The sequence below is a fragment of the Bacillus sp. JJ1122 genome, from assembly GCF_036964885.1.
Taxonomy (GTDB): domain Bacteria; phylum Bacillota; class Bacilli; order Bacillales; family Cytobacillaceae; genus Mesobacillus.
Window position 1 is genome coordinate 10,605 of sequence record NZ_JBALQL010000036.1, and the last position, 52,973, is coordinate 63,577.

57 protein-coding genes are annotated in these 52,973 nt (G+C 37.6%); 37 read left to right on the forward strand and 20 right to left on the reverse strand.

Annotated features, from left to right (window positions below; translation table 11 throughout):
• Positions 1–177 precede the first annotated feature (177 nt).
• From V7201_RS19385 to V7201_RS19400, 4 genes are all read left to right on the forward strand, one after another.
• Entirely contained in the window at positions 178–1,131 is a 954-nt protein-coding gene (locus tag V7201_RS19385; protein WP_335378409.1) for an ATP-grasp domain-containing protein, read from the forward strand.
• A gap of 224 nt (positions 1,132–1,355) precedes the next feature.
• Positions 1,356–2,180, forward strand: coding sequence for a pentapeptide repeat-containing protein (locus V7201_RS19390; protein WP_335378410.1), 825 nt, complete (start codon positions 1,356–1,358; stop codon positions 2,178–2,180).
• A gap of 111 nt (positions 2,181–2,291) precedes the next feature.
• Positions 2,292–2,795, forward strand: a complete 504-nt coding sequence (locus V7201_RS19395; protein ID WP_335378411.1) for a DinB family protein — start codon at positions 2,292–2,294, stop codon at positions 2,793–2,795.
• A gap of 28 nt (positions 2,796–2,823) precedes the next feature.
• The gene (locus V7201_RS19400) at positions 2,824–3,330 is read left to right on the forward strand and encodes a GNAT family N-acetyltransferase (RefSeq protein ID WP_335378412.1); all 507 of its coding nucleotides are present in this window, start codon (positions 2,824–2,826) and stop codon (positions 3,328–3,330) included.
• Positions 3,331–3,380: 50 nt separating this feature from the next.
• On the opposite strand, the gene V7201_RS19405 is transcribed toward V7201_RS19400, so the two are convergent.
• Positions 3,381–4,223 (reverse strand): DUF2785 domain-containing protein, encoded by an 843-nt coding sequence (locus V7201_RS19405; RefSeq protein WP_335378413.1) that lies wholly within the window; start codon positions 4,221–4,223, stop codon positions 3,381–3,383.
• Between the two features lie 144 nt (positions 4,224–4,367).
• Between V7201_RS19405 and V7201_RS19410 the strand changes: the two genes are divergently transcribed.
• The gene (locus V7201_RS19410) at positions 4,368–4,610 is read left to right on the forward strand and encodes a hypothetical protein (RefSeq protein WP_335378414.1); all 243 of its coding nucleotides are present in this window, start codon (positions 4,368–4,370) and stop codon (positions 4,608–4,610) included.
• 14 nt (positions 4,611–4,624) lie between these two features.
• Complete coding sequence (locus V7201_RS19415; protein ID WP_335378415.1) at positions 4,625–4,924, forward strand: hypothetical protein; 300 nt, start codon at positions 4,625–4,627, stop codon at positions 4,922–4,924.
• A gap of 1,251 nt (positions 4,925–6,175) precedes the next feature.
• Here V7201_RS19415 and V7201_RS19420 read toward each other — a convergent pair.
• Entirely contained in the window at positions 6,176–6,691 is a 516-nt protein-coding gene (locus V7201_RS19420; protein ID WP_335378416.1) for an acyl-CoA thioesterase, read from the reverse strand.
• Between the two features lie 513 nt (positions 6,692–7,204).
• Between V7201_RS19420 and V7201_RS19425 the strand changes: the two genes are divergently transcribed.
• Positions 7,205–7,594 carry a thiol-disulfide oxidoreductase DCC family protein gene (locus V7201_RS19425; RefSeq protein WP_335378417.1) on the forward strand — a complete coding sequence of 130 codons (390 nt, stop codon included), beginning with the start codon at positions 7,205–7,207 and terminating at the stop codon, positions 7,592–7,594.
• 90 nt (positions 7,595–7,684) lie between these two features.
• On the opposite strand, the gene V7201_RS19430 is transcribed toward V7201_RS19425, so the two are convergent.
• A complete protein-coding gene (locus V7201_RS19430) occupies positions 7,685–9,010 on the reverse strand; it encodes a DUF3238 domain-containing protein (protein WP_335378418.1) in 1,326 nt (441 codons plus the stop codon).
• A 258-nt stretch (positions 9,011–9,268) separates the two neighbouring features.
• On the opposite strand from V7201_RS19430, the gene V7201_RS19435 reads away from it, so the two are divergent.
• The gene (locus V7201_RS19435; protein WP_335378419.1) at positions 9,269–9,763 is read left to right on the forward strand and encodes a hypothetical protein; all 495 of its coding nucleotides are present in this window, start codon (positions 9,269–9,271) and stop codon (positions 9,761–9,763) included.
• 98 nt (positions 9,764–9,861) lie between these two features.
• Here V7201_RS19435 and V7201_RS19440 read toward each other — a convergent pair whose 3' ends face one another.
• Positions 9,862–10,830 (reverse strand): NAD(P)-dependent alcohol dehydrogenase, encoded by a 969-nt coding sequence (locus tag V7201_RS19440; RefSeq protein ID WP_335378420.1) that lies wholly within the window; start codon positions 10,828–10,830, stop codon positions 9,862–9,864.
• 306 nt (positions 10,831–11,136) lie between these two features.
• Between V7201_RS19440 and V7201_RS19445 the strand changes: the two genes are divergently transcribed.
• The 9 genes from V7201_RS19445 to V7201_RS19485 all read left to right on the forward strand — a co-directional run bounded on the left by V7201_RS19445 (position 11,137) and on the right by V7201_RS19485 (position 18,669).
• Entirely contained in the window at positions 11,137–12,066 is a 930-nt protein-coding gene (locus V7201_RS19445; RefSeq protein ID WP_335378421.1) for a DMT family transporter, read from the forward strand.
• 616 nt (positions 12,067–12,682) lie between these two features.
• Positions 12,683–13,636, forward strand: coding sequence for an NAD(P)-dependent alcohol dehydrogenase (locus tag V7201_RS19450; protein WP_335378422.1), 954 nt, complete (start codon positions 12,683–12,685; stop codon positions 13,634–13,636).
• A gap of 226 nt (positions 13,637–13,862) precedes the next feature.
• The gene (locus V7201_RS19455; RefSeq protein WP_335378466.1) at positions 13,863–14,684 is read left to right on the forward strand and encodes a putative protein N(5)-glutamine methyltransferase; all 822 of its coding nucleotides are present in this window, start codon (positions 13,863–13,865) and stop codon (positions 14,682–14,684) included.
• A gap of 102 nt (positions 14,685–14,786) precedes the next feature.
• Entirely contained in the window at positions 14,787–15,365 is a 579-nt protein-coding gene (locus V7201_RS19460) for a GNAT family N-acetyltransferase (RefSeq protein WP_335378423.1), read from the forward strand.
• A gap of 333 nt (positions 15,366–15,698) precedes the next feature.
• On the forward strand, positions 15,699–16,136 hold the full coding sequence (locus V7201_RS19465; protein WP_335378424.1) for a GNAT family N-acetyltransferase: 438 nt from the start codon (positions 15,699–15,701) through the stop codon (positions 16,134–16,136).
• Positions 16,137–16,448: 312 nt separating this feature from the next.
• The gene (locus tag V7201_RS19470; RefSeq protein ID WP_335378425.1) at positions 16,449–17,093 is read left to right on the forward strand and encodes a pentapeptide repeat-containing protein; all 645 of its coding nucleotides are present in this window, start codon (positions 16,449–16,451) and stop codon (positions 17,091–17,093) included.
• A gap of 156 nt (positions 17,094–17,249) precedes the next feature.
• Positions 17,250–17,726 carry a GNAT family N-acetyltransferase gene (locus tag V7201_RS19475; RefSeq protein ID WP_335378426.1) on the forward strand — a complete coding sequence of 159 codons (477 nt, stop codon included), beginning with the start codon at positions 17,250–17,252 and terminating at the stop codon, positions 17,724–17,726.
• An 87-nt stretch (positions 17,727–17,813) separates the two neighbouring features.
• On the forward strand, positions 17,814–18,059 hold the full coding sequence (locus V7201_RS19480) for a F0F1 ATP synthase subunit C (RefSeq protein ID WP_335378427.1): 246 nt from the start codon (positions 17,814–17,816) through the stop codon (positions 18,057–18,059).
• Positions 18,060–18,273: 214 nt separating this feature from the next.
• A complete protein-coding gene (locus V7201_RS19485; protein WP_335378428.1) occupies positions 18,274–18,669 on the forward strand; it encodes a DUF3224 domain-containing protein in 396 nt (131 codons plus the stop codon).
• A gap of 156 nt (positions 18,670–18,825) precedes the next feature.
• Here the strand turns inward: V7201_RS19485 and V7201_RS19490 are convergent, their stop codons facing one another.
• Complete coding sequence (locus tag V7201_RS19490; protein ID WP_335378429.1) at positions 18,826–19,416, reverse strand: CPBP family intramembrane glutamic endopeptidase; 591 nt, start codon at positions 19,414–19,416, stop codon at positions 18,826–18,828.
• Positions 19,417–19,728: 312 nt separating this feature from the next.
• Positions 19,729–20,535, reverse strand: a complete 807-nt coding sequence (locus V7201_RS19495; RefSeq protein WP_335378430.1) for an extradiol ring-cleavage dioxygenase — start codon at positions 20,533–20,535, stop codon at positions 19,729–19,731.
• Positions 20,536–20,785: 250 nt separating this feature from the next.
• On the opposite strand from V7201_RS19495, the gene V7201_RS19500 reads away from it, so the two are divergent.
• On the forward strand, positions 20,786–24,901 hold the full coding sequence (locus V7201_RS19500) for a phosphodiester glycosidase family protein (RefSeq protein WP_335378431.1): 4,116 nt from the start codon (positions 20,786–20,788) through the stop codon (positions 24,899–24,901).
• Between the two features lie 174 nt (positions 24,902–25,075).
• Here the strand turns inward: V7201_RS19500 and V7201_RS19505 are convergent, their stop codons facing one another.
• On the reverse strand, positions 25,076–25,966 hold the full coding sequence (locus V7201_RS19505; RefSeq protein WP_335378432.1) for a DMT family transporter: 891 nt from the start codon (positions 25,964–25,966) through the stop codon (positions 25,076–25,078).
• A gap of 311 nt (positions 25,967–26,277) precedes the next feature.
• On the opposite strand from V7201_RS19505, the gene V7201_RS19510 reads away from it, so the two are divergent.
• The 3 genes from V7201_RS19510 (at position 26,278) to V7201_RS19520 (ending at position 28,637) form a co-directional block, all read left to right on the forward strand.
• Positions 26,278–26,823 (forward strand): GNAT family N-acetyltransferase, encoded by a 546-nt coding sequence (locus tag V7201_RS19510; RefSeq protein ID WP_335378433.1) that lies wholly within the window; start codon positions 26,278–26,280, stop codon positions 26,821–26,823.
• Between the two features lie 131 nt (positions 26,824–26,954).
• Positions 26,955–28,028 (forward strand): sensor domain-containing diguanylate cyclase, encoded by a 1,074-nt coding sequence (locus V7201_RS19515; protein WP_335378434.1) that lies wholly within the window; start codon positions 26,955–26,957, stop codon positions 28,026–28,028.
• Positions 28,029–28,430: 402 nt separating this feature from the next.
• Complete coding sequence (locus V7201_RS19520; protein ID WP_335378435.1) at positions 28,431–28,637, forward strand: hypothetical protein; 207 nt, start codon at positions 28,431–28,433, stop codon at positions 28,635–28,637.
• Between the two features lie 41 nt (positions 28,638–28,678).
• Here the strand turns inward: V7201_RS19520 and V7201_RS19525 are convergent, their stop codons facing one another.
• From V7201_RS19525 to V7201_RS19535, 3 genes are all read right to left on the reverse strand, one after another.
• The gene (locus V7201_RS19525) at positions 28,679–29,197 is read right to left on the reverse strand and encodes a CBO0543 family protein (protein WP_335378436.1); all 519 of its coding nucleotides are present in this window, start codon (positions 29,195–29,197) and stop codon (positions 28,679–28,681) included.
• A 178-nt stretch (positions 29,198–29,375) separates the two neighbouring features.
• Positions 29,376–30,146, reverse strand: coding sequence for a MerR family transcriptional regulator (locus tag V7201_RS19530; protein WP_335378437.1), 771 nt, complete (start codon positions 30,144–30,146; stop codon positions 29,376–29,378).
• 185 nt (positions 30,147–30,331) lie between these two features.
• The gene (locus V7201_RS19535) at positions 30,332–30,856 is read right to left on the reverse strand and encodes a DUF2202 domain-containing protein (RefSeq protein WP_335378438.1); all 525 of its coding nucleotides are present in this window, start codon (positions 30,854–30,856) and stop codon (positions 30,332–30,334) included.
• Positions 30,857–31,000: 144 nt separating this feature from the next.
• On the opposite strand from V7201_RS19535, the gene tatA reads away from it, so the two are divergent.
• Entirely contained in the window at positions 31,001–31,198 is a 198-nt protein-coding gene (gene tatA / locus V7201_RS19540; protein WP_335378439.1) for a twin-arginine translocase TatA/TatE family subunit, read from the forward strand.
• 310 nt (positions 31,199–31,508) lie between these two features.
• Here tatA and V7201_RS19545 read toward each other — a convergent pair whose 3' ends face one another.
• From V7201_RS19545 to V7201_RS19555, 3 genes are all read right to left on the reverse strand, one after another.
• Complete coding sequence (locus V7201_RS19545; RefSeq protein WP_335378440.1) at positions 31,509–31,772, reverse strand: DUF3949 domain-containing protein; 264 nt, start codon at positions 31,770–31,772, stop codon at positions 31,509–31,511.
• A gap of 66 nt (positions 31,773–31,838) precedes the next feature.
• Positions 31,839–32,138 carry a hypothetical protein gene (locus V7201_RS19550; protein WP_335378441.1) on the reverse strand — a complete coding sequence of 100 codons (300 nt, stop codon included), beginning with the start codon at positions 32,136–32,138 and terminating at the stop codon, positions 31,839–31,841.
• Positions 32,139–32,156: 18 nt separating this feature from the next.
• Positions 32,157–33,446 (reverse strand): TolB family protein, encoded by a 1,290-nt coding sequence (locus V7201_RS19555; RefSeq protein ID WP_335378442.1) that lies wholly within the window; start codon positions 33,444–33,446, stop codon positions 32,157–32,159.
• Positions 33,447–33,648: 202 nt separating this feature from the next.
• On the opposite strand from V7201_RS19555, the gene V7201_RS19560 reads away from it, so the two are divergent.
• Together V7201_RS19560 and V7201_RS19565 are read left to right on the forward strand one after the other, a co-directional pair.
• Entirely contained in the window at positions 33,649–33,831 is a 183-nt protein-coding gene (locus V7201_RS19560) for a hypothetical protein (protein ID WP_335378443.1), read from the forward strand.
• 48 nt (positions 33,832–33,879) lie between these two features.
• Positions 33,880–34,410 carry a dihydrofolate reductase family protein gene (locus V7201_RS19565; protein WP_335378444.1) on the forward strand — a complete coding sequence of 177 codons (531 nt, stop codon included), beginning with the start codon at positions 33,880–33,882 and terminating at the stop codon, positions 34,408–34,410.
• A gap of 286 nt (positions 34,411–34,696) precedes the next feature.
• Here V7201_RS19565 and V7201_RS19570 read toward each other — a convergent pair whose 3' ends face one another.
• Entirely contained in the window at positions 34,697–35,467 is a 771-nt protein-coding gene (locus V7201_RS19570; protein WP_335378445.1) for a FixH family protein, read from the reverse strand.
• 171 nt (positions 35,468–35,638) lie between these two features.
• Between V7201_RS19570 and V7201_RS19575 the strand changes: the two genes are divergently transcribed.
• Positions 35,639–36,034 (forward strand): hypothetical protein, encoded by a 396-nt coding sequence (locus V7201_RS19575; RefSeq protein WP_335378446.1) that lies wholly within the window; start codon positions 35,639–35,641, stop codon positions 36,032–36,034.
• Positions 36,035–36,157: 123 nt separating this feature from the next.
• Here the strand turns inward: V7201_RS19575 and V7201_RS19580 are convergent, their stop codons facing one another.
• A complete protein-coding gene (locus tag V7201_RS19580; RefSeq protein ID WP_335378447.1) occupies positions 36,158–36,664 on the reverse strand; it encodes a ferritin in 507 nt (168 codons plus the stop codon).
• Positions 36,665–36,837: 173 nt separating this feature from the next.
• Here V7201_RS19580 and V7201_RS19585 point away from each other — a divergent pair, with 173 nt between their 5' ends.
• The 7 genes from V7201_RS19585 (at position 36,838) to V7201_RS19615 (ending at position 43,234) form a co-directional block, all read left to right on the forward strand.
• Positions 36,838–37,371: a sigma-70 family RNA polymerase sigma factor gene (locus V7201_RS19585; protein ID WP_335378448.1), complete on the forward strand. Its 534-nt coding sequence runs from the start codon at positions 36,838–36,840 to the stop codon at positions 37,369–37,371.
• Between the two features lie 3 nt (positions 37,372–37,374).
• Positions 37,375–37,782 (forward strand): PadR family transcriptional regulator, encoded by a 408-nt coding sequence (locus tag V7201_RS19590; protein WP_335378449.1) that lies wholly within the window; start codon positions 37,375–37,377, stop codon positions 37,780–37,782.
• A gap of 7 nt (positions 37,783–37,789) precedes the next feature.
• Positions 37,790–39,064, forward strand: coding sequence for an FtsW/RodA/SpoVE family cell cycle protein (locus V7201_RS19595; RefSeq protein WP_335378450.1), 1,275 nt, complete (start codon positions 37,790–37,792; stop codon positions 39,062–39,064).
• Between the two features lie 319 nt (positions 39,065–39,383).
• A complete protein-coding gene (locus V7201_RS19600; RefSeq protein WP_335378451.1) occupies positions 39,384–39,911 on the forward strand; it encodes a YceI family protein in 528 nt (175 codons plus the stop codon).
• 851 nt (positions 39,912–40,762) lie between these two features.
• Complete coding sequence (locus V7201_RS19605) at positions 40,763–41,314, forward strand: RNA polymerase sigma factor (protein ID WP_335378452.1); 552 nt, start codon at positions 40,763–40,765, stop codon at positions 41,312–41,314.
• The gene (locus tag V7201_RS19610) at positions 41,301–42,473 is read left to right on the forward strand and encodes a BsuPI-related putative proteinase inhibitor (RefSeq protein WP_335378453.1); all 1,173 of its coding nucleotides are present in this window, start codon (positions 41,301–41,303) and stop codon (positions 42,471–42,473) included. The genes V7201_RS19605 and V7201_RS19610 overlap by 14 nt, the downstream gene beginning before the upstream one ends.
• A gap of 209 nt (positions 42,474–42,682) precedes the next feature.
• On the forward strand, positions 42,683–43,234 hold the full coding sequence (locus V7201_RS19615) for a DUF3231 family protein (protein ID WP_335378454.1): 552 nt from the start codon (positions 42,683–42,685) through the stop codon (positions 43,232–43,234).
• Positions 43,235–43,281: 47 nt separating this feature from the next.
• Here the strand turns inward: V7201_RS19615 and V7201_RS19620 are convergent, their stop codons facing one another.
• Positions 43,282–43,638, reverse strand: coding sequence for a GIY-YIG nuclease family protein (locus V7201_RS19620; RefSeq protein ID WP_335378455.1), 357 nt, complete (start codon positions 43,636–43,638; stop codon positions 43,282–43,284).
• 22 nt (positions 43,639–43,660) lie between these two features.
• Entirely contained in the window at positions 43,661–44,416 is a 756-nt protein-coding gene (locus V7201_RS19625) for a DUF2087 domain-containing protein (RefSeq protein ID WP_335378456.1), read from the reverse strand.
• 262 nt (positions 44,417–44,678) lie between these two features.
• Between V7201_RS19625 and V7201_RS19630 the strand changes: the two genes are divergently transcribed.
• Positions 44,679–45,215, forward strand: a complete 537-nt coding sequence (locus V7201_RS19630) for a GNAT family N-acetyltransferase (protein WP_335378457.1) — start codon at positions 44,679–44,681, stop codon at positions 45,213–45,215.
• Positions 45,216–45,305: 90 nt separating this feature from the next.
• Here V7201_RS19630 and V7201_RS19635 read toward each other — a convergent pair whose 3' ends face one another.
• Complete coding sequence (locus V7201_RS19635; protein ID WP_335378458.1) at positions 45,306–46,250, reverse strand: aldo/keto reductase family protein; 945 nt, start codon at positions 46,248–46,250, stop codon at positions 45,306–45,308.
• A gap of 260 nt (positions 46,251–46,510) precedes the next feature.
• A complete protein-coding gene (locus tag V7201_RS19640) occupies positions 46,511–47,326 on the reverse strand; it encodes a ZIP family metal transporter (RefSeq protein ID WP_335378459.1) in 816 nt (271 codons plus the stop codon).
• A 569-nt stretch (positions 47,327–47,895) separates the two neighbouring features.
• Here V7201_RS19640 and V7201_RS19645 point away from each other — a divergent pair.
• The 4 genes from V7201_RS19645 (at position 47,896) to V7201_RS19660 (ending at position 51,756) form a co-directional block, all read left to right on the forward strand.
• The gene (locus V7201_RS19645; protein ID WP_335378460.1) at positions 47,896–48,618 is read left to right on the forward strand and encodes a phosphatase PAP2 family protein; all 723 of its coding nucleotides are present in this window, start codon (positions 47,896–47,898) and stop codon (positions 48,616–48,618) included.
• A 359-nt stretch (positions 48,619–48,977) separates the two neighbouring features.
• Positions 48,978–50,942, forward strand: a complete 1,965-nt coding sequence (locus V7201_RS19650; RefSeq protein ID WP_335378461.1) for an LTA synthase family protein — start codon at positions 48,978–48,980, stop codon at positions 50,940–50,942.
• A 256-nt stretch (positions 50,943–51,198) separates the two neighbouring features.
• A complete protein-coding gene (locus V7201_RS19655) occupies positions 51,199–51,351 on the forward strand; it encodes a hypothetical protein (protein ID WP_335378462.1) in 153 nt (50 codons plus the stop codon).
• A gap of 96 nt (positions 51,352–51,447) precedes the next feature.
• Positions 51,448–51,756 (forward strand): hypothetical protein, encoded by a 309-nt coding sequence (locus V7201_RS19660; RefSeq protein WP_335378463.1) that lies wholly within the window; start codon positions 51,448–51,450, stop codon positions 51,754–51,756.
• Between the two features lie 63 nt (positions 51,757–51,819).
• Here the strand turns inward: V7201_RS19660 and V7201_RS19665 are convergent.
• On the reverse strand, positions 51,820–52,973 hold a 1,154-nt coding region (locus V7201_RS19665), incomplete at its 5' end, for an alpha/beta hydrolase (protein ID WP_335378464.1).

The following is a 52,973-nucleotide window of genomic DNA, read 5'->3' on the forward strand; positions in this document are numbered from 1 at the left end:
AATCAACAGCCTTGTTTAATAGAGCCTTTAGTAAAAAAATGGCTTGAATCGAAGAAACACAAGAAATGGATAAATGAACTATCCTTCATTATTTTAGTGGTGGGATTTTACCAAGAAAAACGAGGGGAATTGCTATTTATCTTTAAAAATAAATTGTGTATAAAGGAGAGAAAGAATTTGAGCAAAGTTTATGTCATACACGAAAATAGCGAATGGACCGTCCATTTAACGAAGAGGCTTGAGGAGCTGGGAGTGCCATATGAAGAATGGCATCTTGATCAGGGCTTGCTGGATTTATCAACGGAGCCGCCCGAGGGAATATTTTATAGCAGAATGAGCGCGTCCTCCCATACAAGAGGCCATCGCTTTGCACCTGAATATGCTTCGCAAGTTTTAGCATGGCTGGAAGCCCACGGTCGAAAGGTGCATAACGGAACACAGGCACTTGATTTAGAGGTTAGCAAGGTGAAGCAATACCTGGAGCTTAACAAATTTGGTGTCAGGACGCCTAAGACTATAGCGGCAGTTTGCAAAGGTCATATTCTTGAGGCAGCAAGCAATTTTGAAGGAAAAACGTTTATCACCAAGCATAATCGTGCGGGGAAAGGCCTCGGTGTCCAGCTGTTCCAATCTCTTGAAGCGTTGAAGACATATGTTGAAGGACCTGCTTTTGAAGAACCGGTTGATGGCGTCACACTCATCCAAGAATACATCCTTTCACCCGAAAGCTATATCACTAGATGCGAGTTTGTTGGCGGTGAGTTTGTATATGCTGTTAGGGTCGATACATCAGAAGGATTTGAATTATGCCCCGCGGACGCTTGCCAGATTGGTGATTTATTCTGCCCTGTCGGGGAGGAAGTTGAAGAGAAACCGAAATTCCAGATTATCGAAGGATTCAATGACCCTATCATTGATAAATTTAAAAGGGTTCTCGAAGCAAATAATATCAGTGTGGCAGGAATCGAATTTATCCGAAATGAAAAAGGAGACATTTTCACATACGACATTAATACAAATACCAACTATAATGGCGATGCAGAAGCTAAGTCAGGAAAATATGGCATGCTTGAGCTGGCAAAATTTTTAAAAGCTGAGCTTACTTCAGAATATAATCTAAGCATTAAGTGAGAGTGTTGTGGGATGCTCAATATGAGAGTATTTTTACACTAATTATACATCGTTCTGTGATCAGCTAATAAACGGCTAAGTTGCATCAAGTATGACCCCGGTATTGTACCGGGGTCTTTTATTGGATTCTTCCAGGGGTATTCCTGATAAGTGAAGGAAGTGATAAGCTATTGCTTAAATACATAATTTGGATTTCTGTAATGTGTTTTATGAGGAGTGGAAGGATGTCTATCCAATTAGAGAATAATAATCTAAAATATTTGCACGCAGATTGTACAAATTGTTTTGGTTTATGTTGTGTAGCACTGCCTTATGCGAAATCAGCAGATTTTGCTTTTAATAAAGAAGGGGGTTCTCCTTGTCAAAATCTGCAATCAGATTATCGTTGCAGCATCCATAAAAACCTTCGCAGCAAAGGTTTCAAAGGTTGCACGGTTTATGAATGCTTTGGAGCTGGCCAAAAGGTTTCCCAGTTCACATATAAGGGGATTGATTGGCGTGAACATCCAGCATCAGCAAAAGAAATGTTCGATGTATTTCCAATCATGCAGCAGCTTCATGAAATGCTTTGTTATCTGTTTGAGGCGCTTTTCTTTGAGGAAGCCAAGCCGCTACATGCTGATATAGAGTCCGCCTTAGAAAAAACAGAAAACCTTACCAATCAGGACGCTTCTGCCATTCTAAACCTTGATATTCAGGCCCACAGGGCAATGGTGAATGATTTGCTTTTACAGACCAGCGAATTGGTCCGTTCAAAAGTTAAAAATAAGGACAAAAGGGTAAAACGGGGAAGCAGTTTTATCGGTGCAAAAATGCGACGGGAGAACTTTAGAGGAGCTAATTTGCGTGGAGCACTGCTGATTGCAGCTGATTTAAGAGAAGCAGATTTAAGAGATTGTGATTTTATCGGAGCCGATTTGAGAGACGCCGATTTAAGCGGTGCAAACCTTGCGGGAAGTTTCTTTCTGACCCAAGCACAAATTAATTCAGCTAAAGGCGATCAACGTACAAAGTTGCCGGAAGGTCTGAAAAAACCTGATCACTGGTAATGGATTCCTAATGAAACGTGGTTATATAATGATTTTTAAAGATAAAGGAATGAAGAAGCTAACGCAGAATACTAATGATGTTGGAACATTATTCACTTAGGGGGAATGGACATGTTTAAAACCTTGAATCGGTTTATGGAATCATGGGAATTTGAAGCAGCTTCTACTCAAAAAGCCCTTAATCAATTAACGGATGAATCGTTAGCCCAGGAAATAACTTCAGAGAATTGGAACTTGGGTCGAATCGCATGGCATATCGTAACAGCGATAAAAGTAATGTCCTCCCAGTCCGGACTTTCGTTTGAAGCACCTGCGAAGGACTACCCTGTGCCTGATTCTGCAAGATTTATTGCTGAGTCCTATGGGCAGGCAAGTTATGCTTTTGCTGATGCCTTAAAAACGCAGTGGACAGACGAAAATCTTGATGAAGTGATCGATTTCTTTGGAAATAAGATGACAAAAGGAACGCTTCTATCTTTCTTAATTCAGCATCAGATTCACCATCGAGGACAAATGACTGTACTAATGCGCCAGGCAGGATTACGGGTACCAGGAATTTATGGGCCATCCAAAGAGGAATGGACTCAGATTGGGATGGAAGCTCCCCAGATGTGATTCAATTTTTTATGGAGTGAGGAAGAATATGGCCCCTTTTATCATAAGCACAGATCGGTTAATACTTAGAAAAATGGATAAGGACGATGCAGGCAAGCTTCTCGAGATATTTTCAGATCCTGTGGCGATGGCGTACTATCCTTCTACTAAAAGTGAAAAAGAAACAAATGGATGGATTGAATGGACATTAAACAATTATGAAAATCATGGGGTAGGTCTCTGGATCGCAGAAGACAAGGAAACGGGAGAGTTTTTAGGGCAATGCGGGATTGTTCCTCAGGTAGTGGATGAAGAGTCCAGAATGGAGATCGGATATCTGTTTGCTAGACGAGTGTGGGGAAATGGCTATGCTACGGAAGCGGCAACAGCTTGTAAAAAATATGGCTTCGAGCATTTGAATTTAAGTGAAATGATCTCATTGGTGGATGTTAACAATCATCCCTCTGCAAAGGTTGCTGAACGAATCGGCATGACGATAAAAAAGAAGATTTTTAAATGGGGTAAAGAGATACTTGTTTACTCTGTGTCAAAATAAGCTCGAAATTAAAGTGTTAGTTCATGCAGCCGCAGTGAATATCACTGCGGCTAATTCTGATGCCACATTTCTAAAATCTCCACAATTCTTTTCCTCGTGCTGACTCCCTCGTTTTTAAACATCAAGCGAAAATATAAGGCTTTCAAGAAATTGCTTGAGTTGGTCTTTTTTCTAAAAATGGATAAAGAAAATCCATTTGGATTTTGCATTTCACCGAGATGATCAGATAGGCTTGTAATCCATTTTTCTAGTACACTCTCATCCATTCCCTTGTCTAAAAGAGCTTCGACTGCATAAATAAGTCGTTCATCCTCTCGATCAGTGTAGGCTGCTTCCTTAAGTATGCAGCCACTAATCGTTTTAAGGCAGTCGTCTGCCAAATCCATTTCAAATAGGGGGTGCTTGATCGCCTCATCCAATAGATCCGCACCATGGGCAATGCTATGCGCCCAGCCTTTTCCTTCCACAAATCCCCGAGTATCCTTTTCTTTATTTAAATAAAGCAGACTGCTTTCAATTGCGTGGATGACTAACGCATCGGAAAGAAAACGTTCACTGCTGTCTTTTCCTAAAATAAGCGCAACAATGAGGGAAGAAAACGCTCTTGTGAAAACGGAATCATCATTCGTGCTGCCAATGCTTAATAACAAGTGATTTTCGTCAAGACAGGTTTCCAATAAATGAGTCAGCTGTCGTTCATTAAGATAATCTTGTTTAATTAAATAGTAAAAAGAAGTATAGATCAGCTTGTCTCTTAACTCAGAGTCAGTGGAACCGATATGGTTTGCCATTTGCTGAATAAGTTGATTGAGATCCTTATTTTTAATGGTTTCAGGCTGCTTAAAATTAAGATCTTTCAGTTCTTCTTTTAATAAAAGAGCTGTATTTTCCATAATCACCAATCCTAGTTTTTGTTTAAATATACTTTAACATAATTTTCCTGAATCGACTCTCTAAAGCATTTCATTTTTAATAGTTTATATATCCGCAATTAAGGAGGAGATTTTGTAACGGCTGAAGCAAGAACGGTTACAAGTGTGTTCAGGGATTTTAAACCAGCTGCATTTGCAGATGTACACGATCATGGTTTTAATACGATCACGGAGGATGATCATCGCTTCGTACCAATCCAGGTGGCTGCAGTAGTAGCGGATCCTTTTCCAGATCCATTCAGTGGTAAGCAATATAAAGTGATAAAGATGTTTTTAACCTTGGAAAGCAGGGGGAGACCGGCAGTAAAGTTGTTAATGATTAAAATGCAGTTCTTTTCCATAAGCTAAGCCCGGGTGATAAAATGGAAAAAATACTTTCCATCCTTCTATGGATTGGCTGTATTGCAATGTTATCTTTTGCGTATGAGGATTACCTTGTCACTGAATTTTCATTTCATGAAGAAGAGGGAATCATAGCGGGCAAAGGTGTGGGTAAGAATGTGAAAAATATCTATGGCAATTACAATGTTGAAAACGAATATTGGCTGCAGATTAATGGTAAAAAAATAGTTGTACGAAAAGAACTTTACGATTCTGTGGAAGCCGATGAAGCAGTAAGGGTGAACAGAACGAAATACGGAACAATGATCGAAAGCCAATAAAGCCAGGAAAAAGAAACGCATTTATTGCGTAACGGTTTTTTTTATTGTCGCAAAAATCCAATATGTATAGTGAAATGACCATCAATTTATATGTTAATTTGTTGGTCATTTTTTATTGATATAACGCGAATAATGATAAAAGTAGACTAAGAAATGTGGTCCAATTTGTATTTCGAAATGGAAGGTTGCAAAGGTTTTCTGTTACCTCGTTAATTGGACTGCAAAATTCTGTTTTTATTTACACTTTGGCTCTGTAATTATTCATTCGTATAGGTATGAGAATGAATAGGCGGAGAATTTCCGGCTAATGTATATAGAGGAGGCTTAAGAATCAAAAATAAGCGGATTAATTCCGGTTAACTGCTCTAAATTAAGTCAAAATTCAAAGGTTTGAATCATATAAGCGGAAAATCTCCGCTTATTCTTAAGGAAATATGGGTGTTTCCCAATTTAAACGGAATTTTTCCGGTTATTTTTCTAACACAGTTCAGGTTTATACCAGTACTTTGACCATAAAACGCATTATACATAAGGTGCCCCTAAATAATATGCTTACATAACAAAAAGCCCTGCTTTTTGCAGGACAAAAGGTATAACAAATATAAGAAGATTTTTAATGTATTTTTATAAAACGTGACAGGTATTTGAACCCATTATTTATCACGGGAGTTTCTTTATATAACTTATGATTGTGACTTAACATCCTTTCCTGCGCTAAGCAAAAATAGAAAAGTCCATTCGATACACAAGAGGGTCAACCCTAGCAGAAAATCAATCATTTTATCTCTCATTGCTGCCAACTCCTTGTTGTTAGTACAAGAGTAATTATAATTCCATTTAGGATGCCATTATCCTTTCGAAATTGAACATTTGATGAACGCAAAGGGGACAAAATGTGAACAAAATGAAATGGTTCCAAAATTCTAAGAACTATCTACGGTCCTATATACACCTTTTTGCAAAGTGCCATATTTCAGCAATTGGTTATGGAGTGGAGACCTGAAGGAAAAAGAAGGGAGATATCACGACCGTTTGTAGCTGCATTACTTATGTTTTATTTATCTGAATACTGCACTGTATTATAAACTTATCTCTTCGCATTCGAAAAAGAAATGGAAGAAAGCATCTATTGATTTACTAGGATATCGAAGGACGGTTTAACATGAATTACAAGCCTATTGAATTAGTCGTCTGGCTAAATAAGAAGGAACCCGCTCATTTGGCTGGGTTCCTTCAGTACGTTTTTACCTACTACCATGGAAGATCTATATCCATTTTCTTAGCAAGTTCTCGGCTTTTTTTCCTTCTCTTCTTCCTGTTTTCGGCTCTCTCAGCTGCACTTTCATGAAGCATGATTTCCTCTTGTGTACTAGGGACGACTTTTGGGATAGATACAGGCTTGCCTTCTTTTGAAAGGGCAACAAATGTGAGGAATGAAGTAGCTGCGAGTTTTCTTTCACCTGTCATCAGATCTTCAGATATGATTTTTACAAATACTTCCATTGATGAAGTTCCCACCCATGTCACAAATGATTCGAGGCAAACAGAATGATCCTTTTGTATGGGGATCAGGAAGTCGACTGAATCAGTCGATGCCGTAACAATATCGCACCTTGCATGACGGGATGCAGATATTGAAGCAACATCATCAATCATACTCATCAATTTTCCTCCATAAAGCGTTCCATGGTTGTTTGTATCGAGTGGAAACACCCTACTTGTCTTTATCACTTTTGATGCAGAACACATCTTGGTTTCTTCATCCATTCCTTTTCCTCTTTTCTTTCTTTTTTTCTATTATATGTTTTTTCGTCTGACGTAGCCATTTAATGCGGTTATAGAATTCATAACCAGAAAATAGAAGTTGCGTGAACATAAAATGTTATCGAAGAAGTGAAAAATTTATAAGGAAAGTAGATATATCCGTTCTGACATAACCATATAGGATAGAGAATGGTTTTATAAAAATTAGATCAGTGGATTTTTAAACTCTTAAAGAAGAAGATTCATCAATATTTATTTTTTAGGGAAACAAGATATGCTCACCAACTTGACCTTACACACGACTTCTTCAAAAAATTAGAGGTGCAGGGAGGTAAAGAGTTTGTTAGACTGGGGAACTCTGCTCATTATCCTTATGAGGCAGTATGTACCGCAGTGATTTTTGGGTGTATAATAACTAAAAAAATTTGAAATCGTTTTTTTTGTTTTATTATCATTTTAAAGGATAAAAGATATAGTAAAGGATTTAACCAAGTCTGATACTAGGAGGGATGTTCGATGCATCCTGTTATTCTGTTTGACGGAGTATGCAACTTCTGTGATGCGAGTGTCCAGTTTATTTTAAACCGCGATCCAAAAGGGATTTTCCAATTTGCTTCGCTGCAGAGTGAAGCTGGGCAGAATCTGGTGAAGAAGCACAATGTGCCTGCTGATGTCGACAGCATGATTTTAATTGAAGATGATAAGGTATATTATAAATCGACTGCGGCGCTGAGAATTAGCCGCCATTTGCAAGGGACGTGGAAATGGCTGTACGGTTTTACCATCATTCCAAGTCCGATAAGGAACATCGTTTACGACTTGATTGCCAAGAATCGATACAAATGGTTTGGGCAAAAGGAAAGCTGCATGCTGCCACCGCCAAATATTAGGAAACGGTTCTTATAGGAGCCGTTTCTCCTTTCGGTGAACACTGGCCGTATTGATGAATAAGAAAAAGAACGGAAAGCAACTGGATGCTTTTCCGTTCTTTTTTGATTATGAGGTAAAAGTGGAGTAACGCCAATATTGGTTTGCAAGTGTACTAGCCATCATCTCCAGTCCCTTGCTCTCTGCTTGATGGATGGGCTGCCAGTCTTCCGTACCTGCTGCTTTTAAATAGATTTCATGATGGGGTGCCTGGTCGTGGAGGCCAACAAGATCGAATTGCCCATCCTTGTAAAACGTACCGCATACTATATAATCGATTGCCGGTGACATAACTAAAGGGTTACTGATGGAATGATGCAATTGAAACATAATTTTATCATCATCAGAAAACACCTTTTTGAGTTTGATCCCCTCATCTGAAGCGTCCGCTTCTTCTATGAATTCTTCTTTTTTGTTAAACGCCTCTGTCTTGCCGACCTCCTTGCTTAACAAAGCAGAAGGGTTTTCTGAATCGATAAAGACGTCGGCCCTGGTGCGAAATTTGGAGGACTCAGGGTCAAAGCTGCGGTTGTCGCCTTTGAAATAGTGATCAGCAGAAGCAGGATTCGGATTTTGCAGCCACTCTTCATTTAAAAAAGTGGTATAGCGCAGCTGCCACAGACGTTCCTTATTACCTTCCGATATTGCACCGACTGGTTTTAATAGCTGGTTGAGTGGACCAATCTTCTTTGTTATTGAAAATTCTTCTTTTGCTGCCATTTCAGTGGACGAATCCTTCTTTATAGCGCCTACAGCATGAGCGACTACCGATTTGATTTCCCACTTGATTTGATCTGAACGCTGCAGCGGCCTTTTTGCTTTTATCGTATAAATGATTTCCTCATCAGATTCCAAATCATCATCTATATAAGAGCAGCAGTCAATTGTTTTCATTTTCACGCCATTTTTAAATATAGTGTACTCGGATACACCCTCAATCGGTTCCCACTCAAGACTGACCTGATTATTAGCAACAACTGAAGTCATGATGAGATCCTGAAGGGCATTTTCTCTTTCTTTATAATCTACCTCCGTTCTTGTTTGGATTTTCAGTATTTCCTCTACATGATCATTTCCGTCCATTTTTTCAATTGAGTAAGTATAAAGCGTGCCTGGAATAAGGTTTCGGTCCATCAATTTTGTGGCAGGTCCATTATAAATGAGTTTATGATCGCGATACACACGATACCGGCCATGACTCTCTGGCCAGGCAATTGTAATACATGTAGGCTGTTGTTCTATGAGATCCATAATTCGCGAATGAGAGATGGAAGCCGTTTTCCTCCGTCGATTAACAGAGGCAGCATAGAGTGCCCCGGCGATCCCAATAGCGGCAAGAGGCAAAATCCTTTTCGACATTTTTGAAGTATTTAAAATCGGGTTATCGGACTTCATAAATTAATCACCTCTTTATTGAAATTTGAACTTGCTTTTTGTTTACCCACTATAAGGGTATAGAACGCATTTAAATGTGCTGTGAAGCAGAAAGGCAATAAAGAAAGGGGATAAAGTTTATTTTTTTAAGGCTAGCAAGCTATTTCTGCTTTTGCTAAAGTTATAGGGTCTTACCATTAGAAAATGAATGTGGAAACATAAAAGCTTAAGACTTTTAATTACCGTTTTAAAATTTTTTTACATAAAGGTGAAAGTTATATGGAACTAAATATTCGTGCAGAACAAATGATAGAGGCAAACAATGTTTTAGCTAGACCAATTGAATTTTATGTTTTATATGTATATGAATGCGTTTTGGATGCGGTTAAGTCAGAAAAACAGCCTGGTCTAGCTCAGCAATTGATAGATAGAAGTCACAAGTTGATTGAACACAATGCCTCTGAAGACATAGAAAAGATAGAAAATAACTTTAATCATATTTTTATTAAAGAAGATGAGGAACAAGACTTCGCCTATGATTTAGAGATTTATTTTTACAAAGCGTATTGCCTTGGAGGAAAAGTGTTATGTGGAAGGACACTGAAATCAGGAGAGATAGCAGAATTACAGAATAATTTCTTTATTAAACATCCCATCTATTCTTTCTTGTTAGAATATCAAGAACTGTATAAAGTTATCTTTGAACAACTGCAGGTAGTAGATCATTTCAAGTTAAGCGTATTGTTTTATTATCAGAATCAGACAGGTTTATAATTCTAGGTAAATTTTTAAGGGTTTTGAAATGTAATAAGCGGAGAACACACATTATAGATAGTGTGCGTTCTCCGCATTCATTTCTTCTATATCAAATTTTATATTGTAATAACAACTTTTCCTCGAGCGTGACCTTCACCAAAATACTTGAAAGCTTCTCTAATTTCACCTAAGCTATAGCTTCGGTCTATAACTGGTTTTACCTTTCTGGCTTCTATTAATTCTTTTATATCTTTTAAATCTTTTTGGTTCGGTCGTTGTAAGAAAGTCCTTATTTTCTTATTTCCTGTCGTTGAAATCCAAGGTCCCTTAAGCATGGCTTGAAACATTTGAGTTTCGGATCCTCCGACGTGGACAAATGTTCCATTTGGACTTAATGAACGCTTATATGCTGAAATTGGCTGATTTCCATTCACGCCAAGTATCAAATCATAACACTGCCCGTTTTGGGTGAAATCTTCCTTTTTATAGTCGATGAGATGGTCTGCTCCTAATGATTGCAATATGTCTAAATTTCTCGTGCTGCATACACCGGTTACCTCAGCACCAAGTGCTTTGGCAATTTGAACAGCGAAAGTGCCGACGCCTCCAGAGGCTCCATGAATCAATACCTTTTGCCCAGGCTTAATCTTGCCTTTACCCCTCAAGGCTTGTAAGGCCGTCACTCCTGCCATAGGGACAGAAGCCGCTTCCTCAAAGGAAATATTGGGGGGCTTTAATGCTAAAGCACTTTCAGGCACCGATACATATTCTGCAAAGCCACCCCAGCCACAGCTGGCAAGGTCTCCAAACACCTCATCACCTGGTTGAAACTGCTTAACCTCTTTACCAACTGCTTCAACCGTGCCTGCTATGTCACCGCCAGGTATCGAGTATTTTGGTTTAAAAAGGCCGAAAGCAAAGCGCGTTAAAAATGGTTCACCTTTCATCAGAACCAGGTTTCCATAGTTCACTGAAGATGAGTGGATTTTCACCAGAACTTGATGATCATTAGGAATAGGTTTTTCCACCTCAGTTAATTCAAGAACTGCAGGAGAACCATATTTTTTACATACGATAGCCTTCACAAGCATTCCTCCCTATATTCTGTAAGCATGTATCCGACTAACTTACTAAATAATTAATAATATCGCGGAATAAACGATATAAGACCAACAATAGAAAAAAGAAGTTCACAGGACACGTTAATTCGGTGAAGCATTTTTATAACTAGATCCTATGTATCACCACTTGCAATTTCATATAGGATTTTATGGTAATATAATATTTAATGTGATTAATAGATTATGTGGACTAGTTAAAGACTTTAGCACACTAACGCACTGGGGGTCTGACCCCCAGTGGTTTAATGCGGTGAAGGGGAGCTGAGCATATTGCTGCGTCTTAAAGGGATTTTGATGATTGTGATTGGGTCGATGTTATGGGGGACGACTGGTTCACTGACGGAATGGGTGTTGAGCAATACGGATTTGACGGTGCCATTTCTGCTGACGGTTCGTTTGATAGTTGCGGGATCTGTCATATTGCTGTTTCTGGCCATAAAAAAGGAAGATATATTTGGGGTAGTAAAGGCTAATTACTGGCGCAATCAGCTGATTCTTTTTAGTATTTTTGGGATGGTTGGTTTGCAATTTACCTTTTCTTATGCAATCGAAACGAGCAATGCAGTCGTTGCAACGTTATTGCAGTTTTCTGCGCCAATTTTTGTCGTGCTTTATGTTTCATTATCACATAAGAAATTCCCTCCGCGGTATCAAATCCTAGGAATAGCAGGAACATTGGCCGGTCTTTTCTTACTCCTTACAAACGGCTCGCTCGGAAAACTGCTCGTCAGTAACGAAGCCTTGCTCTGGGGGGCAGCTGTAGGATTAACATTCGCTTTCTATACATTATATCCAGCTCGTCTGATGAAGGAATGGAGCGTACTAGCCATCGTTGGGTGGAGTATGCTGCTTGGCGGGATTGTTCTCGGTCTGATCAACCGTGTATGGCAATCTGACCATTGGCCATTCCTCGTTCAGCCACAAGGACTTCTCATCATGAGTATACTGATTATATTTGGCACGATGGCATTTCTATTGTTCTTAGCCAGCATGAAGTATATAAGTGCCGTTGAGACAAGTATTTTATCAAGCGTGGAACCATTAACCGTCATGGTCATTTCAGTCATCTGGTTTGATACAATGCTGCATAGCATCCAACTGCTTGGCGTTGGTCTCATGCTCGTGTTCGTTACGTGGCTGTCGATAGGCGGAAATAAAGCAGCAGTGGAGAGTAAAAATGTTAAGCGGAAGAGTGCTTAAATCATGGAAATTACATAACGGTAAATTAAAGTAGCCTCGCATGGTAACAGGTTCGGGTACTTATCATCAAAAGTGATTGTACATTATTAAAAGTACTGTGTTTTAAGTATAAAAAAATATTATTTGTTTTGTGGACCAAATTGCTATGGTAGAGCTTTGGTCCTTTTATTTTTTTACATTTAACAAATCATTTTTACTTTGAAAGGATATATGTCTCTTTTATTGGGTTTCCATATTTAACTATCGGAGTAGGTTAACTGAAGAAGGATTTAGAAAGAATTAAAGCAATGTGACTGATTTTGTTGAGGGAGAAATTTTGATTTCTAAATTTAATGGATTATATCTTGAGTTAGCGGTCAATTCGATTCTGCGTATGCTGGTCAATTCTGTCTTCAGTTTTAAACTTTGAAAAGAAAGACCAAAGGTGAAAATATAGGGGGTTATATGATATTTACTTTTCTGATGGTTGTTATTTGGATGGCCATCCTGAACTAACGGGTTAGTGTTTTAAAAAAAGTACGTTAAAAAGTCTGAATATTTAGGAAACAATCATATAATAAGAATAAGTTTTTATTAAATAAATGCCTTAAATTAGAATTATTTTGGAGGTATGCAGGTGAGAGCAGCAATTTATAGTACCTATGGTTCCCCTGAAGTTATGAGTATAAAGGATATCGAACAGCCTTCCATCAAGGAACAAGACAGGGTGTTGATTCGTGTACACAGTGCATCTGTCAATACTTTAGACTATTTGTACCGAAAGGGTTATTTACCAACAAGGTTGGATAATGGATTAACGAAACCCAAAAATCCCATACTGGGCATAGATGTGGCGGGGACTATTGAGGCTGTAGGTGAAGATGTTCGCAAATTTAAGGTGGGTGATCACGTATTTGGTAGTTGCTTCGGGTCTCATTCTGAATATGTCTCTCCACGTGAGAATTTCCTATGTCATATGCCGAAAAACATTACTTTTGAAGAAGCTGCTGCTATTCCGTGTGCTGCTCAAACTGCGTTGCAGGCATTAAGAGACGTAGCACAGGTAAAACCAGGGCAAAGAGTTCTCATCTATGGAGCTTCGGGAGGTGTAGGACACTTTGCTGTTCAACTTGCAAATTACTATGGGGCGGAAGTAACTGCTGTTTGTAGTACCTCCAATTTAGACTGGGTAAAGAATCTTGGAGCCCATTATGTACTGGACTATACTAAGGAAGATTTCACTGTTCATAGGAATAAATACGATGTTATTCTGGATGCTGTTGGTAAGCGAACCTTTTTCAGTTGCTTACGATCTTTAACCGAGAAAGGTGTTTATATTACTGAGCACCTTTTTTTCCCTAAATATCATCCATTTCAAGTAATGATAGGTTCATTTTTAGGCAGCAAAAAAGCAAAGATTCATTTTACAAAACCCAATGATGAAGACTTGGCTTTTTTAAGTAGTATTGTGGAACAAGAAAAATTAAGACCTGTTATTGAAAAATGTTATCCTTTGGAACAGATTGTAGAGGCTCATCATCATATTGAAAGTGGGCGTACAAAGGGGAAGATTATTCTCAAAGTCAAATAGTGTATATACATATTAGATGGTAAATTGATGGTGTGAACTCCATTTAAACAAACAGTGCATTTTTATTTTTTACGAAAAAATGCACTTAAATTAATGGGTGCGTTGATCCAAGAAGGATTAACCGCCTTTTTTATTAAATTCCTTACTGAAAAATGTGACAGCCTAGTTGAAGAAGGATATTATTTTTACTTATACTTATAGAATACAGAGTGAAATTACATATGTTATGGAAGCGGTGAGATTAATCGGACAAAAACTTAACCAATTCTTAGATTATAAAACTGAACAAAGCATAATCAACAAACTTCGGACCGAGGGTTGTGTCTTTGCTGAAGAAGAAACACAGTTACTAATTTCTGAGGCCAGTAATATAGAAGAACTAATGAGTATGGTTGAAAAACGATTAAGTGGTTTACCGCTTGAATACGTGCTTGGATTCACGATGTTTTGTGGTATACGAATAGAAATTGAACAGGGTATTTTTATACCTCGCAGGCGAACAGAGTTTCTGGTAGAACAAGCAAAAGTTTTAACTTGCCCAAATGATATTGTTTTGGATTTATGTTGCGGGTCTGGTGCTGTTGGCGCTGCAATAGCAACCGGCCTTAAAAAGATTTTATTACACTCCGTTGATATTGACCCCGTTGCTGTACGATGTGCTTCACATAACATAACTAAGATTGGTGGTCACGTTTATCAAGGTGACTTATATAATGTATTACCCCATTCCTTGAGAGGTAAAGTGAACATCATAGTGGCTAATGCACCTTACGTTCCTACTGACTCAGTAAAACTCCTGCCACGAGAAGCACGTATATATGAACCAAAAGTGTCACTTGACGGAGGAAAGGATGGGCTAGACATTCATCGTATGGTAGCGAAAAAGGCAACCCAATGGCTTGTATCTGGGGGACATCTATTGATAGAGACGAGCGAAAAGCAGGGCGCAAAAACTTTTGAAATCTTTGTTAAAGCTGGACTAATTACCAAAGTAGTGAGAGATAAAAAATTGGATGCAACAGTTGTTATTGGAACAAAATCTGGTTAAGAGTATGATCAACTAACGGGGCATTGATCCATTAAAGGATTAAGGCTCTTTTTAGTTGAATAATTACGAAAGGTACAGATTAGTTAAAGAAGAATTTAAAAAATGAAGGGAACTTTCTTACGAAATGGAGTTGCAATTAAAATGATAATTAGGGCTGTAAAACAAAAAGAATATAGTTTTATAGAAGATTTTGTTTATGAAATATTCAAGAATACCAACTTTTCAGATTGTGTAGTTGAAAAATCTCTTGTAAGAGAGATTCGGGAAAAACAATATTACATGCCAGAACTTGATTTAGTTGCTGAGGAGAAGGGGGGAATTATAGGACACTTTATACTTTCAAAACTTCCATTAAGTAATAAATTTGAAAATGAAATATTAATGTTATCCCCCGTTTCTGTGGCGATTAATAAGCAACGGCAAGGTGTTGGTAAGTTTATGTTGCAGGAAGGTATTAAATTAGCTTCTGATAGAGGGTATAAGGGAATTATTGTTGAAGGAGATTTTAGGTATTATCGACGCTTTGGATTTAAAACATCAACTGAGTTCGGTATATATGCTTCCAAGAAAAACTTACCACCATCCAAGGAGAACTTAATGGCAATGGAGTTGTGTGAAGATGGGTTGAAAAACATCTCAGGTGAAGTGGACTATACAATTTATCATTCATTGACACATTGAAACATATTTTACACCACAATAATAGGCAAAAAAAATTCTAGAAAGTATGACGTTGGTCTTTGTTAATTCAATAAAAATTGATGTTATATAACTACGTGTTTCTTAAATTACTTATAACAAAAAAATTAATGCTAGTTTCAGATTGTGTATTATGTACACTAACATACGGGCGCGTTGATCCAGGAAGGATTAACCGTTTTTTTGTTGAATTCCTTATTGAACATATGGAGCAGGTTAGCACAGGAATAATCCTAATAATAAAGACTTCGGAGGAGAATTATTGGGATATTATGCTAAACTGAATAAAAGGAAATTAAAGGACTGATTCAATTAATGGATATTAGAAAACCTAATGATTTTGAACTGAAAGAGGTATTATCTCTATCGCCACAAGCTGTTTTTGATGGCACATTAGGTGAAGTAGAACCTACGAAAGAAAAAATTGACCAACTTGTTAAACCACTTTTGGAAAAGGGAAGCTATTATTTAATAGCATCAGAAAATGATAAGTTAATGGGCTGGATTCTTATAGGGACTAGCAAAGACAAACTTACTGATATGATGAATGGATTTATTTACGAACTATTTGTTCTTGAAGAATTTAGAGGAAACGGGATTTCCAAACTATTAATGAGAGCAGGCATTGACCAGCTAAAACAAGATGGATATTCTGAAATCCGTCTAAGTGCATATGCCGGGAATCAAGCAATTAAACTGTATGAAAAATTGGGATTTAGCATAAGGACAATAACTATGAGTTTGCAGTTATAAGAAACTAACTTATTTCACTAAAAGGTACCGTATTCTAATATGCCGATATTAAATAAGCAAAACTCGCTTAACGATTACGTTAAGCGAGTTTTTATTTCCTTATTAATTTTGTTAGCTAAATGGGCGGTTAAAATGTACCGTAATTTGCAAGCTTCAAGAAGACCCGTTACTCTCACGGTCCCTTTTTTCATTTCGAAACTAAGTTTTTTGACACAACCTAATAAAAAAATAAAGACTTATAAGCAAAAGAATTTGTGTGTAAAGTTACAGGTACATACTATTTTTCAAGAAAACGATAAGAGGTGTACCGAGTTGAAAAAAATAAAAGTAGATCAACCGAAAATTCCAGCATATTTAGAGAAAGCAAATTTTCAAGATATTTACTATGAGGAAGATCCTGAGTTAGTGAATTGTGAAGTGGATGGTGCGGTGGTTGATCATGAGGTAATGGATAGGGTATTTTTCTCAAAAGTCCATTTCAAAAATACTACATTTATTCATTCTTCATTTAATAAAATTGATGTTACGGATGTCATTTTTGAGGATTGTAATTTGTCGAATGCCAATTTTTCTGGAGGGATCGTTCATAGAGTTGTTTTTAAGGATTGCAAATTATTAGGGATAAATCTTTCAGAAGCGAACCTTGGTAACGTTTCTTTTGAAAATTGTGATGTGAATTTAAGCGACTTTTCTGAAGCGAAATTAAAGCAGGTAAGATTTGATCAATCGTCACTGGCAAGTGCTAACTTTTATGAGTGTAAACTGAACAAGGTAGAATTCAACCTTTGCGATCTTAACCAGATTGATTTTACGGAAACTGAGCTAAAGGGAATTGATATCAGCACTTGTACATATGAGCAGCTTAATGTTTCATTAGAAAGCTTGAAAGGCTGTGAGGTCTCTGCAAATCAGGCAATAGGTTTTTCAAAATTGCTTGGATTAATTGTTAAAGATTAAGGTTTTTAAATGTATCCTTGCCTTAAAATTGTAGAGAAGCAAGGAATGATTATTAAGTTGGAAAATGAAGATACTGTGGATTATATAGTTTACAAGGAACATATATTGTAAGAGGAAAACGGTTTATTAGAATCCAATTAAAAAGAGGGATGTTACTTGTTTTCTTTCCGCAATATTGACCTTTTAACTGACTCTGAAACCATAATAAAATTCAGAAGAGATGCGTTTGTCATCAGTTTTGGTGACGAGAGTTTATTTGGTGATAATGACGTTTACCTAATGAGGGTTAATGAACTTCTTCAAAAGTTTCCAGGTGGGTTGGTGATTGTTGAAGACAGTGCTAAACCAGTTGGTCAGGTAGAGCTGCAAATCATACGTTATAAAAAGAAAGAGATCGGCTATGTTAACCTCTTTTATTTAATTCCTGAATATCGAGGAAAAGGATATGGAACGGCCTTGATGGAATACGCTGAGAATTACTTCCGCAAAAATAAAATGAAAAAATATCAGCTGCGAGTATCTAAGACAAATAGAGGGGCGATCTCCTTTTACGAAAAAAACGGGTTTGAAATGGTCAGGATGGAAGAGGAAGAAGCTGTTCTCTTGTATAGGATGCAAAAGAACTTAGTATAAATGACGTTTCTCTTGAAGCAAACGTCCATTCAGGCTCCCATTCTCTTGCATATAGTGATAATGACACTAATATAGGAGAGGATTGGAATGATGAAAAGTTTCATTCAATGTTGTGTAGGCGTGGGGTTGGCCTTGTTAGGATTTTTAGGGATTGGTTTAGGGATTGGGATATCAGGAGCGGCAACTGTAGAGAGCATTGCTAGACAACCGGAGGCAGCAGAAACAATAATTAGAGCGCATTTTCTATTCGTTGTCATCCCTGAGCTGATTTTGGCCTTATTATTAGTAGGCGTTGCGTGGCATCTTATGAAAAACAATAGTAGCCAAGTTTGAGTTTAAGTAATGGATGAACGCCACTACTTTTATAATTTGGCCTGACACACGACAATCATAGTAATGTGATAATTATGGATGGTTTAATCTAAGTTGCTTTAATTTTCTCATTGTTATCTTTTTTTAAGTGATGCTCCATAAAGTTGTAATGAGATGGTACTTTTTAGGTGTATACTGAAGTAGATTATCACCGAATAAAAGGAGGATTACACGTATGGAGGTTACATTTACAGTTAGCAAATGGGATGAAAAGCCAGTCGATGACACTAGAAAAGATTTCCCTATTAATATTGCACATGTCGAATACGATCTTGACGGTGAATTAAAAGGAAAAGCTTTTGTTGAGTACTTATTCTATTATATAGAATCAAATATAGAAGATGGCCACTTGGCTACTGCGAAAATTTCTGGTTTTCTTCATTTTGAAGGGACTTATAAGGGGAAAAAAGGGACATTTACTGCTGTAGAACAAGGATTATTTGATAAAGGGAATCTAGATTCTCCAGGAACCATTATTAAAACAACTGGTGACTTAGAAGGCTTGAAAGGGTCCTATTATTACAAGTTTTCAAATCAAAGCAGTAAAATGATTCTTGACTTTGAATTTTAAGTAAATACCCTTATACAAAAAGGATACTGTAACAAATAGCGGGATATCGGAATTGGCAAACCATGTAACATCAACTCCACAATACGGATAACCATCTATAACATACAAAAAGCTCAGAGTCTCTGAGCTTTTCTTCTTTTAAGCACATTACTAATTTCAAATGATCCAGCCATTAAAAACCATTCCCAAGTTGATCACCATGTGAAAAACGATCGCTGGGTATATACTATTCGTCTTTAAAACGACGATTGCGTAGAAAAGCCCTCCGAAAGAAAAAAGTAAACAGACTATAAAAGGCATTCCAATTGATAAATGCAATAGACCAAATCCGATACTGGTTATGACGACAGCAAAATAAGTGGAAATGTTTTCTTTTAAGTTTGATAACAGAATACCTCTCCAAAGGATCTCTTCAAGTGTAGCATTTATGACGGCGAACAATATGCCGAATAGTAATATTGATTTTACATAGCTCATTTCTTGATGAAAAAATATTGGTATTAGTATTGCGCTCGAACCTATTAAACCAATAAGTAAAAAATAGGGTAACTTAATTGAATGAAACGGCATCTTGATACTACTTTGCCAATCAGGCAAAAGGGCAAAGATAGAAATTTTCTGTTTAAATAACAATAGTGAAATTGCAGTACCAAAAATGATTAATAGAAGGAAACTTCTATTAATTAGGATTTTTATTTCTGCAGATATACTCCATCCATTGATGTAAATGCTTCCTAATTGAAACATCAAAGTACCTAATAAGAAAAACAGAAACAAGGAAACGGATGAACGGTATTTATTAGTGGAGATGCAGATAAAGAGCAAGAATAATACCAGTATAAATCCCCATACAAACAACCTATAAGAAAAAAGAATAATACCTGCGAAAAATAAAATTGCCAAAAATAACAGAAATATATTTGAACGTAAATGATTTATACCAATCTCCCCTTAAATATCATTACCATTTAAAATGCTTTAACTCTTTCTGAATCGATGCAACATAAATATATCTTTGTAAAAGTGGCAAAGGTTCGCGAATTGGTGATACTGTCCTCATTAAAAATAACCCGCGCAAATCAATCCAAAATAGGTAGGTACTTCATAAGATAAAAATTCAACATTTCGTTGTTCAATAGGAATGGCTCCTGCAAGAATCAATGTTTGCCAGATTCCATCAGGTTTCGCATCATCAATACAGGCAGCTTCAAATTCAGCAATTTTTTCTATCTGGTTCGATTTGATTAGATCAACGGCTTGTTCATCAAATTGTTTGGCGGCAGGGTGATGACCATATGGACCAGTTTCAGCATGAGCATGTGCCCAGTCGCAGCTGGCTATTAAACCAACTCGCTTATTAGATTTTGCGACCGCTTTCTGAAGCGTCCTTCCAAATTCAATATGCTGCTGGAAGCTCAGATCTCTCGATGGCGTAATGACAACAATCGGAACGTCTGGCATAAAACGAAGCGGTACAATCGCACCCCAATCCAATGGCAGGCATGAAATCGGTCCTTCGGAAGTTCCGAAATTGATTGTTGAAGCTGGTACATTGTTTCTCAATGCTTCCTTGTTTATTGCACGCGCTAAATCACGGGCAACTTGTTTTTCCATTCTGAAGATCTCGTTGTTTTCCTCCCAAAAACCCTCCATCCGTTCAGAATCCACAATAGAAAATCTCCCATTAATCCTAGTCCCATGCGGCGTAAGAACAATCATGTAATCCGGATTAGCGTCCTTCATGTTCTTCCCAAGCTTTATCATACTCTCACGCGTTAAAGCCATTCGCGCAGGGTCAGAGCCTTGCAATTCAGGAATAAGCTCACCGCCATGAGGAGCAATACAAGCAAATACAAATGGATTCATAACTTTCAACCACCTTTTTTTCCTCGTTAATCTATTAATTTGATTGTTTGTTGCGGTATTCCTTCTTACAAGTAACTTTTCTTTTAAAAGATGAGCTTAAGTCCCATTTATTTCCCAACTCCAATTAGGTCCTTCCACACTTACCCATTTTTAGAAAAATCTTAATAATGGATTAATACTAGATTAATAGTCTTTTAATAAGATGGAAGATGTATTACATAACATTGAAAACATACATAGGAGGAGAACGATGAAGAAGCATTGGAAGAAGAGAATTGTCCCGATTGCCGTATCTGTTACCTTAGCCGCTAGTATGATTTTTCCAATTTTGACATCAGCACTTGGCAGTTTCGATTTAAAGTCTCCCATTGTCAAACTCCCAATTAACCAGTATCAGGCTGATTTAGCACCTGGTGTGAAGGAGAAGCATTATAGCTTCGAGGGAAAAGAAGGGAAGAAGATTGAGAGTTTTGTAGTGGAAGTGGATATGCAAAATCCAAGTGTAACCATTGAAGCTGGCACACCCAATGACGGAACAGCTTTTGGGTTGCAGCCTGTCAGGCAGCAGGCAAGTGCCGCTAATAAAGAAAACCATCACGTAGTGGCTGCTGTAAATGCGGATTTCTACAATATGGCCACTGGTGAGCCTTTAGGCTACGTATACAAGGATGGACAAGCAGTAAAAGATAAGTCCTCGTCTGGGCAGGAGTTCTTTGCGATCAAAAAATCCGGGGAAGCAGTCATCGGCACTCCAGCAGAATTTGAAGGGATGAAGGACCAAGTTGAAGAAGCTCTAGGCGGAAATGCGATTCTTGTAAAAAGCGGCCAAGTCTATCAAACTCCACAAACGGGTGCAGAAAAAGAACCGAGAACTGCAGTGGGAATCAAGGCAGACGGTGATGTGTTTTTCGTTGTGATTGATGGACGGCAAGAGCCATATTCTGCGGGAATCTCTATGCCTGATTTAGCCCAGCTTATGATCGACATGGGTGCAGTTAGTGCATTGAACCTGGATGGTGGCGGATCGTCGACCTTCACGACTCGTCAACTGGGCGGCGATCAGCTCGAAGTAGACAATGTACCATCAGACCGTACAGAAAGAAGTGTGGCGAATTCCTGGCTGATCGTCTCAGAGGAGCCATCAGACCATGTGTTTGCATCCGCGCATATTGGACCTTACGACAAATCCTTTACACCTGGTTCTACCATCACTTTCAGCGCAAAGGGAATGGACAAATCAATGGCCCCAGCACCGTTGCCAGAGTCTGGGTTAACGTGGGAATTATCCGATCCAACTTTCGGTGAAATCGCTGAGAACGGAACATTTGTATCGAATGGGAAAACAGGTCAATTTAATGTTCTGCTTAAGTTAGATGGCAATGAGGTTGGCAAAAGCATAATTGAAATCGCACAGCCTGATCAGATGTCATTTTCAGCAGCAGAATTAACGGCGGCCAGGAACAGTGCAATCAATCTAGGTTTAATCACCAAATTTGAAAAGCGAGAAGTTGCTTGGAAATTAGAAGATATCGAGTTTGAAATTCCAGAAGGAATGGGAACGATTGATGAAGCTGGCGTTCTTCATACTGGAGATCAAAATGTTACTGGCATCGTTACAGCTCGACTAAAGGGGACTAGCCTTTCCTCACAAATAAAGGTATCTGTAGGTAAGCTTCCTGAAGTGATGTTCGATTTTGAAGGAAACCTTGGTTCATGGAAAACCTCTACAGCAAACCGCGGTGAAAAAGGTGCTCTTAGTATATCGAAATATCCTGCTCCAGTCCGTTTCGGAAACCAGTCGTTAAAAATGGATTTCGACTTCACGAATTCGCCGATTGGAACGACTCTTGGTGTATACGCAGGTCCAGGTGTAAATACACCAATCGATGATAACCCTACGGGAATAGGGATGTGGGTGTATGGCACCCCAGAAGCCCAAGGGTACTGGGTGAGAATGATGATTATAGATGGAAATAATAAAGCACAAACGATCAATCTGACACAAGAGGTTCCGGGGATCGATTGGACTGGCTGGAAATATATCGAGGCAGAAATCCCGGTAACTTTTAAAGGACCATTTAAGATTTCTGGCACCCAAGCGGTTCGCATGATGTCCACGAAATCTGGAATTACGGGGCCAATGACAAAAGGATCAATTTATATTGATAATATCAGGGCCGTTTATGGTGAGAAAATGGATGATTTATATCCACCGGAAATCAAATCCGTAAATGTTGAAGGTAAAAACTTTACATCAAGTGCTGTTAACCTGAAGGCGGAAGTGAATGAATTTGAAGACGACCCTTTTAAAACGGGGATTGATTGGGAAAAAATCAATATCTATGTTGATGGGAAAAATTATTCCAATGCAGAAGGCCATTTTTCCTATGACATGGACGGATCTATTTCACTGAGCGGTTTGAAATGGGCAGATGGTACTCATAAGGTCACATTGATGGTTCCAGATCAATTTGGAAACCAGGCGATCAAGACGGTTTATTTTACCGTGAATTCGGGTTCGGGGAAAATTGATCTATCAGGTGAGGAACAGTCATTTCTGGGTGATGTGTACAGTCTTGGCGTTAAGGCAACGAATCCTGCTGAGATTTCAGGTTCCAAAATGAACATCCAGATTGATGAGAACTTCCCGGTGGAGGCTGTTCAGTTTACTGAAGAATTCAAGAATAGTACATCCAGCTATGATGCAGAAACAGGAATCCTATCGTTAAATTTGGTGGTGAATAGCACTGCAACTGGAGCTTCAGCCGAGGCAGCAGAGATTAAAATCAGAGTTCCTGCTTCTACAAAGGAAGGCAGCAAGCTAACCTATGAAATGATCGATGCAGAGCTTAAGCTTAATTCTCCTAAAGAAGAAAACTTCGTGTCCACCTATTCAATGGTGCCTGCAAGTGTCGAAGTAAAGGGAGCCTTCAATGTCGAAGGGGATGCGATCCTAATTGGCAAGCCGTCCATTTTCACCGTTAAAAATAATGAAAATGAAGTTGCTAAAGACGTGGAAGTCTATGCGACAATCGACGGCAGCAAAGAATCATTATTTTTAGGAAAAACAGACACCGAGGGCAAGATAACCGTAGATTCGATTACGAGTGAAGTGAAGAAACTCGCGATTTATGCAGTTAAAGATGGTAAATATTCATTCAAATGGAACACACAAACATATCCGGCATTACTGGCTGCTGATGAAATTAAAAACCTACTCTCGACACCAACAGCTGACCCTTATAAGGAAAAGGCATTAACCTGGATGTCGAGTCCATTAGCTAAGGAAAAAACGGTTGTTCAATATGCAAGAAAGCAGGATTATGACAGAAAGGGCGAAGGTTCCCTAGAAACAGCCACAGGATCTTCGAGTCGCCAGGTATTCTCTGGTGAACAGGATATCACAAAGAATGGAATTGTCAGAGTGAATGAAGTCTTATTAAAGAAGCTGCAACAGAATACAACTTATGTCTTCCGTATTGGTGATGGTGAGACTTGGTCAGAGCTACAGGAATTCACCACATTACAAAGAAAGCAAAGCTTTGAGTTCGCAGTTCTGGGGGACACTCAGTCGCCTTCTGACTTAAGCGATTTTAATAAAATCATGGGACAGCTAAATAATAAAGACTTATCGTTCATGATCCATGTAGGGGATTTCATTGATGAGTCTTCTAAATTCAGCCAGTGGAACGACACATTAAAATCATTGAATGAGTACGATAACATCCGTAATACTGACCTGGTCGCTGCATTAGGAAATCATGAATACATGGGAGATGCAGATGCAAGTTTGGCTAAAGCCATCTTCAACTCACCGGAAAATGGTCCGGCAGCAGATAAGGGCGGTACGTATTCAATCGATTATAACAACTTGCACATAAGCGTATTAGGCTATACAAGTGAGACTGATGTTTTAGAACAGCAGCTCGAATGGCTAAAGCAGGATGTGAAAAATTCCGATAAGCCATGGAAAATCCTTGTGACACACAAACCACCATATTTCACGAATCCGTTTGGAGGAAATGAAATCATGAGGGAAAAGCTGCTTCCAGTCGTCGATGAATTGGGGATCGATATTGTATTCTCAGGCCATGACCATTCATACGGCAGGACGAAAAAGTTGAAGGCAGGAAAAGAAGATTCAAACGGAACAGTTTATGTAGTTGCCGGAACAACAGGCAAAAAGCATTACGATGCAGTGGCTGATGAAAAGTTTGAATATGTCAATATGGATAACATTGCTGTCTCCATGCGGGCAAAGGTTGATAAGGATCGAATTACGTTTACAACCTTAACTTCTGACGGGGAAGTGATAGATGAATTTTCGGTTGTGAATGAAGATTATTTTTTTGAAGAGGAAGAATAAGTAAAATGGAGTGCCAGGTTTCTCCGCCTGGCACTTTGGCTGTAGACAAACTTGAAAACAAGGTTGTCTACAGCCTTGTTTATTTTAATTAGGACATTATATTTAATCATGCTAACATGAACATTCAGGGTAAACATCTCCAAACGAATGGTCTTTATTAGTGGGCTCTCATGATTAAGCCGCTTTCCTAGTTACTCTTTTAGGATGAAAATCAAAAATAAGAAAAATGCTGGTTAATATAACGATAAGACCAGCGATCATCCCTAAACTAATTTGTTCATTCAGGAATAGTACGCCCCATAACATACCGAAAAAAGGGATCATGAATGTCACACTTAAAGTTTTCGTCGGACCTACACTTTCGATCAGATAGAAATACAGCAAGTATGCAATAGCAGTGCAAAGAAGCGCAAGGCCCACAACTGAAAATGCTGCCATGGGGGTAAGGACAGCAGTTGATTCTGGCAAATGGAATAAGGTGAATGGAATGAGAAGCAAGCTTGCACCCAATTGTTGACCAAAAGCAACTGTCAAAGGAGGGACTCCTCCAAAATTCTTCTTCGCATACACACCTGCAATGCCATAGGATACTGTGGAAAGAACAGATAGGATGATCGCAATTAGCACTTCTATTGTTAGGGGGATCGGGCTCCACCCAACTAGAATAATGACCCCAATCGTACCTGTTAAAATCCCCAGCCATTTTCTCATAGTTAACTTTTCCTTCATCCATACCCAAACGACAAGTGCTGTAAATAAAGGTGTCATGGAATTGATAATTGCCGACATAGATGCATTTAAATGAAGGGCAGCGAAAGCAATCAAGGTAAATGGCAAAGCCGCATTCAATGCACCAATGACAAGATATTGTTTCCAAAGTCGTTTGAATTGTGTGGATTGCCCGATCATAAATATGTAAAACAACAACGCAATTGCTGCAATTGTTACACGGCCATGAATGGTGAAAATTGGGCCAATTAGTGGTGAAGCGATCCGAATAAATAGGAATGAGGCTCCCCACAAGGCAGCAAGCGCAAACATCGCTCCAATATCTTTTGTTTTCATCAAATTACTCCTCTTGTTTTTCTACAATCAAATAATGTAACTTCTAGATTTTTAATATAAATTTCTAGAGCCTTACGACTCCTACATCAGTTTTACCATATACCAGCTCAAAGTTTAATTCGAAATCTTGCTCTTTTACTCTTTTGGTTGTTATTTGTTTGTCCTGTCATTTCTTATATGAACTAAGAAAAAATTCAAAAATGGTCTAGCATTCACGTGAAAAATAAGTGACACAGCCATGAACTGATGATAATATATAAATCCCTAATAGGAAATAAATGTATAAAAATAGATTGATAGGAGAGAACGAAATGAGAATAGAACCAAAAGAGTTTCTTGTTCGTGAAGTGCACTATTATATCAGGTCTGCTGAGGAAAAAGATGCGGAAGTATTGTCGGAAGTCCGTTTGCAGATTGATGGAGAAACGGAGAATATGGATCGGGAACGTGGCGAGGCATACATAGATGAAGCAGGATTCATGCAAATCATAAAAGCTGATTCCGAAAGTGAACATAATCTATTTTTAGTTGCTGAAGTGAATGGAAGAATTGCTGGCTTTTCAAGATGTGCAGGCAATACTTTGAAAAGAAGCTCCCACAGAGTGGAATTCGGGATCGGTGTTCTTAAAGAATTTTGGGGATACGGGATTGGAAAAAAGCTTTTAGAAGAGTCGATTAACTGGGCAGACTCAAATGGAATTAAGAAAATTTGCCTGCATGTTCTTGAAACGAATGAGAAAGCGTGCGAGCTATATAAAAGATACGGATTTGAAGTAGAAGGGGTGTTGAAAAAAGATAAGCTGCTGTCAGATGGTAACTACTATGACACGATTGTAATGGGTAGGCTTAACTTATAATTGCGGCCAAAATCTGCTGAATATAAAAAAATAACAGACGACAATAAATTTATCCTATATTAAAAACACTTTTAGTACTCTATAATAATAATTAACGTGTCTATATAGTAATCTCTTTTGGAAGTGTTAATATGATAAATACCAAACTTACGAAAAAACGTTATTTTTTAAAAAGAAAAGCGGATCATACACTTCAATTGGAGAGTATGAGCTGGTTGGCTGAGCATTATAAAATAATCATGAATTTTGCCAAGGAATGCAGCAAAACGGTAAATGAAGAAGCTCTGTTGAAAAAGGCATATGAAATGGTCTCAGAGGTCATTCCAACCGACTCTTTTTATTTGGCTGTACCTAATGAAGCGGAAAATAACATAGATTTCTTAATATTAATGGAAGATGGTCAACCCTTGCCAAATTTTTCAATAGAATATGGGGAAAACAATACGACTCGAGTAATCAAGAGCCGCAAAATCATTCATCATCGTATTCAAGAAGATGATGATATGAAGACAATGGTCGGAAGAGTGGATACGATCTCGCATTTGTTTGTTCCGATCATTATCGATGATCATGTTAAAGCTGTCATTTCAGCTCAAAGTTTCAAAGAGTTTGCCTATCGAAAAGAACATGAGGAACTTTTGCAGCTGATCGGTGCACAGGTGATGACTTCGATCGAAACGGCAAGACTTTATGAAGAAATACATACCCTTTCTAATACGGATGAATTAACCGGGTTGAAAAACCAAAGAGCGTTCAATTCTTATATCACGAAACGACTAGAAGAGAATATTTCCTTTGCTTTAATCATGCTGGACCTGGACAACTTGAAGGGCATTAACGATCTGTATGGTCATGAAACTGGGGACTTATATTTGAAAACCTTTGCTGAGGGAATAAAGAGCATTTGCTCCACGGGAATAGAAGGGTTTCGATATGCCGGTGATGAATTTATGTTAATCGTCAACACACAAGAACCTGATGTTATAACTGGAGTTTATACCAGATTAGATGATTATTTATCTTCAAACCCTATTGTTATCTCTGGCAATAAAATTTCTATTACCTATAGTTCCGGTCTTTCGATTTATCCGGATCACGGGTCAAGTGTTGAAAAATTGAAGAAGACCGCGGATCAGGCACTCTATTCGGCAAAGCAAAATGGGAAAAATCAGTATGTGATTTTCAGTTGTGAATTAAATAAATAGGAAATTGCGAATAAATGGTAAAAGGGTTGCTCTGGCAGCTCTTTTTTTATGGAGCAGAAAGGAAATAAACTAGCCATAGAGATAAAATCAGTCTTCATTATGATCCCTTTTTTGAATCTCGGTTGAATCCTTTGATTAAGTTAGGCGTTTTAAGAATCTTACTTTGCTTTTCATCCGTTCTTGTATCCCAAAGGCTGTATTTAATTTTGTTTTGACTTTCATTTTTTTCACTCGGCAATGTATCCACCTCCACTTTTATATAGTTTCATTTGATCAGGAATTCTATACAGAATGGATTTATTCTCGATTACTCCGTTTTTCATGATAGTATTTTTTACCTTAATAAAAAGAACATCAAAGTTCATGATATAGGGGTAGTCAAAAATTAAAGGAGAGATACTCATGCCGCAAATTGATGTGAATCAACTAAATCAAGCAAAAGCAAATGTAACACTAACCCAGGATTTATTAACGAAAGCCATTGAAAAAGCAAATGCCGATCCTATCCTTGCTCAGGAAGCAATTAAACAGGCATCGAACGAAATTTCATCCGCTTTAAGTGCTGTAAACCTGGCACAAAATACTTCAAAAGCTCAAGCAACAGAGTGAGGCAGTAAAAATAAATCCCCTTATCAATTAAGGGGATTTTGTTATGAATTATGACTGGGGTTTCTTTTTTTATCTAACAATCGAATCCATTCAATGAAGACCTTGACTAACAAAAAAGTAAAAGAGAGAACAGAAAAGGTATAAAAGCTGTTCCAGCCTTTTCGATATCTCACTAATCTGGTTTTTTTTTCAAGCCAATTTTCAATGAGTGTCATCGGACCGCTAAAAAGGAAAACACTAAAAATCGATTTTATTGGCTTCATTTTATAGGTGAATTGGTTGTACATGACACATGATAAAGGAAATAAAATATATAGAAATACAATGTTTGAGTCAAACAAATGCGGGAAGTACCGGTGCGGATATTGCACATATTTTTTCTTTATAACTGGTCCGTCAATTAAAGTTGAAATTAACGTTTTAAATAAATAAATGAGAAACCAGTCTTTTAATGCACCTTTTTTTCTGAAAAGAAAAAATATACTTGCACCTATTCCGAAGATGGTAATTAAATTTAATATTGTCTTATCCTTCACATTCTCACTCCTCATAAATAACATGTTCCTTTTCGGAAAAATTATGAGGATAATATTGATCCTTTAAAGTTTAATATTTATAGAAGCAGGGAAGTTCAGAAGGTAAAAAAAAGGATAGATTAAGCAACCAATGTTGTTTAATCTATCTTTTAATCTTTAGATGGCCATTATAGAAAAATTCCATTTGGCGCTATATATTCTATTAGCATTCATTTTTCTGGCCGGTATAGATACGAATAGCGTCTCGAAGGAATTTTGCTGCACCAGGATGCTTTTTATCGTAGTATTTTGCAAATCGCTCGTCTTCTACATACATTTGTGCAACACCTGCATGTGCTTCTTTTGAGTAGTTTCCCCAATAGATCGTCAGCCACTTACGATGCATATCAGCTGTTTTTTGCGCGAGTTCGCCTGCCGGATCACCAGTCAAAATAGCTTGGTTTAGAGTTTCCAGAATATCTTCACCAAGCTTTTCCGCCTCTGCAAATTGAGTCTTTGACATATTTTTCAGCTGTTGGTTCGATGTTTCGACCTGAGCTTCTCCATATTTAGCCCTGATTTCATCACCATAGTTCTTTTCATTATCCTTTATCAAATTTTCCTTGAAAGCTTCAAACTTTTCATCGTTACTCATATGAACTCTCCCTTCTCTATATGCTAATGTTTTCTCAACATTGGCAATTAATTGATCCAATTGTTCTCTTTTTGTCAGAAGCTTTTCGCGGTGATCTTCAAGTGCCTTCGTTTCATTAAATGATGGGGAAGTAATAATCTTTTTAATACTTTCTAAATCTACATCAAGCTCTCTGTAAAAAAGGATTTGCTGCAGTCGATCAACCTCTGCCTCTCCGTAAATACGGTATCCCGATGAATTGATCCTTGCTGGCTTAAGAATCCCAATTTCATCGTAATATCGTAGTGTCCTGCTCGTGATTCCTGCCATTTTTGCTAGACTTTGAATCGTATATTCCATGCTTTCACCTCCTGACACTTTTACTTTACACCTTGACGCTGCGTCAATGTAAATAGGTGTTTTGAAAAATATTTATAATATAAAAAGTATATCGTCAAGAGCAACAGCCGTGTGTTAAGGCTCTTCGATTACGGTCATTAGAAAAAAGCAATGGAAATCCATTGCTTTCTAAGCTGTTATTCTTATTAATTTCTGCTCAATCCTCTTCTAAAAGCCTTTAAATGATTTTTTGAAGCATCGCCCAGCTGCGTGAAAACCATCTTTACGTCTTGCGGAAGAGCAGGGGCAGCAGCAAGCTTATCGTACATGGCGATGTTGTCGATTTCGCCCTCGACTCCCTGCTGGAAGGCTTCTTTTAAAGTTGCCGGAGCGGAAACGTATTGTTTGGCTGTGTCCGCCGGTATTTTCACATTGTATTTTTGGAACAAACTGAGCAATGCTGTGATATGCCGCTGTTCCGCTGTTTTAATGTTGCTAAATGGTCTGATGGAACCGAATTTGCTGATTATGGTGTCATATCTTGCTTGAGCAAGGTATTCGTCCTGGATCGCATATACAAGAGCCTCCTCCATGGTTATGGTCGTATCCTGGAGTGCTCCCTTGGCACCAAAGTCAGCTGGAACTGCAGTTTGAGCCTGGACATTTCCGGATAAAAGCGAAAACATTATTATGCCCATTAAAAATAGGCTAATCGAATATTTTTGGATCATTCTATACACTCTCCTTAAAATGAAGAATTCTCTTGTTCATTTTTTACCCAAACCCTTTAAAAAATGCAGAGAAATAAGATATGGGTTCATTTTTAATAGATTATTCGCTATAATGGACATATCTTTTAATTAGGAGACGATCGCATGCTTTCAAATATAGGATTTCCAGGATTAATCCTCATTCTCGTCATCGCGCTGATCATTTTCGGACCTAATAAGCTGCCTGAAATTGGACGTGCAGTAGGGAAGTCAATGAGAGAGTTCAAGAAGGCTACCGAAGGAATCACCGATGATATCAAGAAGGAATTCAATGAAGATAGTAACAAGGATACGAAGAATTAATTTTTAAACTGCCAATGATATTGGCAGTTTTTTTGTTCAATGATTAGGTCTTGGCTTAATACTTTAAACATTTACAAAGTTAGTTCAACTAGTAATAAAATTGGTTCAACTAGTAATAAAATGAGTTCAACTAGTAATAAAATCAGTCCCACTGGTATTAAATTCGAACAAACTGGTATTAAAATAAATCTAACGAATGATGGGAGCAATATATTTAGTGAATAACTCAGCAAACGATGATGAGGATTCCTTTTTTGAGAAGGTTGGCTATTAAAAAAACAAAAAAAAGACCAAAAATGGCCCCCAAGAATCATTTTTCGCTATGTTTTATTCGATATAGAATGGAAGCAAGGATATTAGCAAGAAAAAATAGACCATTCCCCTGAACATTTTCATGCAAAACTAATTCGCCAGCATTCATTTTGTCATACATGTCGCTTTGCTTCTTGCCATGCGATCTTAAGTTTTTCTCTTCGGCCCTAATGGCTTTGATATACCGATATTGAAATGGCAATATCAAAATGGATAGTAAAATATAAATCATCAGTATTCCTAGGAAAATATAAAGTGTCATTATTGATTCCTCCATCTATGAAAAAACGGTTTTTAAATTTACGTAGGAGGTTGGAAAAAGTTTCATTCAACTAGATTTCTTAAAATAAATGTGAAGGGACGATAGCAGCATGATCATTCCATTCAAAATATAAAGCCCCGTAAAAGTGACAGCCAAAATTCCTGCACCCCAACCACCTTCATCAAAAATCCCAACGAAAAAAAGTGTGCAGAAAAAGATAATAGGAGTTAGCAGGAGGAAAATGATTCCTCCCCAGATCCGTCTTTTTACGTTTCTCAATGAAAGTTTTACCGTGAAGTAATTGATTAAGCCAAATAGAATAATCTCCAAGAAAAACGTCAATGCCATTCCTAAACCATCGGACATTTTTTCTATCTCCTCTCGTTACGCTTGTTTTCTATAAAATTTAATCCCGAAAGCAAACAGAAAGGATGCAAGCGTGCAGAGCCAAATTCCAACTGACAACATCCCGACGCCGATTCCTATCCAAGGATCAACCATTGCTGCTACAATAAAGCTTGCAGCAATTGATAGAACAGCAATTGACAGGCTGATGGATGATGGTAAAAATACCCTATTAGGCTTCATATACAATGTTAACAAGAAGAGCAGGATGGAATATAACAAACCAATTGTCCAGCTGTTTATTGTATAATCGACTGCCTGCATCATGACACTGCTCGCTTTGGAAGCTGGAAGATCAAGCGAAATCTCAGACATTTTTTTAGAATCCAGATTGACTGTCATCAGCTTGAACTTATTTGGATCCTGTGGCCAATTTGTATGTTCTAGGAAGAGGATTTTATCAACCGAGTGAAAAAATACTGGGGAAACAACAGCTTTTTTCAAGTTAGTCAATCGTGTGATTTCGCCATTTTCTAAATTCTTAAGGAACAACTCATACTCAAATAGTGAGGAGTTTTTGGATTCCTTAGAGACTGCAGTATAGGCTGCTGCGTTCCTCTTTGGGGAAAGCGTGAGATAGAACGGTTCTGATGGCATCAACTTTGTAAACTCCGAAAAGGAAACCTCTTCTTTTTCAATGTTGAAGGTATAAAGGTCCGTATTATCCTTAAAGAGAATTTCCTTTCCATTCGGAGAAAGGGCAATGCTCTCCATCGCTAGCCGATTATCATCAGTTAGCTGTTTCAGATTCTTACCGTCGAGATCGACTGAAAATAAATCAAATCCTTCATCTGTACCAGCTTCCCATTCTTTAAAGTCCTTTGCAGGCATGCTGGAAAAGTAAATTTGACTTCCATCCTTTGAAAAAATGGCTTCAGAAACATGCTGAGCATCACTAGATAGTTTTTTTGGATTACTGCCATCCTGGTCGGTGATAAAAAGCGATTGAATACCTTCAGCATTTCTAGATAAAAATAGAAGCTTGCTTCCATCCGGTGAAAATTTAGGGTCCCGGTGCTGATCCTTTGTTGAGTGAGTAACTTTTTTAGCGTTCTTACCGTTTGACTCTGAAACATAGATCGCTTCGCGGCCGTCCTTATAATAAGAAAAAGCCAGACTCTGATCATCTTCGGAAATCGCAAGACCGCTTCCGAGCCCCGTGTAATACTTATAGCTGTCCCGGTCACTTAATAAAAGATAGCTGATACTTGCCACAAGCAACAGAACAGTTACCACAAGACTAGTTAAAATTCGCTTCTTATTTTTCATGAAAAAACCTCCTCAAGGATAACAAAACTCCACCTGGATAATTACCTATTAACTAATATAGTGTAAAATTACACCAATTAAAAGGGTTTTTTTAGGAAAAAGATAAAAATATTTCCGACAAGCTTAACTGGTGAATAATTGAAACCTTTTTGAAGCTGATTCGTTAATAACCTAATAAGGATAGTAAGAAGGGATGAGGCAAATGAAGGAAGTGAAATGTGTCAAATGCGATGGAACTGATTTTGCAGAAGGAACAGACTATACGGCGATCAGACCATTGGATAAAAAAATTTCAACCGGGTCAAATAAGATTTATACTTTTTGTTTAAACTGTGGGGAAGTTAGTTCGATCCGCATTGAAAATCCAGCAAAATTCAGGAAATAATTAAGTTTACATAATGGCTATTATAGTTTATAAGGGAGGTAAAATATAATGAACGAACGTAATTTAGCGATATACATTGCCACAAGCTTAGATGGATACATCGCCAGGGAGGATGACTCTTTGGATTGGCTTTTCAAGGTTGAAGGCGAAGGGGATAACGGCTATTCCGACTTTTATGAAACGGTCGATACGATTTTAATAGGAAAACGGACTTACGATTGGGTGATGGAACATGAAAATGGTAACTTTCCATACAAGAACAAGGAATGTTATGTATTCTCAAGGACAGCGAAGGAAGATAATGAGTTCGTAAAATTCATCAGCTCAAATGTCGTTGATTTTACAATGAAGCTGAAAAGAAAAGAAGGAAAAAGAATTTGGCTTGTCGGAGGAGGCGAGCTGATTCATTCGTTTTTAAAGGAAAAACTAGTAGAGGAACTGATTATGACCGTAGCCCCAGTTTTAATCGGAAAAGGCATTCCTTTATTTAAAGAGCTTGATTTTGATCTTGAATTTTCCTTGAAAGGGATGAAGCAGTTTAATCAATTTGCGGAGCTGCATTATGTGATGAAAAAATAATGGGAAATTTTTAATGAAGAAAAGGCAGGATAGCTATGACTCAGCAATTTGAGATTATGATTGTTACTCAGCATTGGATTGGCTTACCAAGGAGGACCTATGTTCACATGGTGAAATTTAATTGAGGGTGAATGTGAGAATATAATACGAAAAGAATTGTTGTTGTCGATGATATGAAGATGTATCGAGAGCTTTGGGACGTATTCAATCGCAGATTAATAAATCCGTGAACCTAGGAATAAATACAGAAAAGCCCTCCGAAATAAGAAGGGCTTTTTCATGTCAATTACTTCACGTTCACCGTTTTCTCTGTATGATCGTGGATATTACCTTTCTCCACGTGAATTTTTACTTTATAGGTTCCAGATGAAGGGAAAGTATGGGTTAATGAATAAGCTCCATTTGCACCTTCGTCAGCTGGGATAAATTCATGCTTGCTTTGGTTCTCTCCCCAGATCTCTAATCTCACAGTTGCACCAGTAATCGGTTCGCTTCCTTGTTTCAGATGAACAGTTAGTTCACTTTTCTGCTTGCTTTGGATAGGTTCATGCACATGGAAATCAAAATCAACCTCGCTGTTATGGTGCTCACCATGTTCATGCTCAGAACTTTCGGATTGGTGATCATCATGCGAATGCTCTGTACCTTCTGCTTGTTTTTCAGCTTCCGCAGTTTCAACGGTAATTTCTTTTTTAGGCATGCTGTGCATGTGTCTGGCCGTCGTATGAGCTACGATGAAATAGTTCCCGCCTTCGGTGAAAGTCTTCTTTACAGAATAAATCCCATCCTGGTCGTGCTTAGCTTCGAACATTTCATGGTCATCCTGGCCAGCCTTCCAAATTTCAAACTTCACCTCATCCGCATCAGTAACCTTTTCTTTTCCCTGAAGAACAGATGCTTTGATTGTGGTTTCCTCTTGGACTTTAATTTTTTCTGGGGTTGTTATGGTCACCTCTATCATCTCTGGTGCCTTTTCCTGCTGTTTCGCTTCTTCTTTCGAACATGCTGATAGGATCAGCAATGTGAACAACAGGATGATAAGCTTTTTCATAAACATTAGCTCCATTCATTGTAAGATGCATTTTAATCTATATTAAGATAGAAATGTGATAAAAGGATGAAATAACAGAGGAAATTAACTATAACATTGAGAAAAGGTAAAATGAAACTAGATCATTGAAAGTGTCGTCTTTTAAAGATATAAAGTCATTTTTAATGAGGTAGCTACGTGAAAAGGATCATTTTTTTAGTTTTACTGATTGGAGTAGTATGTGCAGTTATTGCTCTACAATTTACGGGTCATGCGGGATTTGATGTGATAATCCAGAATGAAACAGAAGTGGACGTTGAAGGTTTATACCTGACGTATAATAACATTCGTTCTGACATTCAAATTCTTCCTGTTGGGCCAGGAGAAAAAATCACGATAAATGTAAATCCAACAGAAGAATTCGGCGAGAATTCAATGAGTTTATATTACAGAGATCATAATGGGAAGATTCATCAAGAAACCGTCTTTGGATATTTTGAACAAGGATATTTTGGACAGGCTATCATCACTCTAGAGGAAATTGATGAGGATGGGTTGATCAGCATGGAGATAGTAGAGAAAATGTTTGAATGAATAGATCATGCACTCGAATAACAATTGAAATTATTGATACGCATTTAATGAAAAATCCCTCTGCCAATCGCAGAGGGATAAATTTTTTTATTTCCTAAATTAATATGATCACTTTGAAAGAATTTAACCTGCTGCTGGTGCAGTGGTATTTGTTCTTGTACCTAATTCTTGATCTAATAATAAAAGAGCAGAAGGATTATTTCCAGCTAGTGTAAGCCGATCAACAATCTTTTTCGCTTGGGCTTCTTCGTCAATTTGTTCCCTTAGGAAGTCTTGAATGACCAGGGCAGCCTGGGGATCAGCTTGGAGTGCATAATTATAGGCTTGGCGGTAAGAATTTGTAACGAATTGTTCATGTGCTAATACTTTTTGAAAGGTTTCTAATGGTGAACCGAAGTCACTTGGCTGAGCAGGCAGGCTGCTGATTTGGACAGTACCATCCCGGTCCACAACAAAATCAATTAACTTTAGCATGTGGGTTCTTTCTTCTTCCGATTGCAATCTCAGCCAATTTGCCATACCTGTATAATTCATTTTTCCCATATGAGCGGACATAGCAAGATATAATGTTGTTGAAACATGTTCAATTTGAATTAACTGGTTAAATAATTTTTGAAGTTCCTCATTCATTCTTTTTCACTCCCAAATGCAAAAATCTGTACATTTCAGTGTATAAAAAATGGGTTATTTGGTACCTTGTATACACATATAGTTCTTATTTTCTTGAAAATTCATGATCCTTTTTGAATAAAACCAAACCTTTTACAAGGCGCGTCGTCTATAAGTATGAAGGGGGAACAGATGTGGATGAATTAACAGCAGAGATGATTGAAATGGATCATGCCGATGAGCTTATAGATGAAATTATGAATAAATATGGGCAGGAGATTTTGCAGCTTGCTTTTTCATACGTGAAAAATAAAGAGATAGCTGAGGATTTAACACAGGAGATCTTTGTGAAATGCTATAGATCACTGCATACATACGGAGGGAAAGCGAAATTCCGAACCTGGCTGTGGCGGATTGCCTCAAATCATTGTATAGATTATTTGAAAAGCTGGTATAACAAAAAAGTCTTCACGACCGATTATCATCCCATCTATGATTCGGTTGAAAGTGACAGTGTGGAGAAGACCGTCATTCAAGATGAGGAAGATGGTCAGTTGGCCGCAGCTGTAATGGAGTTATCCCTCATTTATCGAGAAGTAATCTATCTGCATTACTTTGAAGAAATGACGATCAAGGAAATTTCCGCAGTCATTCAGATTAAAGAGAATACCATTAAAACTCGGCTTAAGAGAGCAAAGGAAATCTTGAAGGAAAGATTGGAGGCTTAACCAATGGAAAATCGTTTGCGTAAATTACGTAATTCTATGGAGAAATCCACCTTTGAAAAATTGAGTTTTTCCGATAAGATCCGGGAACAGGTGAAAGAGGAGATCCATACACCGATTGAAAATGAGGACGATGTGATGATTGCCATCCTTCAGCTCCTTCATCAAGAGAAGACTGGGTTTGAACTGACAAGTTTATTAAGAGCAAGAGGCATTAAGAAGTTTGAAAACGAGGAAGGATTTTTATATACCGTGCTGCACCGGCTAGAACAGAATCGTTTCATTCGTTCTGCATGGGATAATGAGGGAATAAAAACGTATGAAATAAATGATAAAGGGAAGAAGCTTGTGCGGAAGGCTGAAAAAAGTGTTGCAGCCAAGAACTTCAATCTTAAAGAGCTGCTAGGGGAGTGACTGGGAATTGAATGAAAGAAAAGCTCGCTTTTTAAATGAAGTGAAGAATCATATAAGTTCAAAGGAAGCAAAAGAGTTTGTTTCCTTTGAGCTGGAATATCATCTCATGCAAGTGAAGAAGGATTGGATTGGCAAAGGATTAAGTGAAACAGATGCAGAAGAAAAAGCGGTAATCCAAATGGGAAGTCCGGCTAAGTTAGGCCAGGAGCTAAATAAACTTCACAGACCCAGGGTTGATTGGTGGATGATCGGTTTACTTGCCATTACCATGGGATTAAGCTTTCTCCCGCTATTCGCGCTCAGGGATATGCTTGACGACAGCTATATACTTCATAAAATTGCCCATGTTATACTTGGCAGCATCGCTGCCGTGGGTATGAAGTTGATCGATTATCGAAAACTGGAAAAGAAGGGTTGGCTGTTTTATATGGGAGGAGTAATGCTTCTTCTTTTGATCACATACTTTCCAAACCTAATCATCAATGGGGTTGCTTATTTTAAAATTGGGTCCATTGAATTGGGAAGTATGATGGCTCTGCCATTCCTGTTCCTTTCCTGGGCTTCATTTTTCAATAATCCAAGAATCAAGATATGGCAGCACTCTATTTTGTTTATGATACCGGTACTTTTATTTATGGAAGTACCCAATCTTTCAGCAGTTTTTATCTATACCATTATGGTGTTCACAATGATGTGGTGGAGCAGGATTGGTAAAAGAACTGCGATGAGGATTACAGCCGTTTTACTAATTTTAATTGCTGCCTTTATTGCTATGGCTCTGTCCACTGCCAAAGAATATCAGCTTGCAAGGATTTTTGGTTTTTTAAATCCGGAAAAATACCCGGATAGCTGGGGTTATATGTACTTGATGCTAAAAGAGAGGTTCTTGACGGCCGGATGGTTTGGTCCTTCTGCTAAGAGTGAGTCGCTGCCATTTGAGCATACCGACTATGTCTTTGTAAGTTTGACGTATCATTATGGCTATGTATTCGCAATTGGCCTTTTACTCGTTTTAACCTTATTTGCAGCACGAATCCTTTTTATTTCGAACAAGATTTCAAATCAATACGGCATCTTACTATTAGTGGGCGGGTTGGCTCTTTACCTAATTCAATTTGTATATAATGTTGGGATGGTCGCTGGTCTTCTGCCGCTGACCTCAATGTCATTGCCTTTTATCAGCTATGGGTTAATGCCGACGATTTTCAATGCATTCATTATGGGAGTTGTGCTTAGCGTGTATCGAAGGAAGGATTTAACGACAAGCCGAGTTGAGGGGTGAGCAGATTTAGAATAAATTGATTGTTACCAAAGTGCATTGGTCTAAGCGGATCAATGCACTTTTTTAATGTCTTATTAAATCAAGGACAAGGTTTGCAGGATTTGTAAATAGAAAAAAGGGGTAAAAAATACCTGACAACAAACGTGGAGAATAAATATGAAAATCAATAAGAAGAAGTATTGACAATCAAAGGGAATGTATGATAAATTTATCTTGAAATAAAGATAAATTAATTCGAGATAAATAAAAGCACTTTATTTTTTTATCGAATTATCTCGAATTCGAGATTAATATCACTAATATTTGGGGGAATTGTAAAATGGCTAAATGGACAGTAGACCAATCGCACTCAGCAGTAGGATTCGAAGTGAAACACATGATGGTTTCAAAAGTAAAAGGTCAGTTTGATTCTTATTCAGCCGACGTGGAAGCGGCAGATCTAACAGATTTAACAACAGCTTCAATCGCTTTCAAAATTGATGTAGCAAGTATAAACACCCGTAATGAGGACCGCGATAATCACTTGAAATCAGCAGACTTCTTTGATGTAGAAAATAATCCATCAATTGACTTTAAATCAACAAGCATTACAAAAGAAGGCGACGACTACAAGGTTACTGGCGATTTAACAATCAAGGATGTAACAAAATCAGTAACGTTCGATGTTGAATTTGGCGGCAAAGGTACGAACCCATGGGGAGTAGAAGTGTACGGTTTTGAAGCTGAAGCAAAAATCAATCGAGAAGATTTTGGTCTTACATGGAATGCAGCCCTAGAAACAGGTGGCGTCCTAGTTGGCAAAGACATTAAGATTAAAGTTGAATTAGAAGTAAATCCAGCAGCTTAAATCCTTTAGAGTATTGGATAGTTTCGAAAATAATAAAGATACGTGAGAAACTAATCGGGGCATATCCGGTTAGTTTTTTTTGTGGTTCTAACAGCTCTTCTGATCTTAAAACCATCTATTTTTCAATTTTTGCTGTTTCTGTAAATAAGTAGCGTTCTTGGTGAGCTGTTTTTTCAATTTATGTTATTTTAGGTAACCAAGTATCTTTATTGGTGGACGAAGTGATACTTCTGTAGAATGCACATATACCTTTAATTACTAAGAGTTTCATGAAGGGAGTTTTATGGTTATGCAGCGAATAAAGTTTATGATAAATCATTTCCTAAAAGAGCCCTTATGGTTTAGAATACTAATCTCAACAACGTTGATTATTACAATAGTTTTTAGCAATTCATTTTTTGAAAGTACTGCTTATTTTCAAAGCTTTTCCAAATTAGCAGCAGCTATCTTCTTTTGTGCTTACGGAATTAAATTTAGGAGGAATTTTAAAATAGCTGTAGTCTTTTTTGTTTGTTCCATTATCTGTATTTACCTGTCCATCTTGACAATATATTAGTACTATCAAGGCATTTTGAGTTAGTTTAGCCGAGTGCGTTAACCCAGGAAGGATTAAAGCTATTTTTATCGAATTATTATTTGTGCTGAAGAAGTTGTTGATATTTCAATGAAAAAAATCAAGCTGCATTCTTGATGTTAACTGAAAAAGTGGAAAACAAAGGAGCCTGGATTTTCAAGCTCCTTATTTTTATTGCACTATAAAGGCTTTAATTTGGGTGTTTAACCAAATTTAAAATAAATCTTAATTGATATTTGAAAAAGTGAAATAAATGGTGAAGGGATTCGACTAATTTATGAGTGTAAAAAATCGGATGGAAAATGGAGTTGACCAGCTGATGATGAGTGACATAATTTCGGAGTGGTTTTATTTGTACAATAAAGATATATACCATTTTTTGGTTTATTATATCGGGTCAACAGATGTAGAAGATCTTGTACAGGAAGTTTATATCCGGGCCATTAAAGGCTTCGATACTTATCAGAAAAAATCAAGTCCAAAAACCTGGCTTTTTTCGATTGCGCGCAATGTGGGGATCGATGAAATCAGAAAAAGAAAGCGTGGTAGGGTGAAGCAAATGATTTGGTTGTCGGATGAGCAAACGAATAGTGAAACACCGGAGAGAATTCTCCAACTAAATGAAGATAACAAGCTGCTGTATCAAGCTATTCAATCTTTAAAAACAAACTATCGAGATATCATAATCCTTAGAGGCATTAAAGAATTCTCTGTATCTGAGACAGCATCCATATTAAATTGGAATGAAAATAAGGTTCGAATAACCTATCATCGCGCGTTAAAATCACTGCAGAAAATAAGGGAGGAATTTCTCAATGAAAAAGAATGAGGAATTTTGTGATTTAGAGCGAGAAATTCGATCATTACCAGACCCCGATTACAACAAACAGTTTACGAAAGATACCGAAAATAGAATTCATGATAACCTGATGCAATTTGCAAGTTCATACGAAAAGAAGAAAAGAAGATCCACAATTATGAAAAAGATTTCAGTAGGTATAGCGAGTGTTGCAGCCGCAGTGTTATTTGCGATTCTTGCTATTCCGCTAAATGAAGACCATCCATCTGATTCAAATGGTCAAGGGCAACAAAGTAATGAACATACAACGAAAGATGAAAACAAAGTAGACGATGATAAAGAGCCTATTAAAGATATTGAAACTGATGATAAATTAACGGATAGTATTCTTTATGAAAATACAGAATATGGATTCTCTTTTGCGCTACCAAATAGTTGGAAGGGATACGAGATTGTATCGGATACGTGGGAAGGAATCTCTAATGATCAGCAACAAAATGAAATAGTTGAAAATGGTCCATTGCTTTCAATTAGACATCCAGAATGGACAGAGGATAAACCTAGACAAGATATTCCGATCATGGTATTTACTCTTAATCAATGGTCCTCCCTTGAAAAAGAAGAATTTCATATTGGGGCTGCACCTATTGGGCCAAGACTGCTGGGTCAAAACAATCAGTATGTTTTCGCACTTCCAGCTAGATATAACTTTGCGTTTCCAGAAGGGTATGAAGAAGTCGAAAAAATTCTAGAGGCCAATCCACTTCAACCGATAAATGTAGAAAAAGAAACATCCAAAATGGATGAAGGATCACCAGATCAACTAAAATCCAGTATAATTCAAGTTGAAGGTAAGGATTATTCTTTCAAATATGTGGTCAAAAATAATTCATCACACCAAGTGAACCTTACGTTTAACACAAACCAAGAGTTTAACTATATTCTTTGGAGAAAAGATGCGAAAGGAACCATGGTTTATGATGATAGTAAAGATAAATCATTGAAACATGAATTTCATACAAAAACTTTAGAGCCAGGTCAAGAACTGACTTATGAGATTGAATTAAGTAACCATTATGAAGCAGCAACATATATTTTAGAAGTTTATCTGACTTCAAATGAACCAGAAGAGGGCAGTCCAACGAAATATCATCAGAATTTGGAGTTTACGATAACGAATGCGCAGTAGAGTATATCTTAAAAACAGATGATAGTACTTGCAATCGTTATTTTTAAAAAGGTTGTGTAAAAACCTATCGGTGTGCGTTGATCCAAGATGGATTAACGCTTTTTTTTGATTTCTTAATCAAATGGTGGAGGGGAGATGTACAAAGTGAATGCTCTTTATGGTTACATAAATTATACAGAATATGGAATGATAAAGTGAGGAGGTGTAAAATGTCCAATCCTTTAGAAGCAATTTGGAACATGCTAAAAATATCAATTGATACAATCAACGAACCTAAATCCCCTTTACATATCATTGAAGCAGGTGACGTTTGGACGTATCTTACTTTGATGGTTGAATTCATTCGGTATGAGGAAACGGGATTAAACACGACGACAGATGATGAAGTCAGAGAAATGCTAAACGATGTCATTCAATTATGTGAATCACAAGTGCAAAAGTTAAATGAATTTATGAAAAAAGAAGGTATTCCTCTGCCGGACGCAACAGCAGCGAAACCAAACTCAGATCCAAATGATATTCCTTTAGGCGTAAAGTTAACTGATGATGAAATTGCAAATGGTGTTGCATTTAAGTTAGTTACATGTTTGCAGGCGTGTTCAAAAGGACAAGCGGATTCGATCAGGGATGACGTGGGGGTCATATGGTTGCAATTTTATCTTGAATGGGCAATGTTTGGTTCAACATTAAAAACGCTCATGCGTAAAAGAGGATGGCTTAAGGTTCCACCTTATTATTATCCTCCTGGTTCACCAACATAACAAAAACCAACTCACTTCTTGGAGTTGGTTTTTGTTATGTGATGAACCTAACGGGATTTTTCTTTGTTATATCCGCGTTCCCCAAAGGGCTGCAGCTGTTCTATCCACTTATCCTCAAGTTCCTGCAGAGCTTCTTTTTCGTTATAATATGGTGTGTCTTTCTTGGTTAATAACTCTAGTACTTCAATATGGAAGGAGTCTTTCCCGATGTGCTTCCATTCTTCCTGCAGGTCTCTATTAAGATGTGTGCCTGTTTCAAGCTGGAATTTTACTCCGTTTAATGTTTTTACATTTCGTGTGGATCCAATAAAAATCTTTCCGTTCTGATTATTTTTTACCTGATATACGCCAGCTTTGACTTCAGTTTCTTTGAATAACTGTTTCATTTCTTTTTTACGATCCATCGTATTCACTCACTTTCTTGTGTCACCTTTTTAGCCAATATTGACTTCCATCCGGCTTTCTATCTAAAAAGCCATATTCGATTAAATATCTCCTGATTAAAACATAATCGGCATAAATTTCTTTTAAAAGCTGATTCATTTCTTTTTCCGTATAAACAGCATCGCTATCGATCCGTTTTATGATTTCACGAAGAACAATCAGCCGTTGTTTTTCTTTAGGAGGAAATTTCTTCAACCCTCCTGACAGTCCATTCGGTAAAAACTTTTTAACGATTTCTAGTTGTTCCTGATCCGTGATGGCGTAACGGTCGTCAACCATTTTAGCTGTGTTATGGGGGGGAATAAAGGCGGGAGCGTACTCGTCTTTTTCTCTTAGCAGTTCCATGATGGCCAGAAAGCTTTTGGCTTGCCGTTCTTTTTCTTTTAAAGCAAAACGGTGATGCCTGATCGTAGAGGCACTGCCAATTCCCATGTCACTTTGAACCTCTTTGTCACTTTTTCCCTCATAAAACAGACGAAGCAGCAGGTTCTGATGATCTGTAAGGCCAGTAAGTTTTTTATCAAGATTCAGTAAATAATCAAAAACCGACTGGTGTGAAACTTCGATATGAATACGCATATACCTTTCAGCTTCATAAAGTGTTCCTTCATGAGGATAAATAATTCCTTTTTCAATATTTTCACCACAAAGAAGACAAACAAATGTGTTTGAATCCTGAACATATCCTCGCTTAAGTTCTTCTAACGAAACATTCCATAAATCATTTGTGGTATTCATTTCACTAACACATCCGTTCAAAGTTTGTATTAATATAAACAAATCAATGAGAAGTTTATTATTGCTAAAGATAATGCATTATTAGTTATATGTCAATTGATTTAACAAACAATAATGAAAAATATTAGCCTTGATACAAACATAGGTAAGAATTGTTTGATGTTTGATCTATTTAGACTCTATTATTCTTAATTTTGGAAGGAATATAACTTGAAGTTGCCGAATAGTCAAAACGTAAGGGAATTCTATAGGAGGGATACAATTGTCAATTTCAAAAAATGTTGAAAGCTACATGGTTCGCACAGGAGTATTAAATGATGCAGAAGCTATTTTGAACATACATAAATCAGTCGTATCAGAAGGAGAGTACCTTATTTCACTTTCGGAAGAGTTTACTAAAACACCACTTCAGTATACAGAATGGGTACAGAGTGTTTTGGAGAATGAAAGTGAAACATTAATGGTAGCTGAAAAAGACGGTGAAGTTGTCGGGTGGATTGTGTTTGAAACTACCCAGAATAGAAGACGATTGTCGCATACTGGTACTTTCGGAATAATGATATGTGATAGACACAGAGGTAAGGGGATCGGCAGCATGCTGCTGGGGGCCTTATTAGATTGGGCAGAGAAGAATCCCTCCATTGAAAAGGTAAGTTTAGGAGTTTTCTCAACGAACGAAAGAGCAATATCCTTGTATAAGAAGATGGGGTTCCTTGAAGAAGGGCGTAAAGTGAAGGAATTTAAGATGAATGACCATGAATACGCTGATGATATTTTAATGTATAAATTCGTTAAATGATTTTAAAAGGTATTTTTCGTGTAAAAAAGCAGCGGCAATCAATAAGATCTGCCGCTGTCTTTGGTAAACTTAAAACCTTATTCACTATTTTTAGGCTTTCAAAATTCCATCAATTTTTTCTAGTATTTCATCAGGTATTTTTACTCCTGAAGCTTTAACATTTTCAGCAAGCTGTTCTGGTCTGCTTGCGCCAACTATGGCACTTGACACGTTTTGCTGCCTTAGGATCCAGGCGAGGGCCAGCTGTGATATTGTAAGCTCCACTTCATTCGCAATATCCTTCAATTGTTCGACCTTATCAAGATTTTGTTCTGTAAGGATATGTGACATGTTCATATTCTGTTGTGCAGCACGGCTTCCTTCTGGTGCAAGATGGCCTTTTTGATATTTTCCAGTAAGCACTCCTTGAGCAAGAGGGGAAAAGACTACCTGGCCGATTCCGTGCTTTTCGCTGACAGGGATGATTTCTTGTTCGATTTTTCGGTGTAGCATGCTGTAATTCGGTTGGTTCACCACAATCCGATCCAATAGTTTTTTATCTGCAAGATGTACAGCCTCTGAAATTTGTTCAGCCGTCCATTCGCTGACACCCAAGTAGAGGACCTTACCTTGTCTCACAAGATCATCCAAAGCTCGAAGTGTTTCTTCCAATGGTGTGTCGTTATGATAACGGTGGCAATAATAAATATCAATATAATCCATCCCAAGTCTCTTCAGGCTGGCATCACATTGCTCCATAATATGTTTGCGGGATAATCCTTGATCGTTTGGTCCATCACCCATCTTTCCAAAAACCTTCGTGGCCAGAACATAGGAGCTTCTAGGATATTTTTGTAATGCCTTTCCAACCACTTTCTCTGCTTCTCCCCGTATGTATACATTTGCAGTATCGAAAAAGTTAATTCCTGACTCGTAGGCTAAATCAATGGATGATACCGCATTTTGCTCTTCGACATATCCTCCATATGTAAGCCAGCTTCCAAGACTGATTTCACTTACTTTCAAACCCGAATTCCCAAGACGGCGATATTGCATGATAAATCCCTCCATATTTTTTTGAATTGATTCAATAATCAAACTATACAACAGGATAAAGGTGATGGTCTATCATTTTATTCGATAACCGAAATAATGTGAGGTTTTGGTAACCTTTTAAGTTAGCTTCTTTAGTGATAATGATAAAAAAAATCAATATTGCCGGTTCGGCAGCAAAAAAGAAATGCTCAAAGCAACAAAGCTTTGAGCATTTCTAACATTTTATCGTTCAATGTATAATCCTGCCCTATCTTATTTCTTTATCCCAGGGCGACATCAAGGATCATCATAATGGCAAATCCGAACATCAGACTTAGAGAGGCCAAATCGCTGTTTCCGTTCTCCTGTGAGCCAGGGATTACTTCTTCCGCAACAACGAAAATCATTGCACCTGCAGCGAAGCTGAGGGCATAGGGAAGGAGAGGCTCAATAAAAATAACTGACGCTGCACCTATGACCGCAGCTATAGGTTCAACCATACCGGAGAACTGGCCGTATAAAAAGCTTTTTCTCCTGGACATTCCCGTTGAGCGTAAAGGAAAGGATACGGCTACACCTTCAGGGAAGTTTTGAATTCCGATTCCGATTGCGAGGGCAATGGCACCCATCAATGTAGCGGATGGGAAGCCTGCTGCAACCGCACCGAATGCAACACCGACCGCCAAACCCTCTGGTATATTATGAAGGGTGATCGCCAGCACCATTAAAGTACTTCTTCTTTTCTTTTCAGGATGGATCCCTTCTGCCTTTTCCAATGATAAATTCGGATGCAAATGGGGCATCAATTTATCCACAACCATTAAAAATAAACCGCCAAGAAGAAAACCTGCAGCGGCTGGAAACCAGTTTGGCAGACTGCCGCCCCCGCCCATCTCAATTGCAGGTGCCAGCAGTGACCAGAAGCTTGCGGCAATCATTACACCAGCTGCGAGCCCCATCATACTATCCAGGAATTTCTGGTTCGGGTTCTTCGTTGTGAATACCAGGGCTGCACCGAGCGCTGTCATTCCCCATGTGAATAAGGTTCCAATCAGTGCCTGGATTACAGGATTCAACTCCATAAAAAATTCGAGCATAATGTCACTCCCTTATAGACCTGTTAATGTTACCAGACGAATTCAGGTTCTTTTTTAATGTATTATATTGCATCTGGGTGGGTGAATGTATTTTTATATATATTCATCTTTATGAGGTATAAAATGTATTCTAACATTAATTTGGTTTCCGCAAAGCTAAACATGTAAAATGTTTTTATTCGGTTTAGTATGATGCGAAGGTTGAACAGGCCAGCGGAAAAACAGAGCATAGTGATAATTAATAGAGCGAATTAATTAAAAATGCAACGGGTATAACTAAAAATGATTATGTTTAAATCCCTTCTTATTTCTTATTCGGCTCCGAATGAACCACTTTTAAATGGATTTGGTCTGAATACAAGGAGGAGTCGAGTCCGGTCCAGGGTCATCCAACACAAAATTTGGTGATCCTTTCTTGTTTCTGGGTGTGCGGGCAATTGGTGGTTCATCGGATGCAGCAGTCCAACGTTTAACGAATTCACTCCAGGGTATAGGCTAATGGGAGTTCGTCCAGCACTTAAGGTGGACACACCTTGTACGTGAATTTTTTGAGGAATGAGTGATACATCTTGAATAATACAGAGGAAAAAGTGAAAAAAGTAGGTTTTCCATTTTTGCTCATGGGAGCCGGGATTGTCATTTCGATTTTATTTATATACTTGTTTTCAGAGGTTGCAGAAGAAATGCTGGAACAAGAAGTAAAAGCGTTTGATGACTCAATTATTACCTTTTTTAGAAACATTTCAACACATACCCTCGACCAGCTGATGACCTTTGTGACCGAGCTTGGGTCGTTATGGTTTTTATCCTTGATGACGATTGTTACTCTTGTTACCCTCTGGATCAAAAAGAGAGATAAATGGGGAATGCTCTTTTTCTTAATTGGCATCGGAGGTGGAGGGCTTCTGACTAAGGTATTAAAAGTATATTATGCGAGAAGCCGGCCTTCGATTAATCCTGACATCGATGCGGTCGGTTATAGTTTCCCAAGCGGCCATTCAATGGGCTCGCTTATCTTTTATGGGTTCATTGCCTATTTTATCGTGCGTTCAGATATTTCCAAACCATTAAAATGGACTGTAGGTGTAATATCGGGCATATTAATTATCTTAATTGGAACTTCGCGCATTTATCTAGACGCTCATTATCCAAGTGATGTCATAGCAGGTCATTTAGCTGGAGCGATATGGCTGATTCTCTGTATCTTGAGCTTAGAATGGATCGCATGGCAGAATGTCAGCAATGTAAGGCCGCTCAAAGTTGTCAGGAAATTCATGGAACAGCGGTTTTGAGTATTACCCCAATCGATAACGCACTTAATGCAGTGCGTTTCTTTTTGGGTAAAATAGTTTTTACATAAAAATTCCAAATAATGTTGGACAACTATAGTTATTGAAATGGTTCTTACATTAGTATAATTAACAAAAGATTCATCAGTAAAAATTTGAGTTGTTACATGTTTCGTTGTATGATGTAACTTGTGGTTTAAGATAGATTAAAAAATAAATGTTTAAATTTATCCGCCAATCAGTCATATTTTGTTCATAATTAAGATGTATAATTTGCTTGGGGTTAAAGTAAAGCTAAAAATATGTTATAATGTATTTTATCGATTTTTCCTAAGCTTATTATTTGGTGAGAGGAGATTAGTATGGAAAAAATGAAGCTACTTAAAAAATTTGAAACTAGCAATATAGCATTTTTCGCTGTTGCGGTTATATTATTCTGGTTCAAAACATATGCAGCCTATCAAATGGAATTTAAATTAGGTATTGATAATAATTTGCAAAAGTTTCTGTTGGCGATTAACCCGCTTAGTTCTGCATTATTCTTTATAGGACTGGGTTTGCTTTCTGTAAAGCATGCTAAAAAGTGGATGATTGGAATCAGCTCTCTGCTGTCATTTCTTTTATACGCCAATGTCGTGTATTATCGATTTTTCAATGATTTCATTACCGTACCTGTTCTGATGCAGGCTAAATCAAATGCTGGGCAGCTGGGCGACAGCGCGAATTCCTTAATGTCCATAATGGATGTTTTTTATTTTACAGATACGATCATCCTTATTGTTCTTGCATTAACGGTATTTAAAAAAGCGGTATCGAAAAGCCGCAAATCCTATCGAGCTGTTCTTGCATTAGCTGTTGCAGTATTTCTGTTTAATCTTGCATTAGCAGAAAAAGACCGCCCGGAATTATTGTCCCGTTCTTTTGACCGAAATTACCTGGTTAAATATTTGGGGGCATACAACTTCACAATTTATGATGTCATTCAAAATGCCAAGGCTTCAAGCCAGAGGGCATTGGCAAGTGATAGTGATATTACAAATATCGAGAACTACAGAACAGCTAATTATGCAAAACCAAATCCAGAGTATTTTGGAAAAGCAAAAGGAATGAACGTAATCTATGTATCACTCGAATCATTCCAGAACTTCATGATTGATTACAAAATGCCAGATGGACAGGAAGTAACACCGTTTTTGAACTCATTAGCACACGATGGAAATACCTTCTACTTTGATAATTTCTACCATCAAACTGGACAAGGTAAAACATCTGATGCTGAGTTCCTGATGGAAAACTCAATCTACCCATTAGGCCAGGGCGCCGTTTTTGTGAACAAAGCACAAAACACATATCAGGCAACTCCTGCTATTTTGGGACAGCACGGCTATACTTCTGCCGTATTCCATGGAAACTATAAGACGTTCTGGAACAGAAACGTGATGTACAAAGCGCTTGGCTACAATGAGTTTTACGATGCCGAATACTACAATATGACTGAAGAAGACACAAAGAATTACGGCCTGAAGGATAAACCGTTCTTCAAAGAGTCAATGCCGATGCTAGAAGGCATGAAGCAGCCTTTCTACACGAAATTTATTAGCTTGTCTAACCATTTCCCATTTGAAATGGATCCACAGGATACTGAATTCCCAGCTGGTGACTATGGCGATCCAGTGGTGAATCAATATTTCCAGTCGGCTAATTATATGGATGAAGCGATTAAACAGTTCTTTGACGATTTAAAAGCGAGTGGTTTATATGACAATACCATCGTTGTCCTTTATGGAGACCATTATGGTATTTCTGAAAACCATAACAAAGCGATGACAGAAGTCCTTGGCGTTCCTGAAATTACACCAACGATTAATGCGCAGCTTCAGGAAGTTCCATTATTCATTCACGTACCAGGTGTTAAAGGTGGAGTTCAGCACCAGTATGGCGGACAAGTAGATGTACGCCCGACGGTACTTCATTTACTGGGAATCGATACAAAGGATTACCTTGAGTTCGGTTCAGACTTATTATCAAAAGATCACCGCAACTGGGCATTGTTCAGGAATGGGGATTACGTTTCACCTAACATTACACAAGTAGGCGAAAAATTCTACAATCCTGCAACGGGTGAATTATTGCCAAATCAAAATGATTATAAAACAATTATGAATAAGGTAACAACAGAACTTCAAATGTCCGACGAAGTGGTCACAAAGGATTTATTGCGTTTTTATACACCAAGTGGTTATAAACCAATTGATCCAAATGATTATCAATATTTAGGTCCTGACGGAAGCTCGAAAGAATCTGAAGGGAAGTCAACTGAAAAATAATAGAACAGTTGCAAAAAGTCACTCATTTAAGCGTGAATTCTCATACGAATTCACGCTTTTTTTTATAGGAAAAACAGGGATCAAGCTCTTTTTGGGAGTGAACGGGGAATAAGTCAGTTCCAAAGAGAAGATTTTCTCCCTTTTTATTGAGTTAAATATTTAATAAACAGGGCGGGTTAATTGAAAAAGGAAAAAATTGTGAACTTGAGGAATAAACATCTAAAGTAATTAGTTTTTGGTAAACGGAGGTTGTTAAATGGAGATAGTTTTAGGACTTGCTGGAAGCCTATTTATAATATTTATCATTAATTCCTTTTTATCTTTAGAGAAAGAATTAAAGAAACTTAATGGTACAAATGAAATGATAGTTGAGTTATTAAAGGAGATCAAGAAGGAGCAGTCCAAATAATGGGTGCTTTGATAAAGGCAAGATTAATTGCTTAGTTTTGCTGAAATTCTATCTTATTGAAGAAACGGGGCTGTTTAGTGGAAGAAGGAATTAGTGGTGTTGCTCTTGACAGCTTGTTCAGCTGAAGAGCAACCTAAGACATATTCAATAATTATTGTATCTGGAGAAGAAAACATAAGCGAGACATTTGCTAAATATGTTGAATTTCCTGTTATTGAATATGAGCATTTAACTAATCTGAAGACAGCACAAGAAAAATATCCAAAATACGATATCGATCGAGCACCAGCAATTTTAATATTTAGAGACAATGGAGCTGAATTAAAAAAGTTACAGTTAAAAACATATAAAATCGAAGAAGCGAAGAAATGGTTAGAAGACATCGATATAAGAAACTATAAATGAGCTATATATCATAATACCAAATAGCAAATAAAAAAATCATTCTTAACCTAAACTTATGCATATTTAAGCAAGCTCTTTCTTCACATCTATTAATATTTCTTCAATTAAGATTTTTTCAATTAACGCCGTATCATCTGGGTGAAAAATATGAGAAGATTTCTCTGACCAAATCACTCTTGGCTTTTGATTCATCTCCAGGCTATGAATGTATTCTAATAGTAGCTCAGAATGAACATGGACGTCCTTTCGACCATGAATAAAGGTTACAGGTACTTTTAGCCCCCTAATATCCTTTTTTACATTATAAGTGGGAATATCCTTAATAAATTCATCGGTATAAATAAGCTTATGTCCTTTATAAAAGGCATTTATAGCATCCTTAAATTGATAATCCTTTGATATTAGCATATCCAGGGTAATCTTAAACAGTCCTGGATGTTTCACTTTATGATCTGAGTAAATCATTGAGCTATACTTAATTTGATATTTACGTAATACACCCCATTGCTTATAGCTATTCACATATGGTGGTTCCCCAATAGAATGCAATTCTTTTAAACCTTTAACATCATTTCGTCTATTAGCCTCATCCTTAGCCCACTTAAAGCATAATTTATCGTTTTCTGTCCAACTAATAATCTGAGATATCCCCACATATGAATGTAATTTTTCTGGAGACTGATGAGCTAAGTAAATGCCAATTAGCGAGCCATATGAATGACCAACAAGATAAATCTTATCTTGGTTAAATTTACTTCTTAAATAGTCTACGAGCTCATCAGCATCATGAACATATTGCCGGAAATTCATTGTTTCCTTTGGAATATCATCATAATAAGACTTTCCTGTTCCTCTTTGATCCCAAAATACAACCGTATAATGCTGAACTAATTTTTTCGTATTCGTAACAATTGTATAATCCTTACCTCTCGATGATACACCAGGCAATGGCATGGAAGGACCACCATGTAAAAACAAAATAACAGGATTGTTCTTATTGTAAGACTGTATTAGGATTTGCTGTTTCACACCACCAATTGTAACTTTATCAATCTGGTCAATCCCCTCTGTAGGAATTTTATAATCAGGTTTATAAAAAAAATGAAACAACATGAACACCCCCTTATTTAAAATATACGACTTTAAAAATTGACCTATGTCTACTATACATTGACTATACTTAATTTGATAACAAAATTTTCCTATAAGTAATACTA

Excerpts from the sequence above, each read along its gene's own strand:
- V7201_RS19560 (WP_335378443.1), top strand. The coding sequence starts at position 33,649 with ATGAAGGAAGTGAAATGTGTCAAATGCGATGGAACTGATTTTGCAGAA.
- V7201_RS19430 (WP_335378418.1), bottom strand. The coding sequence starts at position 9,010 with ATGAAGTCCGATAACCCGATTTTAAATACTTCAAAAATGTCGAAAAGG.
- V7201_RS19550 (WP_335378441.1), bottom strand. The coding sequence starts at position 32,138 with ATGTCCGATGGTTTAGGAATGGCATTGACGTTTTTCTTGGAGATTATT.
- V7201_RS19495 (WP_335378430.1), bottom strand. The coding sequence starts at position 20,535 with ATGAATCCATTTGTATTTGCTTGTATTGCTCCTCATGGCGGTGAGCTT.
- V7201_RS19530 (WP_335378437.1), bottom strand. The coding sequence starts at position 30,146 with ATGGAATATACGATTCAAAGTCTAGCAAAAATGGCAGGAATCACGAGC.
- V7201_RS19505 (WP_335378432.1), bottom strand. The coding sequence starts at position 25,966 with ATGAAAACAAAAGATATTGGAGCGATGTTTGCGCTTGCTGCCTTGTGG.
- V7201_RS19615 (WP_335378454.1), top strand. The coding sequence starts at position 42,683 with ATGTCCAATCCTTTAGAAGCAATTTGGAACATGCTAAAAATATCAATT.
- V7201_RS19655 (WP_335378462.1), top strand. The coding sequence starts at position 51,199 with ATGGAGATAGTTTTAGGACTTGCTGGAAGCCTATTTATAATATTTATC.
- V7201_RS19520 (WP_335378435.1), top strand. The coding sequence starts at position 28,431 with ATGCCGCAAATTGATGTGAATCAACTAAATCAAGCAAAAGCAAATGTA.
- V7201_RS19480 (WP_335378427.1), top strand. The coding sequence starts at position 17,814 with ATGATGAAAAGTTTCATTCAATGTTGTGTAGGCGTGGGGTTGGCCTTG.
- V7201_RS19485 (WP_335378428.1), top strand. The coding sequence starts at position 18,274 with ATGGAGGTTACATTTACAGTTAGCAAATGGGATGAAAAGCCAGTCGAT.
- V7201_RS19510 (WP_335378433.1), top strand. The coding sequence starts at position 26,278 with ATGAGAATAGAACCAAAAGAGTTTCTTGTTCGTGAAGTGCACTATTAT.
- V7201_RS19405 (WP_335378413.1), bottom strand. The coding sequence starts at position 4,223 with ATGGAAAATACAGCTCTTTTATTAAAAGAAGAACTGAAAGATCTTAAT.
- V7201_RS19490 (WP_335378429.1), bottom strand. The coding sequence starts at position 19,416 with ATGTTTCAATTAGGAAGCATTTACATCAATGGATGGAGTATATCTGCA.
- V7201_RS19435 (WP_335378419.1), top strand. The coding sequence starts at position 9,269 with ATGGAACTAAATATTCGTGCAGAACAAATGATAGAGGCAAACAATGTT.
- V7201_RS19600 (WP_335378451.1), top strand. The coding sequence starts at position 39,384 with ATGGCTAAATGGACAGTAGACCAATCGCACTCAGCAGTAGGATTCGAA.
- V7201_RS19455 (WP_335378466.1), top strand. The coding sequence starts at position 13,863 with ATGGAAGCGGTGAGATTAATCGGACAAAAACTTAACCAATTCTTAGAT.
- V7201_RS19650 (WP_335378461.1), top strand. The coding sequence starts at position 48,978 with ATGGAAAAAATGAAGCTACTTAAAAAATTTGAAACTAGCAATATAGCA.
- V7201_RS19415 (WP_335378415.1), top strand. The coding sequence starts at position 4,625 with ATGGAAAAAATACTTTCCATCCTTCTATGGATTGGCTGTATTGCAATG.
- V7201_RS19570 (WP_335378445.1), bottom strand. The coding sequence starts at position 35,467 with ATGTTTATGAAAAAGCTTATCATCCTGTTGTTCACATTGCTGATCCTA.
- V7201_RS19465 (WP_335378424.1), top strand. The coding sequence starts at position 15,699 with ATGGATATTAGAAAACCTAATGATTTTGAACTGAAAGAGGTATTATCT.
- V7201_RS19525 (WP_335378436.1), bottom strand. The coding sequence starts at position 29,197 with ATGTTATTTATGAGGAGTGAGAATGTGAAGGATAAGACAATATTAAAT.
- V7201_RS19555 (WP_335378442.1), bottom strand. The coding sequence starts at position 33,446 with ATGAAAAATAAGAAGCGAATTTTAACTAGTCTTGTGGTAACTGTTCTG.
- V7201_RS19610 (WP_335378453.1), top strand. The coding sequence starts at position 41,301 with ATGAAAAAGAATGAGGAATTTTGTGATTTAGAGCGAGAAATTCGATCA.
- V7201_RS19580 (WP_335378447.1), bottom strand. The coding sequence starts at position 36,664 with ATGAATGAGGAACTTCAAAAATTATTTAACCAGTTAATTCAAATTGAA.
- tatA (WP_335378439.1), top strand. The coding sequence starts at position 31,001 with ATGCTTTCAAATATAGGATTTCCAGGATTAATCCTCATTCTCGTCATC.
- V7201_RS19635 (WP_335378458.1), bottom strand. The coding sequence starts at position 46,250 with ATGCAATATCGCCGTCTTGGGAATTCGGGTTTGAAAGTAAGTGAAATC.
- V7201_RS19425 (WP_335378417.1), top strand. The coding sequence starts at position 7,205 with ATGCATCCTGTTATTCTGTTTGACGGAGTATGCAACTTCTGTGATGCG.
- V7201_RS19460 (WP_335378423.1), top strand. The coding sequence starts at position 14,787 with ATGAAGGGAACTTTCTTACGAAATGGAGTTGCAATTAAAATGATAATT.
- V7201_RS19400 (WP_335378412.1), top strand. The coding sequence starts at position 2,824 with ATGGCCCCTTTTATCATAAGCACAGATCGGTTAATACTTAGAAAAATG.
- V7201_RS19515 (WP_335378434.1), top strand. The coding sequence starts at position 26,955 with ATGATAAATACCAAACTTACGAAAAAACGTTATTTTTTAAAAAGAAAA.
- V7201_RS19390 (WP_335378410.1), top strand. The coding sequence starts at position 1,356 with ATGTCTATCCAATTAGAGAATAATAATCTAAAATATTTGCACGCAGAT.
- V7201_RS19565 (WP_335378444.1), top strand. The coding sequence starts at position 33,880 with ATGAACGAACGTAATTTAGCGATATACATTGCCACAAGCTTAGATGGA.
- V7201_RS19590 (WP_335378449.1), top strand. The coding sequence starts at position 37,375 with ATGGAAAATCGTTTGCGTAAATTACGTAATTCTATGGAGAAATCCACC.
- V7201_RS19535 (WP_335378438.1), bottom strand. The coding sequence starts at position 30,856 with ATGATCCAAAAATATTCGATTAGCCTATTTTTAATGGGCATAATAATG.
- V7201_RS19605 (WP_335378452.1), top strand. The coding sequence starts at position 40,763 with ATGAGTGTAAAAAATCGGATGGAAAATGGAGTTGACCAGCTGATGATG.
- V7201_RS19500 (WP_335378431.1), top strand. The coding sequence starts at position 20,786 with ATGAAGAAGCATTGGAAGAAGAGAATTGTCCCGATTGCCGTATCTGTT.
- V7201_RS19395 (WP_335378411.1), top strand. The coding sequence starts at position 2,292 with ATGTTTAAAACCTTGAATCGGTTTATGGAATCATGGGAATTTGAAGCA.
- V7201_RS19420 (WP_335378416.1), bottom strand. The coding sequence starts at position 6,691 with ATGGATGAAGAAACCAAGATGTGTTCTGCATCAAAAGTGATAAAGACA.
- V7201_RS19620 (WP_335378455.1), bottom strand. The coding sequence starts at position 43,638 with ATGGATCGTAAAAAAGAAATGAAACAGTTATTCAAAGAAACTGAAGTC.
- V7201_RS19625 (WP_335378456.1), bottom strand. The coding sequence starts at position 44,416 with ATGAATACCACAAATGATTTATGGAATGTTTCGTTAGAAGAACTTAAG.
- V7201_RS19545 (WP_335378440.1), bottom strand. The coding sequence starts at position 31,772 with ATGACACTTTATATTTTCCTAGGAATACTGATGATTTATATTTTACTA.
- V7201_RS19640 (WP_335378459.1), bottom strand. The coding sequence starts at position 47,326 with ATGCTCGAATTTTTTATGGAGTTGAATCCTGTAATCCAGGCACTGATT.